The following is a 56,055-nucleotide window of genomic DNA, read 5'->3' on the forward strand; positions in this document are numbered from 1 at the left end:
TCTCCGTCCTGGTCGGCCACTCCGGGGTGGGCAAGTCCACCCTGGTCAACCGCCTGGTGCCGCACGCGTTGCGGGCCGTGGGCGCGGTCAGCGCGGTCGGCAAGGGACGGCACACCTCCACCAGCGCGGTCGCCCTGCGGCTGCCCGCGACGGGTACGGACGGCGAGGACCCGGGCTGGATCATCGACACCCCCGGCATCCGCAGCTTCGGGCTGGCGCACGTGAGCGCCGACAGCCTGCTGCACGGCTTTCCCGACCTGGTCGAGGGCACGGTGGACTGCCCGCCGAACTGCGGGCACAGCCCGGCCACCGTGGACTGCGCGCTGGATGCCTGGATCAGCGCCGGTCACGCGGACCCGCGACGGCTGGCCAGCTACCGCCGCCTGCTGGCGTCGCGTGCCGGGGAGGACCCTCGCGAGGAGCGCCCGGACTCCTGACCACGGACCGGCGACACCACGGCCCGGGCGACACCACGGGCCGGGCGACACCCCGGACCGGCGACACCCCGGACCGGCGACGCGCGGGGCCGGGTCGCGGGCGGGGCGGACCGCGATCATCGGCTAGGTTTCCCGCATGTCTGGGTACTCCGACGATCTTTCCCTCGCCCACCTGCTGGCCGACGCCGCCGACTCGATCTCGATGGCCCGGTTCCGCGCGCTCGACCTGCACGTCGAGTCGAAGCCGGATCTGACCCCGGTCTCCGATGCGGACACCGCGGTGGAGAAGGCAATCCGCGCGACCCTGGCGCGGGCCCGCCCGCGCGACGGCGTGCTGGGCGAGGAGTACGGCATGTCCATGCCCAGCGCGGGCAACGGGTCCCGGCACTGGGTGATCGACCCGATCGACGGCACGAAGAACTTCATCCGTGGCGTACCGATCTGGGCCACCCTCATCGCGCTGGTGGAGGACGACGTCCCGGTCGCGGGCCTGGTGTCAGCGCCCGCCCTGGGCCGCCGGTGGTGGGGCGCGACCGGCCACGGCGCGTACGCGGGCCGCCATCAGGCGGGGGCCACCCGGATCCGGGTGTCGGCCGTGAACCGGCTGGCGGACGCCTCCTGCTGCTACTCCAGCCTGTCCGGCTGGGAGGAGACCGGCCGCCTGGAGCCGATGCTGGACCTGCTGCGGCAGGCGTGGCGCAGCCGGGCGTACGGCGACTTCTACGGCTACATGCTGCTGGCCGAGGGCGCGCTCGACGTGATGGTGGAGCCGGAGCTGTCGCTGTGGGACGTGGCCGCCCTGATCCCGATCGTGCGGGAGGCCGGGGGCACCTTCACGGACCTGCAGGGCCGGCCGGGGCCCGGCGGTGGCAGCGCGATCGCGACGAACGGGCCGCTGCACGACGAGGTGCTCACCCGCCTGGCACCCGAACCAGCCTGACGAGTCATCTCAGCGGCCGGGACCGGCCGGACGAGCCGTCCGCCGCGCCCAGAGCCGCCTGACGAGCGCCTTGGCACGCGAACCGGCCTGAGCGGAACCAGGCACTGGTCTATCCTCGCTGTGGTGTCCCCAGGCTGGTTCTGTCTCGGCGCGATGATCCTGGCGTACGGCGTGGCCAACCTGTTGCAGTCGGTCGCGGCGGCACGCACGAGCGTGCACCACACGTTCGATCCGGGGCTGCTGGTGCGCCTGGCCAGCCACCGGACGTACCTGCTGGGTCTGCTCTGTCAGGTGCTCGGCTTCGTGCTGGCCTTCGTGGCCCGGCGTGACCTGCCGCTGTTTCTGGTGCAGGCCAGCGTCGCGGCCGGGCTGGGCGTGACCGCCCTGCTCGGGGTCGCCGTGCTGAAATGGGTGCTCCCTCCGGCCGAGATCGCGCTGCTGGCCCTCCTGCTGGTGGGGATCACCGCCCTGGTGCTGGCGGCCCAGCCGGCACATTCGCGCCAGCTGGGGCCGGTCGCGGTGATCGTGCTGGCGGTCACCCTGGTGGTGCTGGCGGTGCTCGGCTTCTTCGCGGTACGCCTGCACGGCGCGGTCGGCTCCGTCGTGCTGGGTTCGCTGGCCGGTATCGCGTTCTCGGCAGCCGCGATCGCGGCCCGGCCGCTGGCGGCGGAACACTCCGTCACCGGCTACTTCGGTAACCCGCTGCTGTATCTGCTGGTCGCCCATTCCCTGATCGGTCAGCTCCTGCTGGGGCTGGCGATGCAACGTGGCTCGACCACGGCCGCGGTGGCGGCGATGGATGCGGCCGGTGCGGTGCCCGCGGCGATCGTCGGGCTGTTGCTGCTGGGCGACCAGATCCACCCGGGCCGGGAGTGGATGGCCGCGACCGGGTTCGTGGTCACGCTGGCGGCGGTGCTGGGGCTGACCCGGTACGCGGAGCCGCAGCACCACCACGCCACCGCGCCGGGCGGCCAGCCGGGCGGACGGGCCACCCAGCGGACCGGCCTGCGCGCCGCCGGCCTGTGACCCGGCGCGGATCACGCATGACCCGGCGGGCCGTGGGTAAATCCGAATTCAGCCCTGTACGAGAATCGGATGAGCCCGGTAGCTCGCGGCGGCCACGGGGATGCCTCCGAGCCGCGGCCGTCGGCACAATGGAGTGATCATGGCGAGCGAGGTCGGACGCGCGGTGGACCATGGGCAGGTCCACCCGGTCGTCCGGTTCACGGGGGTCCTGGCGGGGGCCGCGGTCACGGCTGTCCGCATGAGCCTGCTGGACGTGCTCGCCGACGCCCCCGAAGCCGTGATCATCGACGTGGCGGACCTGACCGTGCCGGACTCCGGCGCCCCGGAAGTGATCCAGCGCGTGGCCCGGGAGACGATGGCCTGGCCCGCCGCCCATCTGGTGCTCGTGACCTCGGATCCGGCGCCGTGGCGGAGCACCGGCCTGACGGTGCGCCCGAGCGTGCCGGCGGCCGTCGCGGCGCTCGGCTCGCCGGCGCCCGGACGCCGCCTGGCGCTCGACCTGGAGCCGGTGGTCGGAGCGGCTCGCCGCGCCCGGGAGCTGGTCACCGAGGCGTGCGCCCGGTGGGAGCTGCCGGAGCTGGCCGGCGCGGGCAGCATCGTCGTCACCGAGCTGGCCAACAACGTGGTGGCGCACGCACGTACCCCGATGACGGTGGTGCTGACGCGGTACGCGGAGACCATGGCGGTGGCGGTCCGGGACCGCTCGGCGGGGCAGCCCCGCTTCTCGGGCCCGGTCGCGCCCACCGCGTACGGGGGCCGGGGCCTGCTGCTGATCGACGCGGTCACCCGGGGCTGGGGCAGCCTGCCCCTGAGCGACGGCAAGGTGGTGTGGGCGATCCTGGCCGGGGAAGAGTCCTCCGGCCCCTCCCGATCGGGCCTTGCGGCAGGTATAGCGGACCCCGCCCGCGGGTAAACCGACAGGTATGCGCGACAACGACTACCCGCTCGGGGTGACGGACCCGGAGTCCTCCGGGCTGCCGGACACCGCCGACGACGATTCCAGCGCGAACGACGAGGTGCGTTCCGGCCGGTGGGCGGACGGGCCGGACCCGGCCGCGCTGGCGGGCGTCGGCCCGGGCGGCTCCAACCGGTACGGCGACACCGCCGAGGAGGCCCGCCGGGGTGAGCCGCTGGCCTACCGGCTGCGCCAGGAGGAGCCGGACGTCGGCACGGAACGCCCGACTGAGCGGGAGTGGTTCGACGACACGATCGACGACGTGGACACGTCGAGCACCCCGTTCGCGGCGGACGTGTGGGGCCCGGGACCGACCTCCGACCCGAACTCCCCCGTCTCGCTCTACGACGACGGCCAGCTCGACGACGACTCGCCGCGCCCGGTCGGCCGTCTGGTGGAAATGGACGAGGGTTCCGGCCTCGACGACGAGCGGGACAGCATCGCGTACGACGCGGGGGCGGCGGGCGGCGGCGCCTCGGCCGAGGAGCTGGCGATGCACGAGACCCGGGCGCCGGGCTACTACTAGCCCGACGCCGCTAGTCGAGGCCCTGCTCGATCGCGTACCGGGTGAGTTCGACCCGGTTGTGCAGCTGGAGCTTGCCGAGCGTGTTCTGGACGTGGTTCTGCACCGTGCGGTGCGACAGCACGAGCCGCTCGGCGATCTGCCGGTATGACAGCCCCTTGGCCACGAGCCGCAGCACCTCGGTCTCCCGTTCGGTCAGCTTGGGGGCGGGTCCCTCCGCGGGTGCCGGTTCAGTCGCCATCCGGCGGAACTCACCCAGCACCAGCCCCGCCAGCCCCGGGGTGAACACCGCGTCCCCGGCGGCGGTGCGCCCGACGGCGTCCAGGAACTCCGCGGCACCGGCCGATTTCAGCAGGTAGCCCGTGGCCCCGGCCTTGACGGCGGCCAGCACGTCGTGGTGTTCCCCGCTGGCCGAGAGCATGAGTACCCGGACCCCGGGCGCGGCCTCCAGCAGTCCCTGGATCACCTCGACCCCGGAGATGTCGGGGAGCTGGAGGTCCAGGACGACGACGTCGGGGCGGGCGGCGGCCGCGATCCGTACCGCCTGGCGGCCCTCGCCGGTGGTGGCGACGATGTCGTAGCCGGCGGCGGCGAGGTCACGGCTGACCCCTTCGCGCCACATGGGGTGGTCGTCGACCACCATGACCCGTACCGGGGTGTTCTCCTGCTTCACCGGGTCACGATATCGGCTTACGGGGCACCGCGAGTTCGACCTCGGTGCCCTGACCCGGGGCCGCGATGATCGACACGGTGCCGTCCAGGTCGGCGATCCGGCCCCGGATGGACTGGGCCACGCCGAGGCGGCCCTGCGCGGCGGCTTCGGCCAGCCGGTCCGGCGCGATGCCGGGCCCCTCGTCGCGGACGCTGACGAGCACCTCACCGGGCTCGTCCTCGACCAGGATCCACACCTTGGTGCCGGGCGCGCAGTGGCGGCTCACGTTGTCCAGGGCCGCGGCGACGGCCGCGGCGACCTCGCGGGCGGTGTGGCCGGGCAGGCGGACCGCGTCGGCCGGCGCGGCAACCGACACGGTGGCCGACGCGTACGGGCCGAGCAGGGTCATCAGGTCGATCTCGGCGTGGTCGTCCACGGCCGGGGAACCGGGGGTGGTGACCAGTGCGCGCAGTGCCGCCTCCTGCTCACCCGCGAGCCGGGCCAGCTCACCGGCCTCCCCGTCGAGTCCGGCCCCGCGCCGCTTGACCAGGGCCAGCACCTGCAGCACGGAGTCGTGGATGTCGCGGGCGAGCCGTTCCCGTTCCCGCGTGGCGGCCTCCAGCTCGATGGCCCGTTGGAGACGTTCCTGGGCGACCACGGCGAGCCGGACCAGGCTGCCGACGGCGAACGCGGCCATCAGCATCAGCACCGTGCCGGTGAACGCCGCCTGGTCGTAGTGCGCGCGGACGACGAGGTCGGTGGCGCCCATGATCAGCGCGGCGGTCACTCCGCCCCGGCGGCCCCACGCCACCGCCCAGCAGATGACGGGGGCGACGTGCCAGGCCACGGCGAGGGTGGGGCGTCCGTGCTCGAGGCCGAAGCGGCCGACGATCCAGACACTCGAGGCCATCACCGACATCGTGATGAGCAGGTCGGCGACGAGCAGGGGCGCCCGGCGCCGGGCCGGGTCGGCGTACGCGTACGTGGTGAAGACGGTCCAGCCGGCGGTGACGGCGAGCACGGGCCAGGCGAGCACGGCCCAGCGCTCGTCGTAGTGCGAGACGTTGCGCACGATCAGGACGGCCACGTAGACGAGGGCGGCGATCCGGTAGACGGCGATGGCCCGCCACAGCGGCGCCTGCAGGCTGCCCGCGTCCGTCCCCGAGTTGGTCACGGCGCCGACCATCCCACATCCGGGGCCGGGACCGGCGGATCCCCGGCCGGGAGCAGGGGCTTCCGGGCCGGTTCCGGGAGCGCGCCCATCACGAAACGATCACACAGAAAACGCTCTCTGGCCGAAAGGTTTAAGCGTTCCTTAAGTCTGCAGCTCGGACTTGCGTGGCCGACCCGGATCTTCAAAAGTTGCCCTGCCGAACAAACGGTCGAAACAAACGTCCGCCGCCCACGGAGGTTTCATCCCCATGCACCGCGCCGCCCACGCCGGTCGTACGTTCCTGCGCCGCCGCCGCGTCCTGCTCGCGCTCGCCGTCGTGGGCGCCGGCCTGGCCACCGCCCTCTACCTGCCCACCCGCAACGACACCGCCTCGGCGCACGAGAACCGGGCGGGCCGGATCACGGTGTGCGAGCGCCGCGACGGCCGCTACGTCTGGCGCTGGACCTCGGCCGAGGGCCGCACGTTCCGGGACCGCGACTGCCGGCGCACCTGGACCGCCCGCCCCGCCGACGAGGAGTGGTTCCCCACCGCGTCCCCGTCGGGGCCGACCACGGAGCCGACCCCGACCTCCCCGTCGCCGTCGGTGAGTGAGGACCCGTCCACGGACCCCACGCCGACCGAGACCGCAACGACGGAGCCCACCCCGACGGAGCCCACCCCGACGGAGCCGCCCGCGCCGGAGCCGACGACCACCACGCTGGAGCCGGTCAAGCAGTCCGACAGCCCCTCGGCGACCCCGACCAAGGTCAATGCGCCGAAGTGGAAGGTGCGCACGGATTACAAGGCCGGCGACCTCGTCTCCTTCGCGGGCAAGGTGTACCGGGTCAAGGAGGCGCACACCGCGCTGCCGGGCTGGGAGCCGTCGAAGCTGAAGGAGCTCTTCGAGCCGGTCGGCTGACGCCGCCCCGCCCCGCCCGACAGTCGCGCAACCCGTTGCCGGTTCCGGAACCGGCAACGGGTTGACTTGTTAACACGACTTATTAAAAGGTTGTTACGCATGTCCACCTCTCCCCGGAGGCATCCCCCATGCGGACAACCAGGTTCCTGCTCGCGGCCGCCGTGGTCGCGACGACCCTCGTGGGCGGCCTGAGCGCCGTCTCACGCAACGACCAGGCCGACGCCGCCGTCGGCGCCATCACCTGGCAGGACGAGTTCGACGGCGCCGCCGGGTCGGCGATCGACTCCAGCAGATGGACCTTCGACCTCGGCGGCAGCGGCTGGGGCAACAACGAGCTGGAGTACTACACCAACTCCACCCGCAACGTCTCCCCCGACGGCCAGGGCCACCTCGCCATCACCGCCCGCAAGGAGAACCCGGCCAACTACCAGTGCTGGTACGGCACCTGCACGTACACCTCCGGCCGGATCCTGACCTCGGGCAAGTTCACCCAGAAGTACGGCCGCTTCGAGGCCAGCATCAGGATCCCCAAAGGACAGGGCATCTGGCCCGCGTTCTGGATGCTCGGCGACAACCTCGGCAGCGTCGGCTGGCCCAACTCGGGCGAGATCGACATCATGGAGAACATCGGCAAGGAGCCCAACACCGTGCACGGCACGGTGCACGGTCCCGGCTACTCCGGCGCGGGCGGCGTCGGCGGCGGCCGCACGATCGGCGCGCCGCTGGGCGACGCGTTCCACACGTACGCGATCGAATGGTCGCCGAACCTCATCGTGTGGTTCCTCGACGGCCAGGAGTACTTCCGGGTCACCCCCGCCAACGTCAACGGCACCTGGGTCTTCGACCACCCGTTCTTCATGATTATGAACGTGGCGGTCGGTGGCAGCTGGCCGGGCAATCCCGATGCCGGCACCGTCTTCCCGCAGACCATGCTCGTCGACTACGTCCGCGTCTCGGCGTGGAACGACGCCGGTGGAACCGCGCTGAAGTCCGCGTTGAACAGCCGGTGCATCGACATCCCCGGCGCCAACCCGGTCGACGGGGCCCGCCTGCAGATGTGGGACTGCAACGGCACCGCCGCCCAGCAGTGGACGTTCCACAGCGACGGCACCCTGCGCGCCATGGGCAAGTGCATGGATCCGGCCGGTGCGGGCACCGCCAACGGCACCGGAATCCAGCTGGTCACCTGCAACGGCAACCCGGTGCAACGGTTCACCCTGTCGGCCGCGGGTGACCTGGTGAACATCTCCGCGAACCGGTGCGTGGACATCAAGGACGTCAACAGCGCCAACGGCGCCCAGCTGCAACTGTGGGACTGCGCCGGGACGGCGAACCAGAAGTGGAGCAGGGCCTGACGAAATCGGAAACGGCCGGTGGCCCCGCGCCGCCGGTCTTTCCCCTACGGTTTCACACGTGACCAAGGAATACGTCGCCGCCATCGATCAGGGCACCACCTCCTCGCGCTGCATCGTCTTCGACGCCGACGGCACGGTCGTCTCCGTCGCCCAGCGCGAACACCGGCAGATCTTCCCCCGTCCCGGCTGGGTCGAGCACGACGCCGACGAGATCTGGGAGCGCGTCGACTTCGTCGTCCGCGAGGCACTGGCCGTCGAGTCGATCACCGCGGACCAGCTCGCCGCCGTGGGCATCACCAACCAGCGGGAGACCACGCTGGTCTGGGAACGGGACACCGGCAAGCCCGTGCACAACGCCATCGTCTGGCAGGACACCCGTACGGATGAGCAGCTGCGCCGTTTCGCCGCTGCGATGGGCGAGGACGAGTTCCGGCGGCGCACCGGGCTGCCGCTGGCGCCGTACTTCTCCGGCTCGAAGCTGGCCTGGCTGCTGGAGAACGTGCCCGGCCTGCGGGAGCGCGCCGAGGCGGGCGAGGTGCTGTTCGGCACGATGGACAGCTGGCTGATCTGGAAACTGACCGGGCGCCACCTCACCGACGTCACCAACGCCAGCCGCACCCTGCTGATGAACCTGGAAACCCTCGACTGGGACCGGGAAATCCTGGCCGCGACCGGCATCCCGGCCGCGATGCTGCCCGAGATCCACTCCTCCAGCGAGGTGTACGGCGAGATCACCGAGGGCCCGCTGGCCGGGGTGCCGCTGGCCGCCGCGCTCGGCGACCAGCAGGCCGCCCTGTTCGGCCAGACCTGCTTCGCCCCCGGCGAGGCGAAATGCACCTACGGCACCGGCAGCTTCCTGCTGCTGAACACCGGCACCGACCCGGTCACCTCCGCCCACGGTCTGCTCACGACGGTCGGCTACCGCATCGGCGACCAGCCCGCGGTGTACGCACTGGAAGGCGCGATCGCGGTCACCGGCGCACTCATCCAGTGGCTGCGCGACAACCTCGGCCTCATCCGGACCGCGCCCGAGGTGGAAGAGCTGGCCCGGACGGTGCCGGACAACGGCGGCTGCTACCTGGTGCCCGCGTTCGCCGGGCTGTTCGCCCCGCACTGGCGCGCCGACGCCCGTGGCGTACTGGTCGGGCTCACCGGCTTCGTCCACCGCGGCCACCTGGCCCGCGCCGCGCTGGAGGCCAGCGGCTGGCAGACCCGCGAGGTGGTCGACGCGATGAACGCCGACAGCGGCACCGCGCTGACCACACTCAAGGTGGACGGCGGGATGACCGGCAACGAACTGCTCATGCAGTTCCTCGCGGACGTGCTCGCGGTCCCCGTGGTGCGGCCCGTGGTGGCGGAGACGACCTGCCTCGGCGCGGCGTACGCGGCGGGCCTGGCGGTCGGCTTCTGGCCGGACACCGACACGCTGCGGGCCAACTGGCAGCAGGCGGGCAACTGGCGGCCCGAACGGGACCGGGCCGAGGTGGAGCACGACTTCGCCCAGTGGCGCAAGGCGGTCGAACGCACCCTGAACTGGACGTGACGCCGGGTCAGCGGCGCTTGCGGCTTCGCATGATCAACACCACGATGAGGGCGATCGCCCCCACCACGAACAGGCAGCACAGCGCGGAGAAGCCGAAGAACCCGAAGCCGGAACGGCGTCGGCGGTACTTGACCGCCTCGACCGCCACGTCGGCGACCCCGTTGCTGGCGGCCCACGCATGCACGGGCACCACCAGCGTGAGGACCGCACCGGTCACCGCCGCGGTCAGCCGCGACCACCATGTCACTGCAGAAGACATGTGCTCATGGTGGCGCAGCCGCGCAACCGATGCGCGCGGAACCGCCGCCGGTCCGGCAGGGTAGGAGGCGGAACCCACCGGGAAAGGGAGCGGAATGGACGCTGATCTGGCGGCGCTGGCCGCGGCACACGGCGTGGCGACCTGGTACGAGGACTGGCACAGCGAACGCCGCGACGTCTCCCCGGCCACCGTGACCGCGGTGTTGGGCCTGCTCGGCGTGGACGCCCGTACCCCCGCAGCGATCGCCCGGGAACTGGCCGCGGTGCGCCGCGCCCGGCGGCAGCGGCGCCTGCCCGGCACGGTGGTGGTACGCCACGGGCGCACGTACCCGCTGGCGGCGCCCGCCACGATCGTCACCGAGGACGGCGGCCGGCGCACCGTGACCGGCATGGTCCCCGCCGACCTGCCGCTGGGCTGGCACACCATGAGCTGCGCCGGTCAGGAGGCCACCCTGGTCGTGGTCCCGGCGGCGCTGCCCGAGCCGCCGCAGACGTGGGGCTGGATGCTCCAGCTGTACGCGCTGCACTCGGCCGCGTCGTGGGGCATGGGTGACCTCGGCGACCTGGTGACCTTCATCCGGGAGGTCGCCCACGGCGCCGGGCTGGTCCTGCTCAACCCGCTGCACGCGCCGACCCCGACGCTGCCGGTGCCGGAGTCGCCGTACTTTCCGTCGAGCCGCCGCTTCGCCAACCCGCTGTACCTGCGGGTCGCCGACACACCGGAGTACCAGCGGGCGGACGACGCCCTGCGGTCCCGGGTGGACGCCCTGCGCCCGGCACCGGCCGGGGACGGCCTGATCGACTACAGCGCGGTGTGGCGGGCCAAGAGCGAGGCGCTGGAACTGCTCTGGCCGCTGGCCGGTGCGGTCGACGTGGACGCCGATCCCGGCCTGGCGGACTTCGCCACGTACTGCGCCCTGGCCGAGCGGCACGGCCCGGACTGGCGGCGGTGGCCCGCCGAGCTGCGCCGCCCGGACACCGCGGCGGTCGCGGCCGCCCGCGCCGAGCTGCGCGACCGGGTGGCGTTCCAGGTCTGGCTGCAGCGGCAGCTCGACACCCAGCTCGGCGCCGCCCGCGCGGCGGCCCGGGCGGCCGGGATGCCGGTCGGCATCGTGCACGACCTCGCGGTCGGGATCGACCCCGGCGGCGCCGACGCCTGGCTGTTGCAGGACGTGCTGGCCGACGGGGTGCACGCGGGCGCGCCACCGGACGCGTTCAACCAGCTCGGCCAGGACTGGGGGCTGGCCGCGTGGCGGCCGGACCGGCTGGTCGAGACGGGGTACGCGGCGTACCGGGACATGCTGCGCCGCATCTTCCGGCACGCCGGGGGCCTGCGGGTGGATCACGTGGCCGGGCTGTGGCGGCTGTGGTGGGTCCCGCCGGGCACGGGCCCAGCCGAGGGCACGTACGTGCGGTACGACCCGGACGCCATGCTGGGCATCCTGGCGCTGGAGGCGCACCGGGCCGGAGCCGTGGTCGTCGGCGAGGACCTGGGCACCGTGCTGCCGGAGGTCACCGCGGGCCTGGCCCGGATGAACATGCTGGGTTCGGCGGTGCTGTGGTTCACCCGCGACCGGGACGACCCGGACGGTGGCTACCTGCCCGCCGCCCGCTATCCGCGTAACGCGCTGGCCAGCGTGTCCACTCACGACCTGCCCACCGCCGCGGGTTTCCTGCGCGGGGAGCAGGTGCGGCTCCGTGCCGAGCTGGGCCTGCTGGCGGGGCCGGTGGCGCAGGAGGAACAGCAGGCCGCGGACGACCGGGCCCGGCTGCTGGCGGCATTGCGGGCCGAGGGGCTGGTCACCGCGGACAGCAGCCCCGGACAGATCGTCGAGGCGCTGCACGCGTTCCTGGCCCGGACCCCGTGCCGTCTGGTCACCGCGTCCCTGTACGACGTACTCGGCGAGCTGCGGCAGCCGAACCTGCCCGGCACCACGCGGGAGTATCCGAACTGGCGGATGCCGCTCGCCGCTAGCCTGGAGCAGATCCGCACCGACCCCCGGGTCCGGCGGGTGGCGCAGGTGCTCGGTGCGCCCCGGCCCACCGGCGAGCAGGAGAGGCGTAGCGCATGAGCTTCCTGGACAAGGCGAAGGAACTCGCCGACAAGCACGACAAGCTGGTCGACCAGGCGCTGGAGAAGGTCGGTGACGCGGTGGACGAGCGCACCGGCCACAAGTACACCGACCAGATCGAACGCGGCGTGGACGAGGCGCAGAAGCGTACCGGGGAGGGCGACACCCAGCCGTAGGGTCAGGTGTTCAGCGGCGGGGGCGGCGGGTCGTCGTCCACCGCGAACAGCATCGGGTGCACCGGCGGGGCGGGCTCCGGCGTGCGGCAGCGGACCGGCGGCAGCAGCGACGACCGGTGGGCCGGATGCTCCGCGCAGTGCCGCATCGCCCGGGTGACCGCGTCGGTGTGGTGGCGTCCGCCGCCGTACTCGCCGCAGTCGGCGCAGTCCCAGCGCCAGTAGCCGGGGCCTTCGTCCGACGCGTAGCGGCGGATCCGCAGCGGTGGGCTTACCGCGAGGGCCGGCACCGGTCCGTCGTCGACGATCGCGGCCTGCCGCTCGCCGACGATCCCCGTCGGCGCGTTGCCCGACATCGCTCACCCCCACCCCGGCCCGTCCACCCGACGGGCCCGCTGCGGTCAGTGTGGAACGCATCAGGCGCGCCAGATGACCGTTTTGCGCAAATCCACTTCACATTCACCCGCTCTGGTGCGCGGCAGCGGATCACGACCGCCCGCGCTGGCCGACGAGGTGACCGCCGCCGGACAGCGGCCGGGCAACCGGCATACTGCCTCGCGTGGCGCAGCGCAGGGGGTCGGAGCGGCGGGTCGCGACCGTCGGGTCGGGCCAGGCCGAGCTGGTGCCGGACCCTGACCGCCGGACCGGCTGGACGCTGATGCTGGACGGCACCCCGCAGTCGCATGTCGACCTGGCCGACCCGACACACCTCGAGTTCGAGTACGTGCGCCGCATCGGCGCGGCCCTGGACCTGCTGGCTCCGGCCGGACAGCCGCTGCGGGTGCTGCACCTGGGCGGCGGGGCGCTGACCCTGCCCCGGTACGTCGCGGCCACCCGCCCCGGCTCGGCGCAGCGCGTGGTGGAGGTCGACGGCCCCCTGGTGGAGCTGGTCCGCACCTGGCTGCCATGGCCGTCGTCCGCCCGGATCCGGGTACGTATCGGCGACGCCCGCGCGGAGCTCGCGGGCATGCGTCCCGGCGGGTACGACGTGGTGGTGCTGGACGTGTTCGCGGGCTCCCGCACCCCCGCGCATCTGGCCTCGGTGGAGTTCGCCCGGGAGATCGCCCGGGTGCTGGCCCCCACCGGCTTCCTCATCGCGAACGTGGCCGACGGCCCGCCGCTGCGCCACGCGCGCGCCCAGGTCGCCACGATCCGGTCGGTGCTGCCGCAGGCGTGCGTCACGGCCGACGCGGCGGTGCTGCGGGGGCGCCGCTTCGGCAATGTGGTGCTGCTGGCGGGGCGTACGCCGCCGCCGGTGCCGGAGTTGACCCGGCGGGTGGCCGGGGACTGGTTCCCGGGACGGGTGGAAACCGATCTGGACCGGTTCGCCGGGGGCGCCACCCCGGTGGGTGACGACGCGGCGGTGCCCTCCCCGGCGCCGCCGGACGGCCTGTTCCGTTTCCGCGCCTGAGAGAGGTACGGCCGGGGTCGCCCGAAAGTTCAACCTTCCGCCCCGCCCCGCGCCGAGGTTCCGTGATCCGGCAAAAGTCGGGGTCGCCCGCTTGTGGGCGGCTCGGGGCGCCGATGTAATCGAGGCGGCCCCGCCTCGGGGCCGTGGCCGCGATGCGGAGGGGGGCCGCCTTGTCCGTCTCACCCGATCCGGTGGACGTGTTCGCTCCGTTGCGCGGCGGTGAACGCGCCGTCTGGCGGGGCCGGGCCGCGGTCGCCGAGTACGCGTTCGACCGCGCCGCGGCGCTGCCGCGCTGGGCCGTGCCGGAGTCGACCGAGGTCCTGGTGACGGATCAGCGCCTGCGGTACGCGTACGCGTCGTCGGACTCCCCGGACGATCTGGAGGTCTCCTCGGGCGAGCTCCGCTGGCAGTGGCCGTGGCACGTACGGGTGCAGCCCGGCGCCCCGGGCACCGGACGGGCGGGGTCGACCAGCCAGGTCCAGCTGGTCTGCGCCGGGCCGGACGGCAGCTGGCCCGCGCTCGTGCTGGCGGGCGGGGACGTGGAGTCCGTGCGGGACGCCGACCGGCTGGCCAACGTGGTCCGCCAGGCCGTCGCCCGGTTCCGCATCGACCACGCGGACAAGCTGGGGCTGTCCACGCCGCAGGCGCGGCTGCTGTCCCGGCTGCTCATCGGCCCCGAGTTCAGCAACCGCGAGGGCGGCGCCGGGCAGACGGTGTCCTTGCCCGGCGCGCTGCCGGTGAACCGTCCGGCCCCGGAGCCGCAGTGCCCACCGCGGGCGGAGTCGCTGCGCCGGGCGACCGCTCGGTTCGCGGCGAACTCGGGTGCCGGGTGGTCTCGTCAGTCCGGGCCGCGTCGAGCTGTGCCGGGGTGACGAACAACGCGCCCGCCAGGTCGGCGCCGCGCAGATCCGCCCCACGCAGGTCAGCACCGGTGAGGTCGGCCGCCCGCAGGTCGGCGCCGCGCAGGTCGGCACCGATGAGCAGGGCACCGCGCAGATTCGCCCCGCGCAGGTCGGCTCCGGCCAGCCGACCGCCGATCAGGTTGGCGCCGCGGTGGTCGGGGCGCCGCCGCAGCCCGGCCCGGGCCGATTCGCTGGCCCGTTGCAGCAGCGGGTTGACCCGTCGCCGGTGGGCGTCGACGTCCAGCGTGGGCAGCTCGTCGGCGCTCAGTTCGGTGAGCCTGCGGGTCTCGGCGAGGGCGTCGCGGAGCCGGTCGTGCTGTCGCGCCGTGCCGGGCAGGCGCATCGCCTCGGTGAGCAGCCAGAGCAGCTCGTGCAGCTGGCGCATGACGGGCAGCGCCGCGAACATCGGCCCGGCCAGCTCCGGCTGAGCGCGCCAGTCCCTTCCGCCGAACGTGACCTGGGTGACCTGCTGGCCCGCGCCGAAGCAGTCGAACACCACGCACCCGCCGAAGCCGCGTTCCCGCAGGTGGTCGTGGATGCCGCAGCGGAAGTCGCCGCGCAGGTTGGGGCAGGGCCGTCCGGCGGGCTTGTCGATGGCGAAGTCCGACGACTTCGCGAACGCGGGCGCGACACAGCACAGGCCGGCGCAACGCGCACAGTCGGCGCGCAGGGACCGGTCCCCCGGTGGATCTTCAGACATGGCGGATACCACCGTAACAAGTCGCTGAACGTAACTAGCGACAATCACGTTGAGTCATGGCATTTAGGATAAACCGCCCCTGAGCCGCCACCCTTTTTGGTGACGCTTTTCCAGGTGAAGCCCGTACGGGCACCGCAGATCAGCCGAGCGGCCAGCAAGCAGAACCACCGAGATGTATGGCTACCCACAGTCAGACCAATACGCTTCGGCGACCAATCGCCCACGACGGCGGTCGCTGGCGCGCGCCTCCTGGCGCCCGGTCGCGAACCGCCGAAGGAGACAACTCCATGCGTTCTCGCGACACGTCGGTCAGGACCGACCGACGCGCCCGCCGCACCACCCTGGCCGCCTTCGCGGCCGCCACCTGCCTGGCCGCCGTGACGTTCAGTTCGCCCGCGCACGCGGCCACGGAGCCGACCATCTCGGCGCCTGCCTCGACGGTCGGCTTCTCGGAGATCACTATTACCGGCACGGCCACCCCCGGCGCCACGGTGACCCTGTACGAATCCGCGTACGTGTTCAACGACTTCTACGTCGCCATCAACTTTGACACCGGCGCTCCGCTGACCGCCACGGCATCCAGCTCGGGGGCGTTCACCATGCACCGGAACGTCGACAGCGGCTTCCTGTTCAAGGTCAAAGAGGGCGACCACACCGACTTCTCGAACACGGTGAAGGTTTCCGTACAGGTGATCCCGACGCTCACGTTGGCCTCGACGACGGACGGCACGGTATCCGTAGACGTCGCCGCGAATCCCAACCAGGATGGGCTCCACGTCCAGATCCAGCGCCAGTCCGGCGGTACCTGGACGAACGTCGCCGCTGGCGTCACCGACTTGGTCGGCGAGTACCACACCGTCCTGAGTAACCAGGGCGCCGGCACCTCGAAGACCTACCGGGCACACATCGACGAGGACCTGAGCACCGCGATCCTCCCGAACTTCTCGCCGGCTCAGACCATCAAGGTGTTCGGCACCTCGACGACGCCGGACCCGGATCCGACGCCGACCCCGACTCCGACGACTCCGACGACTCCGACGCCTCCGGCGCCGAAGCCGCCGGCGCCCAAGCCCCCGGTTCCGGCCGGGCCGAAGGCGGGCGACGTCCAGTTCACCCTGATCCAGTACCACGGCAAGGCTGGGCTGAACAACGAGTGGTTCCGGCTCACCAACAAGACGTCGAAGACGATCAACCTCAAGGGGTGGACCGTCCGGGACGCGTCCGGCAACACGTACACGTTCACCGGCTCGTACTCGCTGGGCGCGGGCAAGAACGTCTACGTGCGCACGGGTAAGGGCACCAACGGCAAGCCGAGCGTCAGGGACCGGTACTGGGGCAAGCGCGTCTACGTCTGGAACAACGGCGGCGACACCGCCACGCTGCGGTTCGGGACCAGGACCATCGACTCGTGCAAGTGGACTCGCGACCGCAAGGTCACGACCTGCTAACGAGCTGATATACGGCGGCTCCGGGTTCCCTGGGAATCCGGGGCCGCCGATGCATTTCCCGGCCCAGCTCACACTGCGTACCCTCAAGTCCCGCGGTCCGGCGTCGATGGACACCGTCAACAGGCGACGTCAGGGGGGAACGTGCGCAAGCCGAGGCAGCGCCTGGCCACCCCCGTGGTGGCCGCCGTGCTGGCGGGCGCCGTGCTCCAGCTGGTCCTGCCGCTGCTGTCCATCCGGACGGGCCTCGTGATCGCCAGCGTGCCGACCGCGGTCGCCGGATTCCTCGCCCCCTTCGGCTTTCTCCGGCAGGCGCGGGTCCGCACCGGGCGGGAAAGGGCCGGGTGGGGGCTGGGCATCGTCGGTTCCGTCCTGCTCGGCGCGTCCTACACCCTCTACACCGGGTACGCCCTGTTCGACCTCGCACCGGCCAAGCCGAACGTGGCCGACCTGCTCTCCGTGGCCTCCGCCACGGTGGCCCTGGTCGGGATCGCCCTGGCCGCGCCGCCGCTGCCCGGCGCGCTGGCGGGCACCACCCATGTGATCGACGTGGCCACGGTCGCGGGTTCCCTGTTCGCCCTGGTCTGGCAGTTCGTCATCGCGCCGGCCACGGCCACCCTGCCGCTGGGCAGCCGCCTGACCTTCGTGGTCACCTTGCTGCCGGAGATCATCGCGGCCGCGCTGGCCCTCACCCTCATGTCGCGCATCCAGGCCCGCGCCGACGGGCGCGCGTTGCACCTGCTGGCCGCCGCTATGGCGCTGTTTGCCCTGGCCGCCGTGGGCTCCACCCACAACTCGACCGAAGGCAAACCCTGGTACGCCATGGGCGTCGGCGCGCTGTACCTCACCGGTGGCCTGCTCGTTGCCCTGGCCAGCCGGAGCACCGTGGGCGCGGCGGACGCCTCCGGCCGCCGGGCGCTGGCCGGCTTCTGGACCGCGCTGCCGTACGTGCCGGTGGCGCTCGCCATCTGCGCCGTCAGCGGCCTGTACCTGCGTTCCGGGACGCTGAGCCCGGTGCTGGTCTGGGCGCTGCTGTGCAGCACCGGACTGGCGATGCTGCGCCAGTTCCTCAGCCTGCTCACCATCAAGCGGCTGCTCAGCGACCTCGACGAACAGCAGGAACGGCTGCGCCACGCCGCGCACCACGACGCGCTGACCGGCCTGCCGAACCGCACCGCGTTCCACGGCCGCGCTGCCGAGGAGTTGGCCGCCGCCGGCCCGGACGACCACACCGGCGTGCTGCTGGTCGACCTGGACGGTTTCAAGCCGGTCAACGACCAGCTCGGCCACGCTGCGGGCGACACCGTCCTGGTTGCCGTGGGCCACCGCCTGCCCGGCGCGCTGCGCGGCACCGACACCGCGGCCCGCCTCGGCGGCGACGAGTTCGCCGTGTTGCTGCCCGGCCTGAACGATCCGGCCGAGGCCGAGAGGATCGCCGCGCGCATCATCGGCCGGCTGGCCGCACCCGTGCCGACCGCGGACACGCAGGTCCGGGTCGGTGCCAGCGTCGGCATCACCACCGCGCAGGGGCCCGGACACGGTATCGACCGCCTGCTCCGGGAGGCCGACCACGCGCTGTATGCCGCCAAGGCGGCAGGCAAGAGCGTGGTACGCCGTTACGCCGCCGCCCCACGCCCGGAACCGGGATGGCCGATGTCGAGCGTGCCGTCGCCCCGAACCCCGGTCACGGAACAGGGCCAGCCCACCACCTGAACGCCCCGGCGTGGGCGGCCGCCTGCGGTTGGCCCCCGCGGGAGGTCAGCCGCCCGTGTAGGCGGCGTACGTCTGGGCCGCCTGCTTCCTGGCCCGCTCCGGGTCGGCCCCCGCCGCGATGTCGGCCTCCGCCCACGCCTCGCTGCTGAGCCGCATGAATTCCCGGCCCTCCGACGAGACGGTCCATGCCGCGATGGCTTCCGAGTCGCGCGGCGCACCGGGGTCGGCGAGATGGTTGGCCAGGCCGAGCAGACCCGAATCCCAGCCGACGCCGACCGCGCCCGGACCGTACTGGTCGGCGAACTCGTCCTCGACGTGGGCGACGTGTTCCAGCTCGAACCGGGTCCGGTCGGCGGTCTCCGGGGTGAGGCGGACCTCGATCCAGCTCACGTTGCCGCCGAATTCCCAGGTGGCCGCGTACGAGCGCGGCTTGTCGCAGCGGCTGATCGTGCCACCGGCCTGGCCCTCGAACTGGTAGTGCCCGCCCTCGCGGAGGTCGCCGGAGACCGGCAGGAACCAGCGCCCGATCCGCTCGGCGGTGGTGACCACCTCCCACAGGTCGTCGATGCCGGTGTCGTACACCTGGCTGATCGTGAGGACCCGGGCCTCACCGGCTTCCAGCACCCGGCTGCCCAGCGTGCGGCGCACGGCGCTGATCTGCTCTTTCGCGTCAATCATGAGTGACTCCAGGTACGTCGGATTCGGTCACGCGGGCTGCTCCGTCAGCCTCGCCGTCGCGCGGCGACGGGGCGCCGTGCGTCTGCTCGGCGGCCAGGCGACGCATGCGCTTGCCCCGGGCCACTTCCGTGGCCATCGCGGCGAGGTGTGGCGTCCAGAACCGGCGGAACGGTCCCAGCCAGGCGTCCACCTGCCGCAGCCCGGCGCCGTCCACCGTGTACAGCCGGCGGGCCCCGACCGCGCGCACGGTCGCGAATCCGTTGTCCCGCAACACGCGCAGGTGCTGGGACACGGCGGGCTGGGACACGCCGAACTCGGCCCGGATGACCTCCGTGACGGCGCCGGAGGTCTGCTCACCGTCGGCCAGCAGCTCCAGGATGCGCCGCCGGATGGGGTCGCCGAGCACGTCGAACGCATGCACCCGGCCAAGCTATCAGGCTAGCCGTATATAAGTCCAGAGTTAGGTATGGCGTGTCGCGACACCGTCCCCTAAGGACAAAAAAACGTTCGAAAAGTCAGACCAGAAAAGGCGGGTACGCGCGTGACAGCGCAGCAGAGCCGTAGCCGACCAAGTGGGCAGAAACCCCTCCTTAGCCGTGAACTGGTGGCTACAGTACCTGTGTCCACTCCCCCTGGATGGAGCCTGCCGATCACCGCATGCGGCAGGCGATTGTCTAGCGAAGGGAGCTAGAATGGCCAGGGCATCTCAATCAGCAGACGAAACACCCATTTCCCCCAACGGCCCCATTCTTCCGGGAATGAAACCGACCTCCGGGCCACCGCCGATCCTGGGAGGCGGAACAAACAACTCCGCAGGGCCGACAATCCTGACTCCGGAAGCGTCCGCCCCGCAGTCGCCGAACATGTACGCAGCCCCGCAGTCGCCTGTTCCCCCCGGCGCAACGCCGCCGCAGCCAGCGAATTCGGCAATGGCAACACCTCAGCCGATGTACGCCACGCGGCCGACGGTGACCGCCGCGCCGATCAGCCGGGATCGAATCGACGAATGCCTCGACAGCTCGAAGTACTGGGCCATCCGCCTGCCCCGGTACGCGAACGAGATGCAGCGAAAGTCCGACACCTACGCGCTCGCGGCGGCGTTCCTAAGCATGGTAACGGGCCTCACCATCTGGGGATTCCTGGCCGAGACGAATTCCTGGTGGGCACAGACCACGGCCTCCGGCGCCGCCTTCGCGGCCGCAGCCTGCGCCATCATCCCGAGGGTCAAGAACTACTCCGAAGCAGCCGGCAAAGCACGGCAACTGGCGACCCAGTACGGCACCATCAAGGGCCGATTGACGGACGCACAGGTATGGAGTTCCTCGAACATCGCCGAGGACACCGCGCTCCGGCAGGTCGTGGAGGATTTCGAGGCGATCAAGAGCGGCAAGGACTCGCTCGTCCCGTACCCGAAGCGGTACATCGAGGAGCGGCACCCGGAAGCCAAGGAATGACCGATCCCGCGCCGTCGTGGTGACTGACTCTGTCAGTCGGCTACCGAGGCACTGCTCCGGGAGATCAGTTCCAGAGCGAGGATTCCGCTGGCCATCGTCTGCGTCTCACCGGCGGTCTGACTGACCGTACGGGTTACCTCCGCGACCGCCGCGGACTGTTCCTCGATCGCGGCGGCGAGCGTGCTGTGGTGCGCCGACAAGGTGTTCATGCCGACGGCGATATCCGTCACCTGAGTGACGGCGGCGTCGACCTGGGCGCGTACCTCGGTCAGCGTCCGGTTGATGGAGTCCGCGTTCTCGCCGGACTGGCGAGCCAGTTCCTTGACCTCGTTCGCCACGACCGCGAAGCCCTTGCCGCTCTCCCCGGCGCGGGCCGACTCGATGGTGGCATTCAGCGCCAGCAGATTCGTCTGCTCGGCGATCGACTGGATGATGTCGCTGGCCGCCATGATCTGCGCGCTGGACGCTGCCAGCGCCTTGATCACCGTGGCCGCGTCGTCCGCCTGCCGCACCACCGAGACCGTGACCTCTTCGGTGGACTGGGCGGTACGCGACAGGTCCTGCAACGCGGTGGACATCTGCTCGGTCGCCGCGGCCGCGACCGCGGTGTTCTGGCTGACCTCACCGGCCGACTGGGCCAGCACGGCCGCCTGAGCCGCGACCTGCTGCTGCAGGTCGGCCTGCGCGGCCATCTGCGCGGCGGCGAGCTCGGCCCGCTGCCCCTCGGCCTGCTGCTGTTCGGTCAGCGTGCGCACCTGCAGCTCACTGACCTCAGCCTGCGCCCGCGCGACCTGAGCGGCACTATCGTCGAGCAGCCCGCGAAGCCAGTGCATCACCACGCAGAGCGTGGTCAGCAGCAGCCAGATCGCCAACGAGTGCCAGATCGCCGTCCACGGCGGGGAAAGCCGCCACTCCGTCACCAGGGTCTGCACCGCCATGATGGCCGACAGCGCCACCACGTCGCGGCGTTCGAGCGTGAACCCGGCCCAGACCAGGCCGACGGCCGAGTCCAGCAGGACCAGGTAGTAGGTCTCGGGAGCGGTGACCGCCCCGAAGCCGATCATCAGCACACCGACGTACGCCATGATCCGCAGCACCTGCGGCGGCACCCGGTCCCAGTTCACCCGCCACATCGCCGCCGCGATCACGCAGGCCATCAGCCCCCGGATCAGCAGGGAACCCCGGTAACCGTCGACATTGGACAGTCCGATGATCACGCCGGCCAGACCGGTGGGCAGGAACAGCCGCGGCAGCAACCTGCCGGAGATGGACCGGTCCTCGAGCGGACTGCGTCGTCCCGGGTTCCTGGCAGGGCCGTGCGTCATGCCCCTTCCGTCGGCAGCGCACATTGCGACCTGTGTCGTAGTCGTCGGCGTCACGGGCGCTGCGGCGCCCGTCCCGCCCAGTCGCCTGCCCTCCGGCGCCCTCGGTGCGGGGCGGCGATATGACAGACATTTTGGACCGCCGCCGGTGATCAGGATCCGTAGCCGGAGGACGCCGCGCCAGGCGGGCGGTAGAAGGAGATGGCCACCTCGGCCGCCGGTGCGCCAGGGGTCGCCCGGGCCGCGAACTCGCGCGCGAGCGCGTCCAGGCGGGCGGCGAATTCGGAGAACGTGGCGTCGTCGACCGGGACCCTGCGCACGTCGACCAGGCGCGGTGAGGGATCCGTCATGCGCGGGCCCGGGATGGCGCCACGGCTATGCGTGGGGTGCGACCGGTGGGCTCCGGCGGGGTCCGGCAGCTCGCCTTCCGCGTCGTCCGGCGGCGGTCCGGGCTCGGTGAGGGAGTCTTCCGGGTGACCCGTGGTCCACACCGGGGCCGGGAAGCGGCCCGTCCCGGTCCAGGTCAGTCCGGGCAGTGGCGCCGGAGCCGGCAGCGGCGGAGGGACCGCGGCCGCCGTGCTCACGTACACCGGGGTGGGCACGCCGTACACCGTGCGTGAGGCACCGACCCAGACCAGCCCGGCCTGTTCGAGCAGTTTGAGCTGGTAACTGACCACGCCACCGGGCAGAGCGAGCCTGGCGGCGAGCCCGGCCACGGTGGCGGGTCCGCTGCTCAGCAGCCCGAGAATCCGGTCACGTACGTCGCCCGTCATGCCGACATCCTCGTGGTCACCGGCATCGGAGTCCAAACCGTCCGGCGGTGCGGGGGTGAGGACGATCACGGAGAATCAGCTGGTGTTGCAGAAACCGGTGCTCGCCGGAACGCCCATCGGGTCACCGGCACCGCACTCGACCGCGCTGCCCTCGCCCTTCTTCCGCCACGTCCCGGTGCCCGCGTCGTACTTGAAGAAGAGCATGCCGTCGCCCTGCTGGTCGGGCGACGGCGCGACCGTGTCGGCGATGGCCCAGTTCTGCTTGCACTTGACCGAGGACGCGTCGAGTTTCCACCCGGCGGACAGCTTCGCCGCCTTCTGCAGGGTGGACGCGCTGACCGGGCACCCGCTCGCGGCGTGCGCGGGGCGGGAACCGGGTGATGACGGCCGCGCCGGGTCCGGGATGGTGGTGCTCGGCGACATCGCGGCCGGACGCGGCGCACCCGTGGCACCGCCCGTCGGCCGCGATGCGAACGGCGGCGACCCGGGTTGCTGGGCGAACGCCACGGGAACACCGATGGCCAGCACGGCCACGACCGCCGCGGAGGCCGACACGATCGCCCGGCGCCGGCCGATCCGACGCGACCGGCGCAGGGTCGGCTCGTAGAGGTCAGCGCTGCCGCCGTACTCGGCCAGTTCGGACATCGTCTGGCGCAGGCGGCTCAGATCGTCGCTCACCGGGCTGCCTCCTCCGTCGCCGCGGTCGAGATCAGGTCGGGAGCCACCGTACGCAGACGGGCCAGGGCCTTGCTGGTCTGGCTCTTGATCGTGCCGACGGAACACGACAGCAGCTCTGCGGCCTCGGCCTCCGAACGGTCCTCGAAGTACCGCAACACCAGGACGGCCCGCTGCCTACGGGTCAGCCGGCCCAGCGCCTGATGCAGGGCGACCTGCAGACTGACCCGGTCACTGTGGTCACCGGCCGGGTGCGCCGTGTCGGTCAGCTCACCGGGCAGCGACTCGGTGATCCGGCTACGCCGCCAGCGGCTGACGTGCAGGTGGTACATCGCGGTGCGCGTGTATGCCTCGAAATGCCCCTCGTCGGCGAGTCGGCGCGCCGCCCGATGGGTCCGCGCCAGCGCGTCCTGCACCAGATCCTCGGCCAGATGCCGGTCACCGGTCAGCAGGAAACCCGTACGTAGCAACGCAGGAGTGCGTGACCGGACGAACTCGCAGAAGTCGGCCTCGACTACCTCATTCACGCCGACCGCGACCTCCCGGACTGATGCCCGATACCGGGCGGACCGCGGCGACTCTAGCGAAGTCATGCCAACGGCCGCCCGGAAGGGCGCGTTCCGTTTCCGAACGGCAGAAGCCAATGCGCGCCGGAACGCCCTCACGAGTGCGATCCGGCCCTCGCCTTCGCGAGCCAGCTCGCCTCGTCCAGGTACTGCAGGAGGTCGTGCGCTGCCAGCTCAACCTCCTTGTGCCGCCACTCGGCGGCCCGGAACACGCATGCGATGAGCGCCGAGCGGTGGACCCGCCGGAAGTCGCCGTACACGAACGCGTACCTCGCCTTGGTGTGCTCCGTCGCGCCCTCCGTGAGCCCGACGTGCCACAGGGCGTACTCGTCCCAGCCGTGCGTGTCCAGGAACCTGTTCTGGTCCGCCGCGCGCGGCTGCACCTGGCCCCAGTCGCTGTTCAGGATGTACTGGCGTCTGTCGATGAGATGGCGGGCGTGGTCGACGGCAGCCTTGCCGACCGTGTACTTGGCCATGGACCTGCTGTTCCCGCGGCGGACTCCCACCAACCCTCGGCGTGCCCCCCGCCCACCCTGCCGCTGCACTACATTCACTCGCCATGACCCGACCGGAGTTACCGCGGCTCGTCGAGCAGACTCGGGCGCTTCTGTGGCTGCAGATGTCGTTGACGACGATCCTCTTGTTGATCATCACGTTGATGCTCTCGTTCCTCGCCCGCGTTCTGGGCGAGTCTCGCAGCGACGAGTTCCTCGCCATCTACCTGACGCTGTGGAGCACCCCGTTCCTGCTGGCGCTGTCGGGCTGGCAGTTCCGGCGCGGCCGGGCCATCGCCTGGATCCTCGCCGTCGTCACGCAGCTGACCATGCTGACGATCATCGTCGGGTGCATGTTCTTGGGCGTTTTCGTGGGTCTTGCCGCACTCATCCTGTTCACGATGGCGGCCTGGGTCCTGGCCAACCTGTTCCGCGCGGAGGTCCGCGGGTTCTTCTTCGCCTGACAACCCGCCCCCGGAATCGGCCGCGAAGGCGTACCTCATGCCCGTTCTGCCCGCTCCAGACCCGGCACTTGCTTGACTGAGGCGGTGGGCAACCGTGCGGGAGTCTCGGTGAGCATCAGCGCGGCGGCCGAGACCATCACGGGTGCCTTACTGCATGCGGTACCGGCCCGGCTGGTCCTCGCGGTCCTGGGCATGGTCTCCGAGCCACCCCGGTGCAACAGCACAACATTCCTGGATGACTGCGCATGGACCCGCATCGGGACGGGGCTGATCGGGGTCCTGGTGGCGGGACTGGTGCTTGGCGTCGTCTACCTCGTGCTGACGCTCACGGGCGTAGGCCTGCTCGTGGTCGCGGCATCCCGGTTGCGACGGATGCGTCAGCACCCGACGGGCCCACGCTGGCCCCTCAAGGAAGTCGCCATGGTGGGGGCGGGCTCCGCGCTGCTCGGCTCGACGGTGACCGGACTCGCGATCCTGACGGTGACCTATCTTCAATACAGCTGAAGACCAGTCACCACGCCGGCTGAGCACCGTCCGCGCCTGCTCACCCCACGGCCCGGAGTCCTCGCAGACCCCGCACGATGAGCCCCAGGAGATTTCGTCGCGGTGAAAGCGGGGCCTCCCGGGCGGCGAGGACGGCCCGCTTCGCGGCGAGCGCCTCGGTGTGCTCACCCTGGGCGGCGTGCAGCTCGGCCTTTTCCTGATATACCCGGACCAGAATTCGACGCAGGCCACGCTCGGTGCACTGCAGCTGTGCGGCGTCCAGGCTCGCCAGGGCCCGGCCGGTCGCGCCCAGCCCACGCTGGGCCCGGGCCAGAGTCAGCAGATACTCGGCCATCTCGTCGGCGTCGTTGGCCCCTGCACTCTTGTAGCGGGCGATGCACACCTGCATCGTCTGCTCAGCCTCCGCGTACTCGCCGTTGGCGATCTGGATCGCCCCGATCGTTTCCAGCGCATCCGCATCCAGGTGGTAGCCGCGCGCCGCGGCATGGCCCTGCATCCGCCGCGCAACCTCCCCGGCCCGCGGATAGGCACCGGCTTCGTACTCGGAGTAGGCCCAGTTGTTCAGCACCACGGTGAGCCGTTCCCACTCGAAAAGCTCCCGGGCCAGTTCCTCTGCGCGCCGGTAGGGTGGCCGCGCCGCGTCCATGTCGCCGTTCTCGGCCAGCGCATCGGCCAGCCGGAGACGGTGCCAGATCTGCATATGTACGGTGGCCGTCTCGTCGAGCAACTCGACCGCGCTCAGCGCGTGCCCGAGGGACCTGGCCGGGTTGCCGGACAGCCGCTCGATGCTCGCCCACACAAGGTGGGAACGCGCCTGCAATCGACGGTCGCCACGCTTACGAGCCCAGGCCTCGACGTCCTTGATCTGCCGGGCGGCTCCCGCGACGTCACCGGTGCGCCTGAGCATGTCGATCAAGCACAGCCGGGCCCGCATGAGCAGGGCCTCGTTGCCGAGAGTCTCCGCCCGCCGTTCGAGGTGCAGCGCGGTGGCGTACCCCGCGGCGGCGTCCACGATGACCCGGTCCTCCAGCGCGAGCAGGGCAGCCGACAGCTGCTCGGCGTCAGCCGCGCTGCGGTCCACCCCGGGTCGGTTCACCACAGGCTCATCGGCCGTGAGCCGGGGATGCTAAGAAAATGTCTGACGATGACGGCATTGACGGCCGGACCCGCTGATCGTGACCGCGGTGCGTACCACCCCTGGCTCCTCCGGCCGGTAGAAACGGACCCGCGTGTCGGCGCGGAAGCTGTCAGCGCACCTTGACGGCCGCGCTGGTGGCCCGCCCGTCCGCGTAGCCGGTCTTGCGCGCAATCACCGTGACGGTGAGCTTCTTGTTGCGCATGCTCGAGGTCAGCTTCAAGGTTGCCCCGGTCGCGCCCCGAATCAGCTTGCCGCTGAGCCGCCACTCGTAGCGGTAGGAGTTCACCTTCGGCGACCACGTGCCGGCCTTCGCCCGCGCCGTCCGGCCCACCTTGACCGTCCCGGTGATCGCCGGCCGCTTCGTCGCCCTCGGCGCCTTGCCCTTGGCGACCACCACCGACCTCGCCGAGACCGCGGTCGCCGAGGCGTAACCGGACCGTGCCGCGGTCACCTGGACGGTGAGCCGCTTCCCGAGCGCGTCGGCCGGAATCGTCAGCGTGGCACCGGTCGCACCGCGGACAGGCGAGCCGTTCGCGGCCCAGACGTAGCTGTAGGAGGCGGCCGTAGGGGTCCAGGCGCCCGGCACTGCCCTGACCGTGGAGCCGACCGCGAGGGTTCCGGCGATCGACGGCGCCGCGCTCAGCCGCAGAGCCGGCGCCGCCACCGTGAACGGCACCTCGGCGTGCGGCCCGTAGAGCCGGTCCAGATTGAGCGTCCACGCCCCGGCGGCGGCCTGCGCCAGCGGGAACGTCACGTCCATCGACGCGCTGTCGGCGGCCAGATTCGAGATCACGCCGGGAATCGCGTCGAAGCCGGCCCGGGTGAGCTTGACTTCCAGGTCCGAGGAGAAGCGGCCGCCGCTGAGCTTCACCGTGACCGCCGCCGTGCCCTGCGGTACGGACGCCGGGGTGATCGCCGCCGGGCGGAACGACGCGACCACGCCAACGTCGACCGCGCCCGGAGCGCTCTGCGTCACCTCGAACACCGGGCTCGCGCCGGTCTGGCTGAACGCGTTCTCGGAGACCGGCACCAGGTCGGAGTCGGTGTCGTCGCTGCCAACGTTCGGTGTGGTGAGCCGCCAGCTGAACCGGGCCAGCGTCGAGGTGACCTGGTAGTGCTTGCTGACGACCGTCTCGCGGTAGTCGAGGCCGACGCTGTTGGAGAACCCGTAGGCGTCCTCGTCGTCCTGCGAGCGGATGGAAACGCCGGTGCCGGACGGCGGCTCGTTCGCCTGCCGGATGCCGTCGGCGTTGAGGTCGTTCCACAGGTGCCCCGCGATCAGGCCGGTCGGCACGATCCTGATGAGCTGGCTCGCCGCGTTGTCGGCGGTCGAACTCTCCGGCGTGGTCGTCGTGGCGGACGCGCTGACCTCGAGGGTGGACCCCTCCGGCGCGCCGTCGACCTGGACGGTGTCGTACACGACCCGGTCGGATGCTCCCGCCGCGAACGGGCCGGCGTGGGTGCACGTGGTGATCGTGGCGGATACACAGTTCCAGTCGCTGATGCTTTGAAAGCTGTTCGTGTGCAGCGAAGCCGGTTTGGTGAAGGTCAGCGTCACCGACTCGGCCGGTGCCGTGCCGGTGTTGCGCACCTGGACCGCCAGGCCGGACCAGCCGGAGGTGGACAGGATGTTCCGAGCCGCGGAGACCTCGACGACCACGTTCGCCACATCCGTGTCGGCCGACGCGGACCCGGTTGCCACGAACGCGCCGGACAGACCGGCGAGCAGAGCGACAGGCAGGGCGAAGGGACGCAGGAGAGACACGGTTGCCCCATTTCCGGGAGCCCCCGCTTCTCGGCCCGCTCCCCAACGCCGGGAGCGTAGTACAGAAGATCGCCTGCGCGCCGTCCCGTTCCGGGGCGACGCGACCGCCGCGTGTGCTCGGATTGCCGAATGCGATTCGACGTCGAGACGAAGGCCTCGCCAGAGCAGGTGCGCCGTGCCCTCACGGACTTCACCGACCGCAGGCCGCAGACATGGAACCGCACACTCGACCCGAAGAACTACGAACTACGCGAACAGGGTGATACCTGGGCAGTCGCCCGGGAGAGCACTCCTGGCTCACCGTTCTGGGTAGTTGCCCGCTACGACTGGTCCGAGGCCGCCGTCATCCGCTGGACGGTCCTGGAGAGCAGCTATGGGGGCGGCGGCGACGGGTTCGTGCGGATCATGCCGGCAGGCGCGGGAGGCAGCCGGCTTCACGTCGAGTGGACCACCACCGGTGCCCGCATCCTGCAACGACCGATGCTGTTCCTGCTGCATCGTGGCCCTGTGGGCCGGATGATCTCGCGGATGTGGGCCTCCGCACTGGACCGATACGCCCAGGACGATCTGAGCTGACGAGAGGAGCAAGGCCCACGGCTTCGCCGGCGTCGCAGCGCGACATCCCGAGCAGGTCAGGGCAATGTGACGACCTGAGCCGCGTACGAGAGGCCGGCGCCGAAGCCCACGAGCAGCGCGGGACCCGTCGTGTCGGGCATGGCTGCCATGGCCTGCGGAATGGAGGCCGCGCCGGTGTTGCCGTTGGTGGTGATGTCGGTGGCAACCCGGACGTGCGGGCCGAGCCCCAGGGCCTTGGCCACTACCGAGGTGATGCGCAGATTGGCCTGGTGGGGGATGAAGGCCGCAAGGCCGGCCGCGGAGATGCCCGCCGCGTCCAGCGCGCGCCTGGCCAGGTCGGGAATGACGGAGGTCGCCCAGCGGAAGACCTCAGGGCCCGCCATCCGCAGTATGCCCGCCTCGTCGTACCGCAGCAGCTCGCTCCCGGAGCCGTCGGAGCCCCACACCACCGGGCCGATGCCGCACGTCTGTGCCGGACCGACGACCACCGCGCCCGCGCCGTCGCCGAAGAGGAACGCCGTGCCGCGGTCGCGCTCGTCGATGATGTCGGTCATGCGCTCGGCGCCGACCAGCACCACGTAGCCGGCCGCGCCACTGCGGACGAGCGCGTCGGCGGTCGCCAGTGCGTACGGAAATCCGGCGCACGCCGCTCCCAGATCCATCGCGGCGGCCGCGGTGGCGCCCAGCGCGTCGGCCACCAGGGGTGCTGCGGTGGTCGCGCGGCCGCGGTGGGACATCGTCGCCACCAGGACGGCCGAGACGTCGCCCGGATCGACGCCGGCGCCGGCAAGGGCCTTGGAGGCGGCCGCGGCGGCCATCGTGACCAGGTCCTCGTCGGGTGCGGCGCGCCGGCGCGACTCGATGCCGCAGCGGCGGCGGATCCACTCGTCGCTCGAATCGATCAGGGCGGCGATCGTCTCGTTGCCCACCGCGGTCCGTGGGCGGTACGTGGCGACGCTCAGGATGCGCGACCCGGGGTGACCGGCGCGGCGCTGCAAAGGGTTGGCCATGACCAACAATCCAAGCATGCCCGACTGGGTGCACTCTGAATGCTACATTCCTCGCCGGTAACCACACCTTCGAGCGAGCGCAATGCAAGCGAACCCGCGCCTGGGCCCCCGGTTACGTAGCGCTGCGTAACGAGCGCCTCGCGGCATAAGAGCGCGTCAGAAGGCATCCTGACTGCTTCAATACGGGCAGGTTGAGGGAAAGGGCGATGGCACAGGCCGGCGCCCCGCTTCATCGAATGCTGCGCGCAATGTGGCGTATGAACCGTACCCGGCGTTCCAGCCCTTCGCGCGCATCCTGGCGTAGAGCTTCTCGATGTGCTCCGCCTGAATACCGGTCGCTGCGCTGCGGCTTCTCTTGTTGAACCACGGTCATCGGAGCTTGCGGGCTGTGCTCCCGATGATGTGTTCATGCCGGTCGGTCCTTGCGGCGTTTTGGAAGGGGGCTTGAGCCGGTCTTGAGGGAGCCGCCCGATCGAGGATGCGTTCTGGTTTCCGGATGCGCTGCCGACAAACACCGGCATCGGTACCCCCGATCGATGGAGCCTCATGTCCCAGCCACCCCACCCCTACGGCCAGCCTTCCGCAGAACCGTACGGTGTCGGCCAGCCCAACCCGCACTACCAGGATTCCGGTCTGCTGGCAGCCGGTTCTCCCCCAGAGAGCGGCCTTGTGCCGCCCGGCATGCCCTTCGAACCGGCTGCTCTGCAGATGGCCGGCGTGGCCGCGGCGCCGGGCTTCACGTCGGGCTCGGGTCTGCTGGCCAGCCCTGAGGCGGCGCCGGAGGCGCCGGGGTTCGCGCCCGGCTCCGGTCTGCTGGCTACTCCGGCACCGCCGCCCGCTCACGGGTACGGACTGCCCGGGTACGAAGCAGCACCCCAGATGCCCGGTGCCGAGCAGCCATTCGCCCCGACTGGGCCGGGCCAGCCTGAGTCCGGGCAGCCAGCCGGATTCGGATCGGATCAAGCCGCGTACGGGCAACCGAGCGGATCGATGCTGGGCCAGCCCGGATACGGCCAGCCCGGATACGGCCAGCCCGGATACGGCCAGCAACAGCCCGCGTTCGGGCAGACAAGTTCTCCGCACCCGGGTCTCGGCCAGGCGTTCGGGCAGGCGAGTTTCCCGCCCCCGGGTGTCGCCCTCCCGCTGTTCGGAATGCCGGCGGAGAAGTCGAAGACCGTACCGAGGCTCATCGCCGCGATCGCCGTGGTGGTCGTCCTGATCGTCGTGGGCGGTGTCGCCACCTACAGCGTCCTGAAGGAGGACGACGTGGCGGTCGACGTGGCGAGCAAGTCCGGCAGCACCGCCAAGTCCGGCAGCACCGCCAAGTCCGGCAGCACCGCCAAATCCGCCAAGACCCCCGAGACCGCGAAGACCACCAAGACCACGAAGAGCACCAAGACCACCAAGCCCAAGACCACCGATACCGCTCCAACCGCGAAGACCGCCACAACCGTCAAGATTGTGGAGCCTGCCAAGCTCGGCGGCCGCCCGAAGTTCAGGGAGCTGGAGGACGGTTCCCCCAAAGTGCCCGGACAGACCAGTGAGGCCCGTGCCCTGTACGGGACTGCCGGCAAGAACAACTTGGTGATGGTCGCCGCGGTCGCGGCGCCCGTCCGCAACCCATCTGCCGAGCTGAAGAAGGTCGACGGCGGAATGGCGAAGGGTGGGTGGGCCGTCAAGAACTTCACCTCGGTGGGCGCCGGGGCGCTCGGCGGCGCGGCCAAGTGCGGCACCGGGACCGTGGAGGGGATCGGTGTTGCGGTCTGTGTCTGGGCCGACAAGGGCAGCATGGGCATCCTGCTGTGGTACGACGGCAAGCTCGCCAAGGCCAAGGCCGAATTCACCAAGCTACGCGGGCAGATTGAGAAGAGGGGCTGACCCGGGCCACGACCTACGCCGGTTCCCGACGGCGTCTCAAGGGTCCGGTCTCACTCGACACCGGGCGAGCGAGCCCGCGACCTTCCTTCGCATCTCAATGCCAGTAGCGTTCGTCGACTTGTCGGGCCAGCAGCACCGGGCTTGCAAGCTGGGCGGCGAGAGTCACGGCGTCGTTGACCCCGGCCTCGATGCCCGGAGCGGCTTCCTGGTTGCGAAATCTTTGCTCGGCGGTCTGCGGCACGATGAGCCGCCAGGCCGGATTTCTTGCCGACGGATAGGCCGCAGGCCAAATCCGCACCACCGCGCCGCCGGCGGCCACCACGGCACGCTTCTCCAGGGTGTACAACTGCGTATGACCCATCGGCACGGCGATGTCGAGGTCCCGGCGCACTTCGACACCGAGCATCGTGCAGGTGAAGCCCCAATTTGTGGCGTAGATCAACGATGTCTCGTCATGGGTCACGTCGAACGCGGGAAGGCCGTCCGCGAACGGCCCGTCGTACGCATACGTCAGTAGGTACGGAGGGATGAAGGACGTGGCGTCTGGGGACGTCCACGCCGTGCTGTCGGTGATCTGGCCGAGGTCGAATGTCACCAACTCATGATCGCATCGGCGTGGTGGTGGGTCCTTGTTCGTAGTTCGGATCGACGTCACCGGGACAGCGGCCCGGACGGCCGAGCGGTTGTCAACGACAACGAGGACGAACGAGACGACAAGTGAGACGGAACCAAAGCCCCGGCAAATCGTTGAGCGGCCCAACCTGATGAATCTTGGGCGGGCGGACCACTGGTGGTGGTGACACGGCGGGAATAGCCAACAGACCAACCAATCGGTCGGCCGACCGGTTCGCACGTACCGTTGGCGTCATGCTCCGCCGCTGGAACGCCCCCGCTGCCATAGCACTGACCGGCGCCCTGATCGCCGCCATTGCCGGCTCCATGACCGTCCTGGTCGTCTGCTCTCTCGGAGCACTAATCATCTCCCCGCTGGCTTTCCCGCGCCCGCTGACTGCGGAGCAGGCCCGCCACCGCAGCGACCAGGACGGCAGAGCGATCGTCTACTGGCGTCCGTCCTGCCCGTTCTGCCTGCGCCTACGGGTCGCCCTGCTGGGGCGACGTGCACACTGGGTCGACATCTGGCGCGACCCGGGGGCGGCAGCAGCGGTCCGCGCAGTAGCGGACGGCAACGAGACGGTCCCGACAGTCATTGTCGCGGGCGTCGCGCACGTGAACCCGAACCCACTCTGGCTACGCCGCACACTTCAAGGTGTTCGATGAGCAGGACCCAGGTCCGCGCCACCACAGCGAGACGCCGGGCCGAGAGCTGACCATCGCGCCGACGCGCTCAGCGAACGGATCGCGCACAGCAGCGCGGCCTTCACGATGCAGCCCTACGTACACCGGTCAGGCGATCAGGTGCGGGATGCGCACACCGCGGTCTCGGTCGCCGGTCTGATCTTCGGCAAGCCGCCGGAGAGCCCACGAGGTGACCGCCGCGTGGTCACAAGGGCCCGCTGGTCACCGGGACAAGAAAGCGGCCCCTCAGAGGATCTCTGAGGGGCCGTTTCCCGTGGTAGCGGGGACAGGATTTGAACCTGCGACCTCTGGGTTATGAGCGGATCTTTAGCCGTCCCGTCCGTCATCAAGGATCTGGCCGTCCCCCACCTCGCCAGCGCGGCAATTCGTCGGCGTCTCACAGCGTCCCACCCGGAGCCGCCTGTTCTGGAACCCCTCGGTTACAGATCTGGTTACCGCCGCCAACCACACATTTGCCGCTGTCCCAGCCTGTTCGCCGCGGCGCCGTAGGCCCAGCCGAGCTACGCATGTCGAGGCCAACAACGTGCCCAAGAGAGATCGTGGACCGCAGGGTCAACCACAGGGAATCGGCATTACATGAACCGCGCCGCTCTGGTACGCATCGCTGCGTGCGGCTGGGGTGAAGCGACGGGGGGCTACTCGCTTGCGACCGACACCCCGCCCCCGGGTTTCAGTGTCCATCGCGGGTTCCAGCTCGCGCCCACGTCGAACTGCCCGCGGTGGAAAAGGGAAAGGGAGATCCCGGAGGGTTTGGCGTTCGCCGGGATCTTGAATTTGAGTGTAAGGGTGACCTCGCTGCCTGGGTCAATCACGGATCGCGGGCCTGTCCCGGTTCCCTCGGGCACAAGTGACCGGCCGTTCTCGATGTACAGCGTTGCGGAGAAGTCCGGGTGTGAAATATCGAACGGTTTGTACCCGCTGTTTTTGATCCAGACCGTGTAGGACGCCGCATCGTTCCCGCGGGCGACACGGAGCCGTACCTCGTAGGCACAATCACCTTTGAGGGTCACGACTGTATCGAGGGGAACCTGTTCAAAAAGGGTCCCGGACAAGTCGTATGGGTCGTCGGCCCTGCGACCGCATTGACTGGTGTTGGTCGTCGGATGTTGCATGATCAGGTAGGAAAGCAACGGGTCGTCAGGCCGCGGCCGCAGAGCGCCGAGTTTGTTCATCCCGACCACCAACGCGACGAGGACCGCCGCGGTACCGACCACCCCGCGAACCGCGCGGATCCACGGATACCTCGATGTCACGGGCCACTACATCGGCAGGGGAACCTCGAAGTTGCGGAATTCGGCGGGGCCCACCCTCGAGCGGGGGTGCGGGATGCCGACTGCACACCGCCGCAACCGCACTGCTGATCCTGGAGTTGCCCAACGTGCCCTGATGGACATCCTGGCTACTCGGCCGGTTGATCACCGCGCAGGTCGGCCGCCAGTTCTCCGATCAGGAGCCGTGGGCGGCGACGCCACCACCATCTGGCTGGGTCATCGGCGCGCGGACCCGTGATCAACGGTTCGTCGGCATGGTCGGTTGCCCGCTGGAACCTCTCATCGATGTGTTCAAGCTGCGCAGTCCACGGCGTAGTCACGTCGTCGCTGAGTAGTTGCCACGCGTCGTAAACCCAGTCACGACAGCTCAGATCGTTCAGGTACTCGTAGATAGAGTCGTCGTATCCGCGCTCCACCATGGCCACCATATGCCCCCAGGCGGTAACCATCTGCTCCACGGTAAACGTCGTACGCCAACCCCGTTCATGGAGCAACCGCCCGACGGCCGTCTCGTCCATAGTCCGACACACTAGGCCCGATGCGACTTCAAGTGGGCGGTTCTTGAGCACTCGCTACCTGCCGTCAAGCAGATCCTCCCCGCGATTCTCGCCCTTCAAGGTTTGCCCGACGAGGATCGCGGCGATAACCGTGGAACCGCTGCTCGGTCAGGGGGCAAAACATCGATCCGACTCCCGCTGTTTGCGCTGGTGAAGGTGGAGCCCCGGTCGGAATCGAACCGACGACATCCCGCTTACAAGATCGATCGACGGGCGTCCGGAGGCGTCCGGAGGTGTTCATCTGGCGGCCCTCACCAGGCTCTCGACCCACCCGATCGAGACACGTGGACGACCGCGGACCCTGACGAACACGCCCGGATTGCCGGTCAACTGAGACGACAATCGAGACGGCTTAGAGCGCCGGGGCAGCCCGCCCGGGAAGGGCAGCACGCTTTCCAAGTCTGATGCGGCGTGTCCGGCTATGTTCGGCTGGATTCGCGCGCCCACACCAGCAGGTCATCTGACCTGCGCGGCTACTCGGCAGCAGACCCAGGCGAACCCTGGCGGACGCAGGCGTACCGACGCGGCCCCGGCGCGCGAATGAGACCACAACTGAGACCAGGCATCTCCCACAGCGCTGCGCCTAGCGTCGGGTCTACGGAGCCCGCGGCGTGTCTTTCCGTTGCAGGCTACAGCGAGCAGTACCGTGTCAGGCGATCTGCCTCAGATGGCACCAGGGACAGGACGTGGGGAGCGAATGTCTCTCAGAAGGCCGCCGCCCCGGCGGCCGCCGCGCGAGCTTGCCGCCGAAACCATACTTGCCCAGTACGGGCGGGAGGTCGACGGCCAGCAAACGTTCCGCAACGGCCCTCGCGCGGACCGCGAAACTTCGCAAAGTATGACAATCGGTCCCTGTTCGGCCGAAGAGGTTGCTCGGATTGTGTTGGGTCGTCCTGTCCGAGCTTCTGACCGCGTGCGTCACACCACGGTCGGGGAACTGCGTGCGGCGGGGTTCGTCGTGACCTCTACCCCAACCGTTCGGAATCCAGATCACGTATCTGTGGCGGTGCCGGGAAACCGCGTACCGTGGAACGATCAGGAAGAGGCGCGGTTCGACTCGTGCTTCGCGGAGTGAGGAGGTCGCCGGTGGCAGCTCGCATGGCACACGCCCCCACCCCCGGGCACTGGGCCCATGTGGCATCGTCTGCACGTACGGATGCCGTGGTGCTGGATGAGTACAACGGTCGTCCTTCTCTGCTTGTGATCGAGATTGATAATGGCCCCGTCCTTGCGTGGATGCTCCAAGGGGCAGGTGATCAATACCAGTATTGGCTCTATGTCCCACTGTCCGAGGACGAGTTGGGCAGCCTTTACAAGGCTGATCTAACCATGCTGGCCGAATGGACGCTTCAACTAGAGGGTCGAGGCTCTTATGTTGGATTGGCCGAGGATGGTGTGTTGGTCCTAGTTGCCCCGTGGGCCATTCCTCAAGTTGAGCCTGATTTCTTGATAAACGCCGTCGCGGAAGCGCTCCTACAAGAACTCAGGCTCACCCTAGAATCCGACCTGCCTGAGAAGACTGGACGTGAGCTGCGCAGAGCGCCTTTGGCTCTGACCTAGAGCCTTGCCATGCGATGCCGCGTGGTACCCAAAGGGCTGCTAAATATCCCGGCGTCGCTTCGATTCGTAGCGAGCCTGGGCCTCTCGTTTGCAGTCGAGACAGAGCTTTTCGGTCTTTTCCCTTCCGTCGCGGACACGGATGACGGTCTTGGTGTTCATGTCCGTGCGTTGGTGACCATTCCTGCATTCCACCGCGATATCCTCGGCAGTGCGCCTGTAGTTGTACTTGCGCCGCGCGTATTCCCTGGTGCACTCACGGCATTCGCCGTTGCCGCTACGGCGGCCCACCTCAAACGTGTCATGTCCGCGTGGACAGTACTGAACCAAGGGGCGAGGTCCCTTCAAGCGATGCGCATCTTTAATTGCTTGACACGCAACGCATCCGCCGGAGGGATAACGTCCATGCTCTGCATAGACGTGCCCTTTGGCGCAGCGTTCATTGACATCTTGACGACGTGGCTGTGGCGGACCCGTGGGTCGATCGGGGTAGCAGCCGCTACAGGGTCACGTCCACGGGCGTGGTGTAGAAGACGATCACCGTGGAGATCCGGGTCGATCTTATGCGGCGATGGCTGTGGGGTCGGTTTCGGGCGTTGCCGGTGGTTCGGTTTCCAGGGGCGTGAGGCGGGCTTTGCCCAGGAGTTCCAGTCCCATGTAGCGGCGGGATTCGGTCCATTCATCGGTCTGTTCGGCCAGCACGGCACCGACGAGGCGGATGATCGCGGCCCGGTTGGGGAAGATGCCCACGACGTCGGTGCGGCGGCGGATCTCCTTGTTTAGCCGCTCTTGCGGGTTGTTGGACCAGATCTGGCGCCAGATCTCGCGCGGGAAGCTGGTGAACGCGAGCAGGTCCGCGCGGGCGTCGTCGAGGTGCTCGGCCGCGGCGGGGAACTTCGCCTCGATCGCCTCGACCACCCGGGTGAACTGGGCTCGGACGGCGTCGGCGTCGGGCTGGTCGAAGACTGTGCGAACGAGGGTGGCGACCCACGGCTGGGCGCTCTTGGGCACCTTCGACAGCAGGTTGCGCAGGTAGTGGGTGCGGCACCGCTGCCACGCCGCACCGGGCAGCGCCGCACCGACCGCACCTACGAGGCCGCGATGGGCATCGGAGATGACCAGCCGCACCCCGGACAGACCCCGCGCCGTCAGGGATCTGAGGAACGCCAACCAGCCGGCGCCGTCTTCGTCGGAGCACACGTCCAGGCCGAGGACTTCCCGGCCGCCGTCGGCGTTCACGCCCACGGCGACCAGGGCGTGCACGTTCACCGTCCGCCCGGCTTCGCGGACCTTGATGACCAGCGCGTCCAGCCAGACGAAGGTGTAGTGGCCGCTGTCCAGTGGCCGGTTACGGAACGCCTCGACCTGCGCGTCCAGATGCGTGGCCATCTCACTGACCTGACTCTTGGACAGCTGCCGCACGCCCAGCTGTTCGACCAGCTTCTCCACCCGCCGCGTCGAGACCCCCAGCAGATAGCTGGTGGCCACCACCGAGACCAGGGCCTGCTCGGCGCGGCGCCGATGCGTCAGCAACCAGTCGGGAAAGTAGGAGCCCGACCGCAGCTTCGGGATCGCCAGCTCGATCGTGCCGGCCCGGGTGTCCCACTCCCGCGGCCGGTAGCCGTTGCGGGAGTTCACCCGCGCCTGGCTGCGCTGGCCGTACTCGGCGCCGCAGGCCGCGTCCGCCTCCGCGCTCATCAGCGCGTCCGCGAACGTCTTTATCATCGCCCGGAGCAGATCCGGGCTCGCCGACTCCAGTTGCTCGCGCAACAGCCCGGCAGGGTTCACACTCTCAGGTGCGGTCATCGCGTTGGTCTCCTTTGATCATGACTTAGCCGTCTCAAAGGATCTCCGCGGTGACCGTCTCCTATCTCACGACACGCCCGCTACCAGGCCCGTCGTACACCACCTCCATGGACGCAACCCGCTACAGCTGCCATCGCGGTTAGGGGTGATCTCGTCTCTGAAGTGTCCATTCCGGCAGGTTCGGCGCCGACGGCCAGGCTGCGGTACGCGGCGCGCGTTCTCGGCGCGCGATACCTGTTCGAGGTGGTCAGGATTGAAACACGATGGTTGTCGGCAAAGGTGGTCGACGGTCATGCCCTCCGTGAGCGGATTGACCGCCAGCTCGAACATCACACGATGTACATATCGAGTCTGTTTGCCAATCGATGCGACGCCGTAACCACGCACCTTCGCGCCTGTCCAGATCCAACAGCCACGCTCATCGATCCTCCGGCGTGCTAGCAGTCGATCGATTACCGGTAGATGACCCAAGGGGACGCCAAAATAGTCACGTCGACGAAGATTTTCTGCTCGCGTGACCAGTTCAAGATGTTCGGGGTTAACGCACGCCCGATCTCGGCAGAGATGGTCGATTTCGAATCCGCTTGGAATATCGCCCACGAACGCGGCATAGGCGAAGCGGTGGCCGCTCATCTTGACGCCGTCGACTTGAATCGTGGTGTACCCGTTCTCCCGGGCGCGGCCAGCCAGATACCCAACATGAGGCCGTCTTCTCAAGAACAGCTTCGAAGCGCGGAATGTATGGGCTGACCTGATGCTGCGTCACCGACAAAGTTCCACTCCAAATCCACTGTTTCAATTTCCTTCATAGACCGACATGCGCGCTTCAGCACAGACTCCTTCCGGATTCAATGGCAAACGTGCCGCTATGCTCGCCGCCGAGCGAGCGGCTGGCCGCACGTGTATACGATCGCGTACGATGCGATCATGAGCAACCCCCAGTTCGAGTTCGTGTTAGGCCCGATCCCGCTACCTCGGCGGTCGCTGTCTGCCAGGGTTGATGGGGAAATCGCCGACGAGATCGCCAAGCAGGCCGCCCAAGCTGGGGTTACAACCTCGCAGATGGTCGAGCGACTGCTCAGCGAGGCTCTTGCCGCCCGCGCTGGCCAGGCGGAAACCGTAACCATCAATCTGGCTGACCTGCACCGTGCCATCGACCGCGCCGCCCGTGCCGCCGCGGTATCCAACCCGGAGGTCGATGGCAACTAGCAGCCAAGCGGCCTGACGAATGCCCTGACGCTACGTGTTGGCCCGGCCAAACCCCAACTCATCGCCGACGACGTCACCAGCGAGCAGGCCGCGTCCCTGCTCGCCGAACAGGGCGGACGCCTGGCCGTCCTCTCGCCCGAAGGCGGCATCTTCGCCACCATCGCCGGGCGCTACTCCGGCACCCCCAACCTCGAAGTCTTCCTCAAAGGCCACGCCGGGGACCTGATGCGCGTCGACCGGCGTTCCCGCGACGCCGAACACGTCGATGAACCCGCCCTCACCATGGGACTCGCCGTGCAGCCCGAAGTCCTGCGTGACATCGCGGGGATGCCCGGCTTTCGAGGGCTCGGGCTGCTCGCCCGCATCCTGTTCGCCGTCCCGGAGAACACCGTCGGCCACCGCAAAATCGGCGCCGATCCGATCCCCGCCAAGGTCGCCGCCGACTACCACGACAACCTCAAGTCACTGGTGCTGGACCTGGCAGCCAAGACCGAAACGGTCGTACTAGTGCTGAGCCCCGAGGCCAACGCGATGGTGCTCGACATCGAACGCCAGGTCGAGCCACGGCTCGCGCCGGGCGGGGCATGGGGACACATCGTGGACTGGGGCAGCAAGTACACCGGCGCCGTCGTCCGCATCGCCGGACTACTTCACCTCGCCGAACACGCGCACGGCGGCTGGGAACGCCCCGTCAGCGCGGACACCCTCGAACGGGCCGCGATGATCGGCGAGTTCTACGCCGCGCACGCCCTCGCCGCGTTCGACGACATGGGCGCAGACCAGCACACCCGCAACGCCCGCACCATTCTCGCCTGGATCGAACGCACCGCCACCCGCGCATTCACCAAACGCGATGTGTTCCGCGCCCTCAAGTCGGCGCAGATCCCTACGGCCGCCGACTTCGATCCGCCCTTGGCGGTCCTGGAAGCCCACGGCTACCTGCGCCAGCTCAACCCGCCCGCACCCACGAAGGCTGGGGGGCGGCCACCCTCACCCAGCTACCTCGTGCACCCCGACGTCCACCAACCGGCCGCCACCGTGCACCCGCTCAGCGACGTCCGCAGGACCGCGTGAGGGCTGTGCCAGAACCGCCACAACCGCCACAACCCCCTGCCCACCGAGGTTCTGGCAGTTCTGGCAGTTCTGGCAGACGGATCCCGTACTGGCCCACGGCCACCTACCGGCCGCCACCGTGCACCCGCTCGGCGACGCCGCAGGGCCGGGTAAGGGCTGTGCCAGAACTGCCACAACCGCCACAACCCCCTGCCGCCCGAGGTTCTGGCGGTTCTGGCAGGCGTACTTCGCACCGACCAGCATCCGGCCTCGGAGACGCCGGATTACACGGCGGACCGTCTCAGATGGGCCTAGAGACGGCGACGTATGCATCCATACCGGGGCAAGTCAGATCATGGCTCAGCGTGGCTCTCAGCGGGCATCTGGTTTGCCCGCCACCGCACCGCCCACGCCACCCTCCATTCTCGACCACCAGCTGCTGAAAGGCGCCCACCGTGCGACACAACCCCTCCAGCACCCCGCTCACGACCCGCCAGACCCTCGCGCCGATCCACTCCGAAGGAGCCGAAGTGTCCACGCCCATCTCCCGCCGTGAACAACTGCCCGCCCTACTCACCGTTCCCCGCGCCGCCGCCATCCTCGGCCTAAGCCGCGCCTCGGCCTACCGCTACGCCGCCAGCGGCGAACTGCCCACGAAACGGCTCGGCGGCCGGGTGTACGTCATCACCGCCCTGCTGCGTCCGCTGCTCGACGGCACCCAGGAGGCAGCGTGACCAGAACACCGCGCAAGCGCCCACCCGTCACGGGGGTGGTCGTCTACCAACGCGGCCGCAAATGGGCCTACCGCCTGGAACTGGAACGGGACACCCTGACCGGCGACCGGCAGTGGGAATACAAGAGCGGCTTCGGCACCGACGAAGAGGCGTGGAGCGCCGCCATTGCGGCAAAGACCGCCGCCGACGCCGGTCGCCGCGTACCGCCCTCCAAGCGCACCGTCGCCGACTTCCTCGCCGAATGGCTGACCGCCGTGCGGCATTCGGTGAAGCCGTCCACCTACACCAACTACGTCGACTACCGCGACGCGTACGTCGTGCGGATCATCGGCAAGCGACGCCTTCAAGACATCGACGTGCCGACACTCAACGAGCTGTACCGGCACCTGTTGCGGGAAGGGCGCTGCAAGCGCGACACCAACGCGGTCATGTACGACTACTGGCGCACGCGCAAGCTCGCCGGGGTCGAGCCACCGCCACGGGAAATCGCGCAGCACAGCGGAGCCAGCATCTACGCCGCCCGCGCCGCCGTGCTGCGCTACCGGCGTGGACGCCTCCCGGTGGCTATGACGCCGGGATTGGCACCCAAGACGGTCAAGAACGTGCACCGGATGCTGCACCGGGCGCTGAGCGACGCGGTGGCGTGGGGGTACCTGACGTCCAATCCGGCGGTGCACGCCAGCTTGCCGCGCGAACGGCGCACCAGTGCCCGACAACGCGGCAAGACGTGGACCGCCGAGGAACTGAACGCCTGGCTCAAGGTGGCGACAAAGGACCGTGATGCCGCGCTGTGGGTCCTGGTCGCCACCACCGGTATGCGCCGCTCGGAGCTCGCCGGTGCCGACGTCGAACTCCTGGACCTGGCCGCCGCCCGGTTGACCGTGGAGGACACCCGGGTCGTGGTCGACGGCAAGGCAGAGGAGTCCGACGGCAAGACGGCCAGCGGTAGACGAACCATCGCGCTCGACCCGCTTACTGTGTCGTACCTGCGCCGCCACCTGGCGATGCTGGCCGACGAGAAGCGCGAGTTCGGCACGATGTACCGCGACCACGGCAAGCTGTTCTGCCACCCGGACGGACGCCCGATCCACCCGGACACCATCACCCGCCGGTTCAACCGCCTGGTGGACCGGGCCGAGGTTCCGCTGATCCGGCTGCACGACGTGCGACACACCTACGCCACGCTCTCGCTCGACGCGGGGGTCGAGCCGAAGGTGGTCGCCGACCGGATCGGGCACGCCAACATGGCATACACGCTGACGATCTATACCCACCGCTCCACGGGCCGGGATCAGCCTGCCGCCGACAAGGTGGCCGGGGTGATCTTCGGGGATGCGTGGCAACTGCCCGAGGAACCAGAGGAGGACGAGGAGCACAGGGAGGACGACACCGACAGGTAACCGGCACGGGGTTACCGAGGCCCGATGGTTACCGATCGGGTTACATCCCCATGCGAAAGGCCCCCGGAGAGAATCTCTCCGAGGGCCTTTCCCGTGGTAGCGGGGACAGGATTTGAACCTGCGACCTCTGGGTTATGAGCCCAGCGAGCTACCGAGCTGCTCCACCCCGCGTCGGCTCGTTAACACTAGCGCACCCCCGTGGCCGCCTGCAAAACCACCCCCCGAGACGCCCACCACATTTGGTCCGACAAGAAAGGCCCCGCCGCGGAAGCGACGGGGCCTTCATGCCAAACCTGCAGGTCAACTACCCGGTGTCGGGCTCGTGGACGGCGGTGCAGACGGGGCTCCCGAGGCCGGTGTGGACGGGACCACAGGTGCGCCGCTGGTGCCGGCCGCCTTCTGCGCGTTCTGGAAGTTGGTCATGGCCGTGTCGAGCGCCTGCATGGCTTGACCCCAGCGGGTGAAGTCGCCGGACTGCTGGGCGGCCTTGACGTTGGCGATGGCCTGGTCCAGTTCCGCGGCGGCCTGGGCGAGCTGCCCCGTCAGTGCGGGCGGCGTGCCTGACGCGGGTGGCTTGCCGGGGTTGCCACCGCTGGCGCCGGTCTGGTTCTTGCCCTGGGCGACGAGTTCCTCGAGGCCTGCCTTGAGGCTGTCGGCCAGGACGACGTACTCGCCGCCGTCGCCGTACGACATGAGGACCTTCTGCAGCAGGGGAACGGCGTTCTCCTGCCCGCTCTTGACGTACACCGGCTCGACGTAGAGCATCCCGTCGCCGATGGGCAGCGAGATGAGGTTGCCGAACAGGACCTGACTCTGGTTGCTGTTCGACAGCAGGGTGAGTTCGGAACGTACGGCCGCGTTGTTGGTCATTTTCTGGTGGACCTGCACCGGGCCGGGGATCACCGTCTGGTCCGGCAGTTCCAGCACTTCCAGCCGGGGCTCGTTGTCCACATACGAGCCGGAGATCATCGCGGCCAGGTTCTGCCGGTTGTTCGGGGTCACCGCCGAGGTGAGCTGGAACCGGGTGCCGTCCTGGCCGGGCAGCTGCACGTTGAGGTAGTACGGCGGCTGCTGGACCTGCCGGTCGGGGTTGTCCGGGGCGTTCGGGACCTGCCAGAAGTCCTGTCCGCTGAAGTACTCGGCGGAGTTGGTGACGTGGAAGCGGGCCAGCAGGTTGCGCTGCACCTTGAACAGGTCGGCCGGGTAGCGGAAGTGGTCGGACAGCTCCGGCGGGGTGTGGTCCTTCGGGACGATGAGGTTTCCGCCGAACGCCTGGTTCCAGGCCTTGAGCACCGGGTCCTGCTGGTCGAACTCGTACAGCGTGACCGTGCCGTCGTACGCGTCGACCGTGGCCTTGACCGAGTTGCGCATGTAGTTGACGTTGTCCCTGGCCAGCGCGAACGTGCCGCGGTCGGTGAGCTCGTCGCGGGTCTGCTGCTGCAGGTTGATCTGCTGCGCGTACGGGTACGACGACGAGGTCGTGTAGCCGTCCAGGATCCACTTGATCCGCCCCTCGACCACGGCGGGATACGGGTCGCCGTCGATGGTCAGGAACGGTGCCACCTTCTCCACCCGGCTGCGCGGGTCGCGCACGTACATGAGCCGGGATTTGCTGTTGACCGCGTCGGAGAGCAGGAAGTTGCTCTCCGCGTTCTTGATCGCGAAGACGAAGCGGCGGAAGGTCGAGCCGATCGGCACGCCGCCGGTGCCCGTGTAGGTGTACCGCTCCCCGGCATTGTTGTTGTCGCCCGGCTGCGGGCGGTCGAACTCGACCGGGTTCTTGTTCTTGTCGGCCTGGCCGACGATGGCGTACTCGGTCGCCTGCTCGCCGTAGTACACCCGCGGCTGGTCGACCTTGATCTCCTCCTTCGGCGACGAGCAGTTGGCCTGCTGGCCCGTGCCGAGGAAGCCGGAGACGAAGTACGGCAGGCCGCCGCCGCAGACCTGGTTGGCCGGTGCGGCCACGAGCCCGTACCCGTGGGTGAAGACGGTGTGGCGGTTGAGCCAGTTGCGCTGCTGGGGGGTGAGCTGGCCGTCGTTGATCTCGCGGACGCCGACGACGTAGTCACGGGTGGTGCCGTTGAGCTTGTAGCGGTCGACGTCGAGCTTCTGGCCGAAGTCGTAGAAGCCGCGCACCTGCTGGGACTGGGTGAACGCCTCAGAGACCAGTTGCGGGTCGATCAGCCGTACGTTCTGGGCGCTGGTGTTGGTGGGCAGGTTGGTCGGCGGTGTGGTGTTCGGCGCGGGCATCGCGCTCACCTGTGTCTTGTCCAGCCCGAACGCGGCCCGGGTCGCCTCGATGGAGCGCGCGATGTATGGCGATTCCTTGTCCTGCAGGCTCGGCTGGACCTGGAAGTTCTGCACGGCCAGGGGGTAGATGCCGCCGATCGCGACCGCGGAGATGGCCAGCAGGCCGAGGGCGACGCCGGGCCAGACCAGGTTCCGCATGACCGCGTTGGAGAAGACGATGATCGCGATCGCCACGACGATCGAGATGTACGCGAGGATCTCCTTGGCGGGCAGCAGCGCGTTGACGTCGGTGTAACCGGCCCCGTAGAGACCCGGGGAGACGTGCTGCTCGAGCAGCAGGGCCCGCCGGTCGAGAATGTAGGCGACCGCCTTGAGCAGGACGAAGAAGGCCACGAGGGTGGTCAGGTGGGCGCGCGCGGCCGAGGTCATCCGGTCGCCGACGCCCTGTAGCCGGACTCCGCCGAAGATGTAGTGCACCGCCAGCGCCCCGATGACCGACAGCACGATCGCGGTGAAGCCGACCCCGAGCAGGTAGCGCCAGAACGGGTACTCGAAGACGTAGAACCCGATGTCAACCTTGAACTGGGGGTCCTTGACGCCGAAGGGCTGGGCGTTGCGGAACAGCATCCAGTCCTTCCACCGGCTCTGCGCGCTCAGCCCGGCAAAGAAGCCGATAACGGCACAGACCACCGTGATCCAGGTGCCGATCCGCGGAGCGATGATCATGCGGTACCGCTCGAGGGTGGCCTGCTCGGCGGAGTGCGGACGCAGCATGGGCCGCAGCCGGTACGCCAGGTACAGGTTCGCGCCGATGATCAGGGCCATCGCGAGGCTGATCGCCACGAACAGCAGCAGCCGGGTCTTCAGGACCCCGGTGAAGACGTTCGTGAACGCGACCTCGTTGAACCACAGCCAGTCGGTGTACGCGTCGATGCCCCAGCCGAGCAGCGTGAAAAGGAGGAAGACCCCCACCAGGACGCCCACGGTCACGCGACCACGGCGGCTCATCCTCGGCAGCGGGCTATTACGCATGACCAACGTTGGCTCCACACACTCGGTCTCGCCGGTCGCCGGCCGCGGCGGCCGGCCGGTGACTCACACTACGATGACGCCCGGGTGCACCCGGTGCACCCGGACCGATTCTTGCGCGGCCGGGCGATGATCGGCGAGGCCACACGACGGATCCCCGCTCAGGCGGCCGGGCAGGGGACCGGCGTGCCACCGCTGGTGAACGTCTTCACCGCCGTGAGCGCGTCGTCGACGGTGGCAACCCTCGCCATCGGCAGGCCCGGGACGGAGTTGCGCATTGCCTCCGCACAGTTGTCCGCCGGCACCAGGAAGATCTGCGCGCCGGCCTCCTTGGCGCCCACCAGCTTCTGCGGGATTCCGCCGATCGGCCCGACGTTGCCGTCGTCGTCGATGGTCCCCGTGCCAGCGATGATCTTTCCGCCGGTGAGGTCCTCCGGGCTCAGCTTGTCGATGACGCCGAGCGTGAACATGAGCCCCGCGCTGGGCCCGCCGATCTCGTCCAGTGCGATTTTGACCTCGAACGGGTGCGGCTGCCGCTTTTCGATCTCCACACCGATCCGCGGCGTCTTGCCGTCCTTGTCCGCCTTGGTGGTGATCGACGCCGTGCCCGGCTTGCCGTCGCGGGTGTAGGCCACGGCCAGCGTGGCACCGGCCGGCTTGGCCCGGATCAGCGCGGTCAGCTTCGCCGGGCTGGTGACCGCGGTGCCGTCGACCGAGGTGACGATGTCCTCGGCCCGCAGCTTGCCGTCCGACGCGCCGCCCGGGGTGACCTTCTTCACGTACGTCTGCACGGGGTAGCCCAGCTTGCGCAGCGCCACCGTCTCGGCGGTGTTCTGCGACGACTGGAACTCCTCCTTGTTGTCCTGCTCGACCTGCTTCTCGCTACGGTCCGGCGGGTAGATCAGCTCACGCGGCACGACCGCCTGGTCCTTGCTGAACCAGCCCTTGATCGCCCAGAGCAGCTCGACGTCGGGCTGCACTCCCACGGTGGTGAGCCGCAACTGGCCGGCGGAGGTCGACGTGGCGGCCTTCGTCACCTGGATGACTTCCTTGCCGTTGTCCGAACCGAGCGTGTTCACCGTCGGCCCCGGCTTGAGGACCACGTACGGCAGCGGCGTGGCCATGACACCGATGGCCAGTAGCGCGGTGATCAGGGCGCCGAAGATGACCGTGACACCGCGACGTCTCATGCGCGGAAGCGTATCCAACCATTCTGAGTTCTCCCTGAGCTGGGACTTGAGCCGCGCTGGGCCGGGGCTGGCAACCTGCTGAGTTCTCTCTGAGCGGACACGTGCGTCAGTTCCGGGCGGGCGGTTCACGCGTACCGTGGAGCTCGTGCCTGATATCCCGTTCGGCTTCTCGCTGCCCGGCGCCCAGCCGCCCGATCCCTCCGACCCCCAGCAGATGCAGCAGTTCATGGCTCAGCTGCAGCAGATGTTCGCCGCTCCCGGCAACGGCCCGGTGAACTGGGACCTGGCCCGGCAGGTGGCCGCCAGTCAGCTGGCCGCGGCGGGCGACCCCGCGGTGACCATCGTCGAACGCAACCAGGTCGAGGAGTCGCTGCGACTGGCCGACCACTGGCTCGACCCGGTCTCCGCGCTGCCCTCGGGCATCCAGACCCCGACCGCCTGGAACCGCAACGAGTGGATCTTCAACACCCTCGACGTGTGGCGCAAGCTGTGCGACCCGATCGCCGGGCGGATGGTCGGCGCGATGGCCGACCTCGTGCCGGAGGAGGCGCGGGCCCAGCTCGGCCCGATGCAGTCGATGGTGGCGACCCTGGGTGGCGCGCTGTTCGGCGGCCAGCTCGGCCAGGCGCTCGGCCAGCTCGCGGCCGAGGTCCTCTCGGCCGGCGACATCGGGCTGCCGCTCGGCCCGGCCGGCACGGCCGCGCTCATCCCGGTCAACATCAAGGGGTACGGCGAGGGCCTGGAGCTGCCCGAGGACCAGGTCCGGCTGTACGTGGCGCTGCGCGAAGCGGCCCACCAGCGGCTGTTCCAGCACGTCCCGTGGCTGCGGGCGCACGTGCTCAGCGCGGTGGAGACGTACGCGAACGGGATCACGGTCAACCGGGAAGCGATCGAGGAGGCGATGAGCCGCGTCGACCCGTCCGACCCGGAGTCGATGCAGGCCATGGCGCTGGAGGGCATCTTCACGCCGGAGGACACCCCGCAGCAGAAGGCCAGCCTGGCCCGACTCGAGACCGCCCTGGCGCTGATCGAGGGCTGGGTCGCCACGGTGGTGGACAGCGCGGCCGGTGAGCGGCTGCCGTCGGTGGCCGCGCTGGGCGAGGCGTTCCGGCGGCGGCGCGGGGCGGGCGGACCCGCCGAGCAGACGTTCGCGGCGCTGGTGGGGCTGGAGCTGCGGCCGCGGCGGCTGCGCGAGGCCGGGGCGCTGTGGGCCGCGCTCGGCGAGCAGCGCGGCATCCAGGGGCGCGACGCGCTCTGGGAGCACCCCGACCTGCTCCCGACCGATGACGACTTCGCCGACCCGCAGGCTTTCGCCTCCGTCCGGCCCGACTGGGACATCAGCGAACTCGAGAAGCTCGGCAAGGACGACGAGAGCCCCGACAAGGACGACGAGAAGCCCGGCAAGGACGACGAGCCCAGCGCCGAGGCGTAACCACCCGGATCCGGGGCCGGGTGGCGGCTCAGCCGCCCAGCAGCGTGCGCGTGGTCTCCCACCCTTCCAGGGCGGGGTCGAGCGCCGCCAGCTCGGCCGGGCCGCGCAGCCGGTGCCAGTCCGGGGTCGATTCGACCAGGCTGGGCTGCGGCGCGGTCCTTCGCAGCGCCATCGGCGTGGCCGCGTCCAGGTCCAGGTCGGGCACCCAGTCGGGCAGGGGCAGCCGCGCCGCCACCCCCAGCACACCCGGCCCGGGGACGGCCGGGGCCACGGCCACCGGCTTGGCCGACAACGGGCGCAGCAGCTTGCCGATGATCATCCCGGGTACGTCGGGGGCGTCGGCCGCGAGGACCGCGGCCTCGTCGAAGCCGTCCGCGGCGGCCGCGGCGAGCACCGGCCGCAGGGTCGGGGCCGGCACGTCGTAGATCCGCATGCCGGGCCAGGCGATCTCCTCCGCGAGCGCCCGGTCGGCGGGGACGGCGGCGATGGCGGGCTCCGCCTGGGCCAGCCGGGCCAGCAGATCGGCGACGTCCTCGGCCAGGGCGGCCCGCCAGGCGGCGGCGTCCGTCCCGGGCGGGTGCCAGGGCACGGGGACGAGCAGCGCGACGACGATCCGTTTCACCACGTGCCGAGGCTAGCGAGCGCCCACCGACGGCGCCTGCGCACGGCCCGGGCCGCCGTCGGTCAAGTCGGTCACTCCTCGGCGAGGACCGGGCAAACCGCTGGTCAGTCGTCGGCGAGGACCAGGCCGGTGGCGGCGGAGATGCCCTCCAGGTAGCCGCGGGCGCGCTCGGCCTTGGGGTAACGGTTGACCAGGTCCCAGAAGCGGGCGCTGTGACTGGGCACGACCAGGTGGGCCAGCTCGTGCAGCAGCACGTAGTCGATGACCCAGTCGGGCATCTCCTGGATCCGGTGGGAGATCCGGATCGTGCCGTCGTCGGGGGTGCAGGAGCCCCATCGGCCGTTCTGGTTCCGCACCCAGCGGACGCTGTTGGGCGCGGCGTTGAGCGAATAATCGGCGAGGTAGCGGTTGACCAGCCGGCGAGCGCGCAGTTGCAGCTCATCGTCGGTGCGCCGGATGCGCTCCTCGCGGGCGGCCAGCCTGGCGAGCATCCGGGCGACCCATTCCGTCTCCTCGGCCCGGGAGAACCGATCCGGGATGAGGACGACGACCCGCTCGCCGTCGCGGTAGGCAGACACCGTCCGGCGGCGGCGCTGGCTGCGCCGCACCTCCACGACAGGCTTGCGCGTGCGGGCCATCACCGGCTCGCGCGGCCCAGTTTCGGGTTCACGTTGAGACGCTAATCCGAGAGCCCCAGGTCACCGCAAGAGCACACCGGGCGACACGCGGCAGAAATTTAAGGTTTGTACCGATGCGCCCGGAAGAATTTTCCATACCGCAGCGCAGGGGCGCTGGGCTTGGCTCACGATAACTCACGGGGCAGCGCGGCGACGACACCTATCTGTACTGTTTGGGAGCTTCTGAGCGTATTCCTCGGCGTGTCCCGGCATATCTGCCCCTATTCGGACATCTCGCATCGCACACTCACGACGTCGGCGACACCGTCGACGTCCGCGCCGACATGGAAACGGCCCGACCTGGGTAGGGAGCGCCCCGAGCGAGCGACCACACCCAGGTCGTCGCGAAGCGGTCCAGCGCCGCACGGGAAGCGGCCCGCCGCAACCCGGGCACCGCGGCCGACCCGGCCGACAACGAGACGAGGAGGAACCGTGGCCGACAACACGTACAACGGCTACTGCGTGAAGTGCAAGGAGAAGCGCGACTTCCAGGGCACCGTGGAGGTCTCGAAGACTGGCATGAACATGGCCAAAGGCAAGTGCCCGGTCTGCGGCACGACCGTGAACCGGATCCTGGGCAAGGCCAAGGCCTGATCGCCGGGTCAGGCCGGAGGGGGCGGCGCCGGAGTCGCCCCGTCCGGCCGTAACCCGTAACGGCTGCACCACGTTAAGTGATTGTCGGGACCGTCCACGGCCGTCCGAGCTGTGGATAACTCACGTTTTCCTGTGGACAACACGGTGCGCGCGGGTGCGGCCCTGTGGACAACCATCACCACAGAGCGCCAGTGTGGTGACAGTCTGTCACCCATGACGCGGACACCTCTGCTGCGCCCGACACTGTTGCCCGGCATACCGCGGATCTGGCGCGGGTCGCACACGCTGCAGCTCGGACTCGATCCCGGCCGGGCCATCCTGCTCGAACTTCCCGACCCGCGTACCGCCGGACTGCTCGACCTTCTCGACGGCACCCGGCCGGAGCGGGTGGTCCTGGCCCGGGCCGCGGCGCTCGGCGTGCCGCCCGACGAGGCGCGCGCGTTCCTGGACGCCCTGCACACCACCGGCTACGTGCTGGCCGGGGGCAACCTGCTGCCCGCCGCACTGCCGCCAGACACCCGGGACCGCCTCAGTGGCGAGGCCGCCGCCCTGGCGCTGCGCCGCACCGGCCCGCCACCACGAGGGGCGGTACCGCCCGCCCCGAGCCCCGCCCGCACCCTGCGGCGGCGGGCCGCGGCGCAAGTCGTGGTCGCCGGGCGGGGGCGGCTCGGCGCACCGATCGCGGTGGCCCTCGCCACCGCCGGAGTCGGCCACGTCGCCGCGGACCTCCCCGGCCGGGTCAGCCGCGCCGACCTCCCGGGCAGTCCCCTGACCGGCGCCGACATCGGCACATCGTGGCGGGCGGCCGTCGCGGACGCGGTGTGCCGTGCCGCACCGGAAACCCGGACCGGACCGGTCCGCCGCGGCCAGGCCACGCTCGTCGTCCAGCTCGGGCACGACCAACCCGCCGCGCTGGTGGCCGCCGCCCATGCGGCGCGCCGCCAGGCGCACCTGTGCGTGACCGTCCAGGACGGCGTCGCGATCGTGGGCCCACTCGTACCGCCCGCGGGCGGCCCCTGCCTGAACTGTCTCGACCTGCACCGGCGTGAGCGTGACAGCGGCTGGCCCGGGAGCGCGGCCGGGCCCGGCGCCGCCGAACCCTGTGCGGTGACCACCCTGCTGGCCGCCACCGCGTACGCCACGGCCGAGGCGCTGACGTACCTCGACGGCGGCACCCCGGAGACCCTGGGCAGGGCCGTGGAGATCACCGCGCCCGGGCGAATCCGGCGGCGCACCTGGCCACCGCATCCGGACTGCGGCTGCACGCGTACCCGCGGCGGGCGCCGGACGCCGGCCGGACGGGACTCGGCACGGCCCGAGCCGGGACGCGACCCGGCGCCCGCCGGAACGCGATAACCGGACTTGGGACCGCAGCAGTGTACGAATCCATTCATCCCGGTCGGTTGGCCTCGGCAGCGGCGGGCACAATGATCTGGTGAGCGACATCCCGCGGCGGGCGGCCTCTCGAACCGCGAGGCTTGCCGCGCTGCCCCTCGGCTTCGCTGGACGTACGGCGCTCGGGCTCGGCAAGCGGGCCGTCGGCATGGCCTCCGAGGTCATCTCGGCCGACATCCAGCAGCGCACGGCCGAACAGCTGTTCAGCGTCCTCGGCCAGCTCAAGGGCGGGGCGATGAAGTTCGGCCAGGCGCTGTCGGTGTTCGAGGCGGCCCTGCCCGAGGAGATGGCCGGGCCGTACCGGCAGGCGCTGACCAAGCTGCAGGAGGCGGCGCCGCCGATGCCTGTCGCGACGGTGCACAAGGCGCTGGCCGAGCAGCTGGGCGCGGACTGGCGGGACCACTTCGCGGAGTTCGACGACAGCCCGGCCGCCGCGGCCAGCATCGGCCAGGTGCATCGGGCGCTGTGGAAACTGCCCCCGGCCCGGCGCAACGCGAAACCCAGGACGCTGCCGGTCGCGGTCAAGGTGCAGTATCCGGGCGCCGGGGACGCGTTGCTGGCCGACCTCAAGCAGCTGTCCCGGCTGGCGGGGATGTTCAAGATCATCCATCCGGGGATGGACATCAAGCCACTGCTGGCGGAGCTGCGCGAGCGGGTCACCGAGGAACTCGACTACGCCATGGAGGCCGAGGCGCAGCGGGCGTTCGGCGCCGCGTACGCCGACGACCCCGAGATCTTCGTGCCGCAGGTGGTCACCGCCGCCCCGCGCGTGCTGGTCACCGAATGGGTCGAGGGCACCCCGCTGGCACGGGTGATCAGCGACGGTGACGAGGCGCAGCGCGATGAAGCGGGCCGGCTCATGGCCGTACTGCACTTCTCCGCGCCCGCCCGGGCCGGGCTGCTGCACGCCGACCCGCACCCAGGGAACTTCCGGATCCTGCCGGACGGACGGCTCGGCGTGATCGATTTCGGCGCGGTGGCCCGGCTGCCCGGCGGCCACCCGGAGCCGATCGGCCGCCTCGTCCGGCTCGCGCTGGACGGCGACGCCGAGGCGGTCGCCGACGGGCTGCGCGACGAGGGCTTCATCAAGCCCGACGACGAACTCGACGCGGTCGCCATCCTGAATTTCCTTCGCCCGATGATCGAGCCGCTGGCCGGTGAGACCTTCCGGTTCACCCGATCGTGGCTGCGCTCCGAGGCGGGACGGTTGTCCAGCCCGCGCTCCCCCGCGTACCAGCTCAGCCGAAAGCTCAACCTGCCGCCGTCGTACCTGCTGATCCACCGGGTCACGCTCGGGTCGATCGCGGTGCTGTGCCAGTTGGAGGCGCAGGCGCCGTACCGATCGATCGTGGAGAAGTGGCTGCCCGGCTTCGCCCCCGTGGCCTGACACCCGGCAGACATGGCGAAAGGGCCCGTCCGCATGTCGCGGACGGGCCCTCTCTCACAGGATCGCGTCAGGTGCTCGATCGGTCAGTAACGGATGCCGCCCAGCTCACGGGACGCGCGGTGCTGCGCCTCCAGAGCGATCTGACGGGCGGGACGGTGCGCCTCAGTGCGGTACGCCTGAGGCCGACGCATTCGGGCACGGGACAACGCTTCTTGGATGAGTCTCATCTTCGGTGCTCCATTCGGGTTCACGGTTGCGGTGCTCGTTTCTCGGTAAGGGGTGGTGATGGTCATGTCAGGCCGCCAGTCGCACGGCGTTGCGCTCGAGACCGCTAGCGGCAAGCCGCTCCTCGACCTCGACCTTGAGCTCGGCGTCGCGCGCGACGTCGACCTTCCGGGGCCGACCCCGCGGCCGCTTACGCGGCACCACGGCACCCCGCTCGAAGATCTCGCCGCCCCAGACACCCCAGGGCTCGTTCCGCTCGACCGCACCGGCGAGGCACTCGACGCGCAGCGGGCAGTCCCCGCAGAGCGACTTGGCCAGCTCCAGCTGGGCCGGGGAGTCCGAGAACCACAGGTCCGGGTCGAACTTCCGACAGGGCAGGTTCGCCTCCACCTCGACACTCACGTCGAGTGGGGCCAGCGCCAGACTCATAAAGCCCGGTCACCTCTCTCTTTCTCGATCTTCTGGATCGGTCGTGCACCGGCTGGTGGGCCGGCAAATAAGTAAGGCCGCGGATCCCGGTTACGGGTTCCGCGGCCTCGAGGTGAGCCGGTTGGTCTGGTTGATCAGACCGGCCTTCCTCGAGGCGGGACACCGCTGGCGCCATCCGTCATGCGCTTCTTGGAGACGCCATTGCTGCCCACGAACCCAGTGGTCCCGTACTTCGCATCGACGCCCGCGAGCGGAGCCAGCTCGGCCTGGCTCGGCACCTGGTGCGCCGGCGACAACGGGGCCCGCTCGACCGCGAGCACCGCGACGCGCGCGGTGGACGGCAGCCAGGAAGCGGACGGAGCGCAGACAGCAACAGGCAGCAGCGACGGTCGCTGAATCGTGAAGATCTTCATCGTTGCCACCTCCTCCATTGCCTCGCGCTCGATGCTGATGTCTTACAGACCCCCGGTGAGCAGCGTTGATACCTGTGCTCGCTGAGGTGTGCCATGAGGCTATGCCTACCCCCGCGGGGAGGGCAAACGAATTAACGGACTAGTTCTCAAAGTTTTTTCCGGGCAGCTCGTCGGGGGCGGCACCAGCCACGAGCGCGAACACCGCCTCGCCGTACTGGCCCAGCTTGCGGGGGCCGATCCCGCCGATGGCCAGCAGCTCCGCCGGACCGCTCGGGCGCCGCTCCGCCAGCGCCACCAGCGTGGCGTCCGTGAACACCACGTACGCAGGGACCTTCTGCTCGGCCGCGGCCGAGGCGCGCCACAGCTTGAGGCGCTCGTAGAGCTCCTCGTCCAGGTCCGACGGGCAGGTGGGACAGCGCCCCAGTTTGCGGTCGGCCCCCGCCAGCAGGGTCGTGCCGCAGACCCGGCAGGAGACCACGCGGGCGGGACGCCGGTCGGGTTTACGACCGCCGGGCGGCCGGGCGCGTTCCGGGCCGCCCGTGCCGTCGAGCTGGGGCAGGAAACGGCACGGGCGCCGGGCCCGCCCACCCGGGGAGCGGGACTGCCCGTACGACAGCCAGAGCCACTGGCGGGCCCGGGTCACACCGACGTAGAGCAGGCGGCGCTCCTCCTCCAACTGGTCGGGGGTCTTCGCGTACGTCGTGGGCAGGGTGCCGTCGGCCAGCCCGACCAGGAACACCGCGTCCCACTCCAGGCCCTTCGCCGAATGCAGGGAGGCCAGCGTGACCCCCTCGACCGTGGGGGCGTGCTGCTGCTCGGCGCGGCGGGCCAGCTCGTCGCAGAACGCGGCCAGCGACACGTCCCGTTGCACCGCGGCACCCTCGCCGACCGGCATCAGCTCCGGCACGGCCGCGTACTCCTCCGCCAGGGTGACCAGCGCGGCCAGCGCCTCCCACTGCTCGCGCTGCGCCCCGCCCGCCGGGGGGCGATCGCGCGCCCAGCCCGTCGCGGACAGCGCGTCGGCCACCGCGTCCACCAGCGGGGTCTCCCCGGGCGTGGAGCGCACCGCCGCGCGCAACGCGACCATCGCCTGGCGAACCTCGGCCCGTTCGAAGAACCGCTCCGCGCCCCGCACCACGTACGGGACCTCGGCCTCGGCCAGCGCCTCCTCGTACGCCTCCGACTGGGCGTTGGTGCGGAACAGGACCGCGATCTCGCTGGCCGGGGTGCCCGCGGCCAGCAGGTCCCGGCAGCGGCGGGCCACCGCGGCGGCCTCGGCGGGCTCATCCGGGAAGATCTTGAGGTCGGGCTCGGGCCCCGGCGGCCGCTGGCCCACCAGCTCCAGGCGCAGCCGCGCCTCGCTGCCCCGCGCCTGCCGGATGACCGCGTTGGCCAACCCGACCACCTGCGGGGTGGAGCGGTAGTCGCGCACCAGGCGGACCACCACGGCGCCGCGGCGCTGCCTCGGGAAATCGATCAGGTACGACGCGGTGGCCCCGGTGAACGAGTAGATCGTCTGGCTGGCGTCGCCGACCACGGTCAAATCGTCGCGCCCGCCCAGCCACGCCTCCAGCAGCCGTTGCTGCAGCGGGTTGACGTCCTGATACTCGTCGACGACGAAATGCCTGTACTGGGCGCGGATCTGCTCGGCGACGTCCGGGTGCTCCTCGATGCCCCAGACCGCGGCGCGCAGCATGTCCTCGAAGTCGATCACACCCTGCCGGCGCTTGAGCGTCTCGTACGCCGCGAAGACCTCCGCCACCTTGGCGGGCTCGTGCGGCGGCTCCCGCTGCGCCTTGGCCGCGGCCACCGCATACTCCCCCGGCTCGACCAGGGACGACTTGGCCCACTCGATCTCCCCGGCGAGATCCCGGGCGCCGCTGCGGTCCACCCGGACCCCGGCGCGGGCGGCGGCGAGGCCGACCAGCCGGGCCTTGCTCTCCACCAGCTCCGGCATGCCCCGGCCCGCCAGCAGCCGGGCCGCGAAATAGCGGACCTGGCGCAACGCCGCGGCGTGGAACGTGCGGGCCTGCA

At 70.2% G+C, this 56,055-nt stretch carries 54 protein-coding genes, 1 tRNA gene and 2 pseudogenes (2 of these 57 running past the window's edge); 29 read left to right on the top strand and 28 right to left on the bottom strand.

The window, feature by feature from the left end:
• The 5 genes from rsgA to ACMCNO_RS30045 form a co-directional block, all read left to right on the top strand.
• Positions 1 to 437 carry the 3' end of a ribosome small subunit-dependent GTPase A gene (gene rsgA / locus ACMCNO_RS30025; RefSeq protein WP_412753860.1) on the top strand. 580 nt of this gene lie to the left of the window's left edge, so only the last 437 of its 1,017 coding nucleotides appear in the window; its start codon lies beyond the left edge, outside the window; its stop codon occupies positions 435 to 437.
• Between the two features lie 136 nt (positions 438 to 573).
• Entirely contained in the window at positions 574 to 1,377 is an 804-nt protein-coding gene (gene hisN / locus ACMCNO_RS30030) for a histidinol-phosphatase (RefSeq protein WP_412752792.1), read from the top strand.
• 153 nt (positions 1,378 to 1,530) lie between these two features.
• Positions 1,531 to 2,403 carry a hypothetical protein gene (locus ACMCNO_RS30035; RefSeq protein WP_412753861.1) on the top strand — a complete coding sequence of 291 codons (873 nt, stop codon included), beginning with the start codon at positions 1,531 to 1,533 and terminating at the stop codon, positions 2,401 to 2,403.
• Positions 2,404 to 2,542: 139 nt separating this feature from the next.
• Entirely contained in the window at positions 2,543 to 3,316 is a 774-nt protein-coding gene (locus ACMCNO_RS30040; protein ID WP_412752793.1) for an ATP-binding protein, read from the top strand.
• Positions 3,317 to 3,326: 10 nt separating this feature from the next.
• Entirely contained in the window at positions 3,327 to 3,884 is a 558-nt protein-coding gene (locus tag ACMCNO_RS30045; RefSeq protein ID WP_412752794.1) for a DUF5709 domain-containing protein, read from the top strand.
• Positions 3,885 to 3,894: 10 nt separating this feature from the next.
• Here the strand turns inward: ACMCNO_RS30045 and ACMCNO_RS30050 are convergent, their stop codons facing one another.
• Positions 3,895 to 4,524 (bottom strand): response regulator, encoded by a 630-nt coding sequence (locus tag ACMCNO_RS30050; RefSeq protein ID WP_412753862.1) that lies wholly within the window; start codon positions 4,522 to 4,524, stop codon positions 3,895 to 3,897.
• Positions 4,525 to 4,558: 34 nt separating this feature from the next.
• Complete coding sequence (macS, locus tag ACMCNO_RS30055; RefSeq protein WP_412752795.1) at positions 4,559 to 5,707, bottom strand: MacS family sensor histidine kinase; 1,149 nt, start codon at positions 5,705 to 5,707, stop codon at positions 4,559 to 4,561.
• Positions 5,708 to 5,954: 247 nt separating this feature from the next.
• Between macS and ACMCNO_RS30060 the strand changes: the two genes are divergently transcribed.
• The 3 genes from ACMCNO_RS30060 (at position 5,955) to glpK (ending at position 9,503) form a co-directional block, all read left to right on the top strand.
• The gene (locus tag ACMCNO_RS30060; RefSeq protein ID WP_412752796.1) at positions 5,955 to 6,605 is read left to right on the top strand and encodes a carbohydrate-binding protein; all 651 of its coding nucleotides are present in this window, start codon (positions 5,955 to 5,957) and stop codon (positions 6,603 to 6,605) included.
• 128 nt (positions 6,606 to 6,733) lie between these two features.
• Positions 6,734 to 7,960, top strand: a complete 1,227-nt coding sequence (locus ACMCNO_RS30065; RefSeq protein ID WP_412752797.1) for a family 16 glycosylhydrolase — start codon at positions 6,734 to 6,736, stop codon at positions 7,958 to 7,960.
• Positions 7,961 to 8,018: 58 nt separating this feature from the next.
• On the top strand, positions 8,019 to 9,503 hold the full coding sequence (glpK, locus tag ACMCNO_RS30070; RefSeq protein WP_412752798.1) for a glycerol kinase GlpK: 1,485 nt from the start codon (positions 8,019 to 8,021) through the stop codon (positions 9,501 to 9,503).
• A gap of 7 nt (positions 9,504 to 9,510) precedes the next feature.
• Here glpK and ACMCNO_RS30075 read toward each other — a convergent pair whose 3' ends face one another.
• The gene (locus tag ACMCNO_RS30075) at positions 9,511 to 9,762 is read right to left on the bottom strand and encodes a hypothetical protein (protein ID WP_412752799.1); all 252 of its coding nucleotides are present in this window, start codon (positions 9,760 to 9,762) and stop codon (positions 9,511 to 9,513) included.
• A 94-nt stretch (positions 9,763 to 9,856) separates the two neighbouring features.
• On the opposite strand from ACMCNO_RS30075, the gene malQ reads away from it, so the two are divergent.
• Positions 9,857 to 11,833 carry a 4-alpha-glucanotransferase gene (gene malQ, locus ACMCNO_RS30080; RefSeq protein WP_412752800.1) on the top strand — a complete coding sequence of 659 codons (1,977 nt, stop codon included), beginning with the start codon at positions 9,857 to 9,859 and terminating at the stop codon, positions 11,831 to 11,833.
• On the top strand, positions 11,830 to 12,009 hold the full coding sequence (locus ACMCNO_RS30085; RefSeq protein WP_412752801.1) for an antitoxin: 180 nt from the start codon (positions 11,830 to 11,832) through the stop codon (positions 12,007 to 12,009). The genes malQ and ACMCNO_RS30085 overlap by 4 nt, the downstream gene beginning before the upstream one ends.
• Positions 12,010 to 12,011: 2 nt before the next feature.
• On the opposite strand, the gene ACMCNO_RS30090 is transcribed toward ACMCNO_RS30085, so the two are convergent.
• Positions 12,012 to 12,362, bottom strand: a complete 351-nt coding sequence (locus ACMCNO_RS30090; protein WP_412752802.1) for a hypothetical protein — start codon at positions 12,360 to 12,362, stop codon at positions 12,012 to 12,014.
• Between the two features lie 203 nt (positions 12,363 to 12,565).
• On the opposite strand from ACMCNO_RS30090, the gene ACMCNO_RS30095 reads away from it, so the two are divergent.
• Positions 12,566 to 13,417 carry a spermidine synthase gene (locus ACMCNO_RS30095; RefSeq protein ID WP_412752803.1) on the top strand — a complete coding sequence of 284 codons (852 nt, stop codon included), beginning with the start codon at positions 12,566 to 12,568 and terminating at the stop codon, positions 13,415 to 13,417.
• 681 nt (positions 13,418 to 14,098) lie between these two features.
• Here ACMCNO_RS30095 and ACMCNO_RS30100 read toward each other — a convergent pair.
• On the bottom strand, positions 14,099 to 15,019 hold the full coding sequence (locus tag ACMCNO_RS30100; RefSeq protein WP_412752804.1) for a pentapeptide repeat-containing protein: 921 nt from the start codon (positions 15,017 to 15,019) through the stop codon (positions 14,099 to 14,101).
• A gap of 287 nt (positions 15,020 to 15,306) precedes the next feature.
• Between ACMCNO_RS30100 and ACMCNO_RS30105 the strand changes: the two genes are divergently transcribed.
• A complete protein-coding gene (locus ACMCNO_RS30105; protein WP_412752805.1) occupies positions 15,307 to 16,467 on the top strand; it encodes a lamin tail domain-containing protein in 1,161 nt (386 codons plus the stop codon).
• 141 nt (positions 16,468 to 16,608) lie between these two features.
• Positions 16,609 to 18,177, top strand: a complete 1,569-nt coding sequence (locus tag ACMCNO_RS30110; protein ID WP_412752806.1) for a diguanylate cyclase domain-containing protein — start codon at positions 16,609 to 16,611, stop codon at positions 18,175 to 18,177.
• Between the two features lie 45 nt (positions 18,178 to 18,222).
• Here the strand turns inward: ACMCNO_RS30110 and ACMCNO_RS30115 are convergent, their stop codons facing one another.
• Positions 18,223 to 18,855, bottom strand: a complete 633-nt coding sequence (locus ACMCNO_RS30115) for an SRPBCC family protein (RefSeq protein WP_412752807.1) — start codon at positions 18,853 to 18,855, stop codon at positions 18,223 to 18,225.
• Positions 18,848 to 19,276: an ArsR/SmtB family transcription factor gene (locus ACMCNO_RS30120; protein ID WP_412752808.1), complete on the bottom strand. Its 429-nt coding sequence runs from the start codon at positions 19,274 to 19,276 to the stop codon at positions 18,848 to 18,850. The genes ACMCNO_RS30115 and ACMCNO_RS30120 overlap by 8 nt, the downstream gene beginning before the upstream one ends.
• Before the next feature lie 337 nt (positions 19,277 to 19,613).
• On the opposite strand from ACMCNO_RS30120, the gene ACMCNO_RS30125 reads away from it, so the two are divergent.
• The gene (locus ACMCNO_RS30125) at positions 19,614 to 20,309 is read left to right on the top strand and encodes a hypothetical protein (RefSeq protein ID WP_412752809.1); all 696 of its coding nucleotides are present in this window, start codon (positions 19,614 to 19,616) and stop codon (positions 20,307 to 20,309) included.
• A gap of 32 nt (positions 20,310 to 20,341) precedes the next feature.
• Here the strand turns inward: ACMCNO_RS30125 and ACMCNO_RS30130 are convergent, their stop codons facing one another.
• The 5 genes from ACMCNO_RS30130 to ACMCNO_RS30150 form a co-directional block, all read right to left on the bottom strand.
• Entirely contained in the window at positions 20,342 to 21,634 is a 1,293-nt protein-coding gene (locus ACMCNO_RS30130; protein WP_412752810.1) for a methyl-accepting chemotaxis protein, read from the bottom strand.
• Between the two features lie 149 nt (positions 21,635 to 21,783).
• Positions 21,784 to 22,404 carry a helix-turn-helix domain-containing protein gene (locus ACMCNO_RS30135; protein ID WP_412752811.1) on the bottom strand — a complete coding sequence of 207 codons (621 nt, stop codon included), beginning with the start codon at positions 22,402 to 22,404 and terminating at the stop codon, positions 21,784 to 21,786.
• Positions 22,405 to 22,479: 75 nt separating this feature from the next.
• Positions 22,480 to 23,082 carry a hypothetical protein gene (locus ACMCNO_RS30140; RefSeq protein ID WP_412752812.1) on the bottom strand — a complete coding sequence of 201 codons (603 nt, stop codon included), beginning with the start codon at positions 23,080 to 23,082 and terminating at the stop codon, positions 22,480 to 22,482.
• Positions 23,079 to 23,606 carry a SigE family RNA polymerase sigma factor gene (locus ACMCNO_RS30145; RefSeq protein WP_412752813.1) on the bottom strand — a complete coding sequence of 176 codons (528 nt, stop codon included), beginning with the start codon at positions 23,604 to 23,606 and terminating at the stop codon, positions 23,079 to 23,081. The genes ACMCNO_RS30140 and ACMCNO_RS30145 overlap by 4 nt, the downstream gene beginning before the upstream one ends.
• A 134-nt stretch (positions 23,607 to 23,740) precedes the next feature.
• A complete protein-coding gene (locus ACMCNO_RS30150; RefSeq protein WP_412752814.1) occupies positions 23,741 to 24,121 on the bottom strand; it encodes a hypothetical protein in 381 nt (126 codons plus the stop codon).
• Positions 24,122 to 24,204: 83 nt separating this feature from the next.
• On the opposite strand from ACMCNO_RS30150, the gene ACMCNO_RS30155 reads away from it, so the two are divergent.
• Positions 24,205 to 24,603, top strand: coding sequence for a hypothetical protein (locus ACMCNO_RS30155; protein WP_412752815.1), 399 nt, complete (start codon positions 24,205 to 24,207; stop codon positions 24,601 to 24,603).
• Positions 24,604 to 24,711: 108 nt separating this feature from the next.
• Positions 24,712 to 25,107 (top strand): hypothetical protein, encoded by a 396-nt coding sequence (locus ACMCNO_RS30160; RefSeq protein WP_412752816.1) that lies wholly within the window; start codon positions 24,712 to 24,714, stop codon positions 25,105 to 25,107.
• Positions 25,108 to 25,147: 40 nt separating this feature from the next.
• Here the strand turns inward: ACMCNO_RS30160 and ACMCNO_RS30165 are convergent, their stop codons facing one another.
• The gene (locus ACMCNO_RS30165) at positions 25,148 to 26,203 is read right to left on the bottom strand and encodes a hypothetical protein (RefSeq protein WP_412752817.1); all 1,056 of its coding nucleotides are present in this window, start codon (positions 26,201 to 26,203) and stop codon (positions 25,148 to 25,150) included.
• 151 nt (positions 26,204 to 26,354) lie between these two features.
• Positions 26,355 to 28,010, bottom strand: coding sequence for a hypothetical protein (locus ACMCNO_RS30170; RefSeq protein WP_412752818.1), 1,656 nt, complete (start codon positions 28,008 to 28,010; stop codon positions 26,355 to 26,357).
• 129 nt (positions 28,011 to 28,139) lie between these two features.
• Between ACMCNO_RS30170 and ACMCNO_RS30175 the strand changes: the two genes are divergently transcribed.
• Positions 28,140 to 28,586, top strand: coding sequence for a hypothetical protein (locus tag ACMCNO_RS30175; RefSeq protein WP_412752819.1), 447 nt, complete (start codon positions 28,140 to 28,142; stop codon positions 28,584 to 28,586).
• A 56-nt stretch (positions 28,587 to 28,642) separates the two neighbouring features.
• Here the strand turns inward: ACMCNO_RS30175 and ACMCNO_RS30180 are convergent, their stop codons facing one another.
• Positions 28,643 to 29,596, bottom strand: a complete 954-nt coding sequence (locus ACMCNO_RS30180) for a beta-ketoacyl-ACP synthase 3 (protein ID WP_412752820.1) — start codon at positions 29,594 to 29,596, stop codon at positions 28,643 to 28,645.
• A gap of 681 nt (positions 29,597 to 30,277) precedes the next feature.
• Between ACMCNO_RS30180 and ACMCNO_RS30185 the strand changes: the two genes are divergently transcribed.
• Positions 30,278 to 31,474 carry a hypothetical protein gene (locus ACMCNO_RS30185; protein WP_412752821.1) on the top strand — a complete coding sequence of 399 codons (1,197 nt, stop codon included), beginning with the start codon at positions 30,278 to 30,280 and terminating at the stop codon, positions 31,472 to 31,474.
• A gap of 94 nt (positions 31,475 to 31,568) precedes the next feature.
• On the opposite strand, the gene ACMCNO_RS30190 is transcribed toward ACMCNO_RS30185, so the two are convergent.
• Positions 31,569 to 32,069: a hypothetical protein gene (locus ACMCNO_RS30190; RefSeq protein WP_412752822.1), complete on the bottom strand. Its 501-nt coding sequence runs from the start codon at positions 32,067 to 32,069 to the stop codon at positions 31,569 to 31,571.
• A 272-nt stretch (positions 32,070 to 32,341) separates the two neighbouring features.
• Between ACMCNO_RS30190 and ACMCNO_RS30195 the strand changes: the two genes are divergently transcribed.
• Entirely contained in the window at positions 32,342 to 32,752 is a 411-nt protein-coding gene (locus ACMCNO_RS30195; protein WP_412752823.1) for a glutaredoxin domain-containing protein, read from the top strand.
• 674 nt (positions 32,753 to 33,426) lie between these two features.
• Here the strand turns inward: ACMCNO_RS30195 and ACMCNO_RS30200 are convergent.
• Together ACMCNO_RS30200 and ACMCNO_RS30205 are read right to left on the bottom strand one after the other, a co-directional pair.
• Complete coding sequence (locus tag ACMCNO_RS30200) at positions 33,427 to 34,005, bottom strand: hypothetical protein (RefSeq protein WP_412752824.1); 579 nt, start codon at positions 34,003 to 34,005, stop codon at positions 33,427 to 33,429.
• A gap of 185 nt (positions 34,006 to 34,190) precedes the next feature.
• Complete coding sequence (locus ACMCNO_RS30205; protein ID WP_412752825.1) at positions 34,191 to 34,520, bottom strand: hypothetical protein; 330 nt, start codon at positions 34,518 to 34,520, stop codon at positions 34,191 to 34,193.
• Positions 34,521 to 35,783: 1,263 nt separating this feature from the next.
• On the opposite strand from ACMCNO_RS30205, the gene ACMCNO_RS30210 reads away from it, so the two are divergent.
• Positions 35,784 to 36,179 (top strand): hypothetical protein, encoded by a 396-nt coding sequence (locus ACMCNO_RS30210; RefSeq protein WP_412752826.1) that lies wholly within the window; start codon positions 35,784 to 35,786, stop codon positions 36,177 to 36,179.
• Between the two features lie 558 nt (positions 36,180 to 36,737).
• Here ACMCNO_RS30210 and ACMCNO_RS30215 read toward each other — a convergent pair.
• Complete coding sequence (locus tag ACMCNO_RS30215) at positions 36,738 to 37,982, bottom strand: IS256 family transposase (protein ID WP_412751203.1); 1,245 nt, start codon at positions 37,980 to 37,982, stop codon at positions 36,738 to 36,740.
• A 66-nt stretch (positions 37,983 to 38,048) separates the two neighbouring features.
• A complete protein-coding gene (locus tag ACMCNO_RS30220) occupies positions 38,049 to 38,555 on the bottom strand; it encodes an HNH endonuclease (protein WP_412753863.1) in 507 nt (168 codons plus the stop codon).
• On the opposite strand from ACMCNO_RS30220, the gene ACMCNO_RS30225 reads away from it, so the two are divergent.
• The 5 genes and pseudogenes from ACMCNO_RS30225 to ACMCNO_RS30245 all read left to right on the top strand — a co-directional run bounded on the left by ACMCNO_RS30225 (position 38,445) and on the right by ACMCNO_RS30245 (position 42,378).
• Positions 38,445 to 38,732, top strand: a complete 288-nt coding sequence (locus ACMCNO_RS30225; RefSeq protein ID WP_412753931.1) for a hypothetical protein — start codon at positions 38,445 to 38,447, stop codon at positions 38,730 to 38,732. The genes ACMCNO_RS30220 and ACMCNO_RS30225 overlap by 111 nt on opposite strands.
• A 177-nt stretch (positions 38,733 to 38,909) precedes the next feature.
• Positions 38,910 to 39,191, top strand: coding sequence for a hypothetical protein (locus ACMCNO_RS30230; protein ID WP_412752827.1), 282 nt, complete (start codon positions 38,910 to 38,912; stop codon positions 39,189 to 39,191).
• Between the two features lie 42 nt (positions 39,192 to 39,233).
• Positions 39,234 to 40,265, top strand: a pseudogene (locus tag ACMCNO_RS30235) (YfjI family protein); the annotation flags it as partial.
• Positions 40,266 to 40,774: 509 nt separating this feature from the next.
• The gene (locus ACMCNO_RS30240) at positions 40,775 to 40,978 is read left to right on the top strand and encodes a helix-turn-helix domain-containing protein (protein WP_412752828.1); all 204 of its coding nucleotides are present in this window, start codon (positions 40,775 to 40,777) and stop codon (positions 40,976 to 40,978) included.
• Positions 40,975 to 42,378 (top strand): tyrosine-type recombinase/integrase, encoded by a 1,404-nt coding sequence (locus ACMCNO_RS30245; RefSeq protein WP_412752829.1) that lies wholly within the window; start codon positions 40,975 to 40,977, stop codon positions 42,376 to 42,378. The genes ACMCNO_RS30240 and ACMCNO_RS30245 overlap by 4 nt, the downstream gene beginning before the upstream one ends.
• Positions 42,379 to 42,472: 94 nt before the next feature.
• Here ACMCNO_RS30245 and ACMCNO_RS30250 read toward each other — a convergent pair.
• From ACMCNO_RS30250 to ACMCNO_RS30260, 3 genes are all read right to left on the bottom strand, one after another.
• Positions 42,473 to 42,549 (bottom strand) — tRNA-Met (locus tag ACMCNO_RS30250).
• Positions 42,550 to 42,678: 129 nt separating this feature from the next.
• Positions 42,679 to 45,636 (bottom strand): UPF0182 family protein, encoded by a 2,958-nt coding sequence (locus ACMCNO_RS30255; RefSeq protein WP_412752830.1) that lies wholly within the window; start codon positions 45,634 to 45,636, stop codon positions 42,679 to 42,681.
• A gap of 182 nt (positions 45,637 to 45,818) precedes the next feature.
• Complete coding sequence (locus ACMCNO_RS30260; protein WP_412752831.1) at positions 45,819 to 46,847, bottom strand: PDZ domain-containing protein; 1,029 nt, start codon at positions 46,845 to 46,847, stop codon at positions 45,819 to 45,821.
• A gap of 145 nt (positions 46,848 to 46,992) precedes the next feature.
• Here ACMCNO_RS30260 and ACMCNO_RS30265 point away from each other — a divergent pair, with 145 nt between their 5' ends.
• On the top strand, positions 46,993 to 48,279 hold the full coding sequence (locus tag ACMCNO_RS30265; protein WP_412752832.1) for a zinc-dependent metalloprotease: 1,287 nt from the start codon (positions 46,993 to 46,995) through the stop codon (positions 48,277 to 48,279).
• 28 nt (positions 48,280 to 48,307) lie between these two features.
• On the opposite strand, the gene ACMCNO_RS30270 is transcribed toward ACMCNO_RS30265, so the two are convergent.
• Together ACMCNO_RS30270 and ACMCNO_RS30275 are read right to left on the bottom strand one after the other, a co-directional pair.
• Positions 48,308 to 48,904: a hypothetical protein gene (locus ACMCNO_RS30270; protein ID WP_412752833.1), complete on the bottom strand. Its 597-nt coding sequence runs from the start codon at positions 48,902 to 48,904 to the stop codon at positions 48,308 to 48,310.
• A 101-nt stretch (positions 48,905 to 49,005) separates the two neighbouring features.
• Positions 49,006 to 49,539, bottom strand: coding sequence for a M48 family metallopeptidase (locus ACMCNO_RS30275; protein ID WP_412752834.1), 534 nt, complete (start codon positions 49,537 to 49,539; stop codon positions 49,006 to 49,008).
• Between the two features lie 471 nt (positions 49,540 to 50,010).
• On the opposite strand from ACMCNO_RS30275, the gene ACMCNO_RS30280 reads away from it, so the two are divergent.
• The 3 genes from ACMCNO_RS30280 to ACMCNO_RS30290 all read left to right on the top strand — a co-directional run bounded on the left by ACMCNO_RS30280 (position 50,011) and on the right by ACMCNO_RS30290 (position 52,954).
• The gene (locus ACMCNO_RS30280) at positions 50,011 to 50,172 is read left to right on the top strand and encodes a DUF5679 domain-containing protein (protein WP_015625326.1); all 162 of its coding nucleotides are present in this window, start codon (positions 50,011 to 50,013) and stop codon (positions 50,170 to 50,172) included.
• Between the two features lie 213 nt (positions 50,173 to 50,385).
• On the top strand, positions 50,386 to 51,528 hold the full coding sequence (locus ACMCNO_RS30285; RefSeq protein WP_412752835.1) for a hypothetical protein: 1,143 nt from the start codon (positions 50,386 to 50,388) through the stop codon (positions 51,526 to 51,528).
• Between the two features lie 79 nt (positions 51,529 to 51,607).
• Complete coding sequence (locus tag ACMCNO_RS30290) at positions 51,608 to 52,954, top strand: ABC1 kinase family protein (protein ID WP_412752836.1); 1,347 nt, start codon at positions 51,608 to 51,610, stop codon at positions 52,952 to 52,954.
• Between the two features lie 294 nt (positions 52,955 to 53,248).
• Here ACMCNO_RS30290 and ACMCNO_RS30295 read toward each other — a convergent pair whose 3' ends face one another.
• The 3 genes and pseudogenes from ACMCNO_RS30295 to ACMCNO_RS30305 all read right to left on the bottom strand — a co-directional run.
• Positions 53,249 to 53,608: a WhiB family transcriptional regulator gene (locus ACMCNO_RS30295; protein WP_412752837.1), complete on the bottom strand. Its 360-nt coding sequence runs from the start codon at positions 53,606 to 53,608 to the stop codon at positions 53,249 to 53,251.
• A 134-nt stretch (positions 53,609 to 53,742) separates the two neighbouring features.
• Positions 53,743 to 54,021, bottom strand: coding sequence for a hypothetical protein (locus ACMCNO_RS30300; protein ID WP_412752838.1), 279 nt, complete (start codon positions 54,019 to 54,021; stop codon positions 53,743 to 53,745).
• 105 nt (positions 54,022 to 54,126) lie between these two features.
• A pseudogene (locus ACMCNO_RS30305) lies at positions 54,127 to 56,055 on the bottom strand (ATP-dependent DNA helicase UvrD2) (it continues 244 nt past the right edge of the window).

Source organism: Krasilnikovia sp. M28-CT-15, from assembly GCF_047159595.1.
GTDB lineage: Bacteria > Actinomycetota > Actinomycetes > Mycobacteriales > Micromonosporaceae > Actinoplanes.

Excerpts from the sequence above, each read along its gene's own strand:
- hisN (WP_412752792.1), top strand. The coding sequence starts at position 574 with ATGTCTGGGTACTCCGACGATCTTTCCCTCGCCCACCTGCTGGCCGAC.
- ACMCNO_RS30035 (WP_412753861.1), top strand. The coding sequence starts at position 1,531 with ATGATCCTGGCGTACGGCGTGGCCAACCTGTTGCAGTCGGTCGCGGCG.
- ACMCNO_RS30040 (WP_412752793.1), top strand. The coding sequence starts at position 2,543 with ATGGCGAGCGAGGTCGGACGCGCGGTGGACCATGGGCAGGTCCACCCG.
- ACMCNO_RS30045 (WP_412752794.1), top strand. The coding sequence starts at position 3,327 with ATGCGCGACAACGACTACCCGCTCGGGGTGACGGACCCGGAGTCCTCC.
- ACMCNO_RS30050 (WP_412753862.1), bottom strand. The coding sequence starts at position 4,524 with ATGGTGGTCGACGACCACCCCATGTGGCGCGAAGGGGTCAGCCGTGAC.
- ACMCNO_RS30060 (WP_412752796.1), top strand. The coding sequence starts at position 5,955 with ATGCACCGCGCCGCCCACGCCGGTCGTACGTTCCTGCGCCGCCGCCGC.
- ACMCNO_RS30065 (WP_412752797.1), top strand. The coding sequence starts at position 6,734 with ATGCGGACAACCAGGTTCCTGCTCGCGGCCGCCGTGGTCGCGACGACC.
- ACMCNO_RS30075 (WP_412752799.1), bottom strand. The coding sequence starts at position 9,762 with ATGTCTTCTGCAGTGACATGGTGGTCGCGGCTGACCGCGGCGGTGACC.
- malQ (WP_412752800.1), top strand. The coding sequence starts at position 9,857 with ATGGACGCTGATCTGGCGGCGCTGGCCGCGGCACACGGCGTGGCGACC.
- ACMCNO_RS30085 (WP_412752801.1), top strand. The coding sequence starts at position 11,830 with ATGAGCTTCCTGGACAAGGCGAAGGAACTCGCCGACAAGCACGACAAG.
- ACMCNO_RS30090 (WP_412752802.1), bottom strand. The coding sequence starts at position 12,362 with ATGTCGGGCAACGCGCCGACGGGGATCGTCGGCGAGCGGCAGGCCGCG.
- ACMCNO_RS30100 (WP_412752804.1), bottom strand. The coding sequence starts at position 15,019 with ATGTCTGAAGATCCACCGGGGGACCGGTCCCTGCGCGCCGACTGTGCG.
- ACMCNO_RS30105 (WP_412752805.1), top strand. The coding sequence starts at position 15,307 with ATGCGTTCTCGCGACACGTCGGTCAGGACCGACCGACGCGCCCGCCGC.
- ACMCNO_RS30115 (WP_412752807.1), bottom strand. The coding sequence starts at position 18,855 with ATGATTGACGCGAAAGAGCAGATCAGCGCCGTGCGCCGCACGCTGGGC.
- ACMCNO_RS30125 (WP_412752809.1), top strand. The coding sequence starts at position 19,614 with ATGAAACCGACCTCCGGGCCACCGCCGATCCTGGGAGGCGGAACAAAC.
- ACMCNO_RS30130 (WP_412752810.1), bottom strand. The coding sequence starts at position 21,634 with ATGACGCACGGCCCTGCCAGGAACCCGGGACGACGCAGTCCGCTCGAG.
- ACMCNO_RS30135 (WP_412752811.1), bottom strand. The coding sequence starts at position 22,404 with ATGACGGGCGACGTACGTGACCGGATTCTCGGGCTGCTGAGCAGCGGA.
- ACMCNO_RS30150 (WP_412752814.1), bottom strand. The coding sequence starts at position 24,121 with ATGGCCAAGTACACGGTCGGCAAGGCTGCCGTCGACCACGCCCGCCAT.
- ACMCNO_RS30155 (WP_412752815.1), top strand. The coding sequence starts at position 24,205 with ATGACCCGACCGGAGTTACCGCGGCTCGTCGAGCAGACTCGGGCGCTT.
- ACMCNO_RS30175 (WP_412752819.1), top strand. The coding sequence starts at position 28,140 with ATGCGATTCGACGTCGAGACGAAGGCCTCGCCAGAGCAGGTGCGCCGT.
- ACMCNO_RS30180 (WP_412752820.1), bottom strand. The coding sequence starts at position 29,596 with ATGGCCAACCCTTTGCAGCGCCGCGCCGGTCACCCCGGGTCGCGCATC.
- ACMCNO_RS30185 (WP_412752821.1), top strand. The coding sequence starts at position 30,278 with ATGCCCTTCGAACCGGCTGCTCTGCAGATGGCCGGCGTGGCCGCGGCG.
- ACMCNO_RS30195 (WP_412752823.1), top strand. The coding sequence starts at position 32,342 with ATGCTCCGCCGCTGGAACGCCCCCGCTGCCATAGCACTGACCGGCGCC.
- ACMCNO_RS30215 (WP_412751203.1), bottom strand. The coding sequence starts at position 37,982 with ATGACCGCACCTGAGAGTGTGAACCCTGCCGGGCTGTTGCGCGAGCAA.
- ACMCNO_RS30225 (WP_412753931.1), top strand. The coding sequence starts at position 38,445 with ATGACCCAAGGGGACGCCAAAATAGTCACGTCGACGAAGATTTTCTGC.
- ACMCNO_RS30230 (WP_412752827.1), top strand. The coding sequence starts at position 38,910 with ATGAGCAACCCCCAGTTCGAGTTCGTGTTAGGCCCGATCCCGCTACCT.
- ACMCNO_RS30255 (WP_412752830.1), bottom strand. The coding sequence starts at position 45,636 with ATGAGCCGCCGTGGTCGCGTGACCGTGGGCGTCCTGGTGGGGGTCTTC.
- ACMCNO_RS30260 (WP_412752831.1), bottom strand. The coding sequence starts at position 46,847 with ATGAGACGTCGCGGTGTCACGGTCATCTTCGGCGCCCTGATCACCGCG.
- ACMCNO_RS30275 (WP_412752834.1), bottom strand. The coding sequence starts at position 49,539 with ATGGCCCGCACGCGCAAGCCTGTCGTGGAGGTGCGGCGCAGCCAGCGC.
- ACMCNO_RS30285 (WP_412752835.1), top strand. The coding sequence starts at position 50,386 with ATGACGCGGACACCTCTGCTGCGCCCGACACTGTTGCCCGGCATACCG.
- ACMCNO_RS30295 (WP_412752837.1), bottom strand. The coding sequence starts at position 53,608 with ATGAGTCTGGCGCTGGCCCCACTCGACGTGAGTGTCGAGGTGGAGGCG.
- ACMCNO_RS30300 (WP_412752838.1), bottom strand. The coding sequence starts at position 54,021 with ATGAAGATCTTCACGATTCAGCGACCGTCGCTGCTGCCTGTTGCTGTC.